Genomic DNA, 49,563 nt, shown 5'->3' with positions numbered 1-49,563 from the left:
GGCTGGACGTGAGGGACGTTGCTGGGGGACACCACCAGCTCATGCAGGAGCCGTACGTGCAACACGTGGCCGCGCTGTTGCGCGAGGCCCTGGAGGACAAATCATGACCGTTGAAACACAACCGACATCCAGCGGGGGCTCACCGTGGCCCAACCGCCTCATCCTGGCCGTGTACTTCGTGTGCTTCTCGGTCGGGTCCCTGGCCCACATCGCCCAGGCGGTGATGTTCGGCTTCTTCGCCAATGATCCCGCGAACCCCGTGCCCATGGGGTTCATCTACGTCAACGAGCTGTTCACCTTCCTGAACCCGCTCACCATCGTGCTGCTCATCTTCAAGCGGCGCGCGGGCATCATCTCGGCGCTCGCCGTGGTGGCGCTCGTCTTCGCCCTCAACCTGGCGCTGATGGCCTGGATGTGGACCGCCCAGCACAAGCTCCACATCGTCTGGCTCTACCTGAACGGCACCATGGGCCTGTTCATGCTCTTCACGGCGAAGCGCCTGTGGCGGGCCGCCCCCCCGGAGAAGGCCCTCCCACCTGCCACCACCCCGAGTACGACCTAGCGCTCGTCCCCCTGGAAGGCCCCCGGGCGACCCCGGGTTTCCCTCGGGGGAAACGCTCGCGACATCACCTGCCCTTGAGAAAGGGCGGGCCGGCCGTTATAAGCCCCAACCCCACTACAACGCTGGACCTCCCACCCGTCAGGGGTGGGGGCAAGGCGCACTGGAGAGAAGCACCATGAAGCCCGACATGCACCCGGTCTATCCGCCTGCTCGCGTCACCTGCGCGTGCGGCAACGTCATCGAGACCAAGTCGACCCGCGGCTCGTTCAGCGTCGAAGTGTGCTCGAACTGCCACCCGTTCTTCACCGGCAAGTACAAGCTGATGGACACGGCGGGCCGCATCGACCGCTTCAAGAAGCGCTACGCGAACAACGCGCCCAGCATCAAGACGGGCGCGAAGACGGCCGCCGAGCCCGAGAAGGCGTAAGCCGCTTCAGACATCCCGCAGCACCCCACGAGCAGGGTCGTGGAGGGCCTCTCCAGACAGAGGCGCTCCCCGCCCTGCTCGCGGTGTTTCCAGCATCCGTCGCACGTCAAGTTTCAGGGTGCTACAGGCCAGAAATTCGACGTAGCAGAAGACTGACCGCACAGTCCGCCCCGTCCCGAAGACGTGTGTCCCAAGACGGAGGCGAGATGTTCGCGGAAGCTGCTGCCCCTAACCTGAAGATTGTCCGACGCTCCAACACCGACGACGTCTTCGCGAAGCGTGGGCAGGACTACACGCTCATGCAGGGCGACAGCCTGGAGCTGATGGCGAAGTTGCCGGAGCAGTCCTTCGACCTCATCTTCGCGGACCCGCCGTACTTCCTCTCCAACGGCGGCACCACCTGCAAGAACGGCAAGCGCGTCTCCGTGGCCAAGGGCCAGTGGGACGTCTCCCGCGGGGTGGAGGAGGACCACGCCTTCACCACCAAGTGGCTCGCGGCCTGCCAGCGCCTGCTGCGCCCCTCCGGCACGCTGTGGGTGAGCGGCACCCAGCACGTCATCTTCAACGCCGGCTTCGCCATGCAGAAGCTGGGCTACAAGCTGCTCAACACCGTCACCTGGTACAAGCCCAACGCGAGCCCCAACCTGGCGTGCCGCTACTTCACGCACTCCACGGAGCTGCTCATCTGGGCCTCGCCGAAGACGGGCGGCAAGCTCCAGCACGTCTTCAACTACCAGCGCATGAAGGCGGAGAACGGCGGCAAGCAGATGCGCGACGTGTGGGCCCTGCCGCGCAACGGCGACGAGGAGCTCACCGCCGACGGCGCCGGCCGCATGTGGACCCAGACGGCCCCGCGCGGTGAGGAGAAGGCCTTCGGCAGCCACCCCACCCAGAAGCCGGTGGCCCTGCTGGAGCGCATCCTGGAGGCCAGCTGCCCGGAGAACTCGCTGGTGTTGGATCCGTTCAACGGCAGCGGCACCACGGGCGTGGCCGCCCTGAAGCACGGCCACCGCTACGTGGGCATCGACATGAACCCGGAGTACCTCACCCTGTCCAAGAAGCGCCTGGACGCGGTGCTGAAGTAACCCTCACGCTCGGGCGAGGATGAGCTCCACGCCCTGCCGCGCGATGGGGTGGTAGCGCGCCCCGTTCTTCTCGAACGCGGCGCGGGCCGTCTTGCGGTACTCGCGCGACGAGGCGAGCACGCTGTAGAGCGGCTTCAGGTACTTCATGCGGCCCACCTCGCCGAGGAACTCCTCGGCCCGGGCCAGCGCCGGCTCCCAGCCCGCCCTGAGCGCCGCCACCAGCCACGCCACCAGCACCTCCGAATTGCGGCTCTTCGTGAGCGCGTACTTCGCGTCGAGCAGGCGGAAGACGTCCCTCGACGTGTCCGGCGGCATCGACTCCAGGTAGAGCTGCCACTCGGTGGGCGTCCAGTCCCGCACCTGCTCCTCCGACGGCACCAGCCCGCGCAGCTTGTCCAACGCCTCCAGCCGCGCGGAATGCGGACGGGGCGCGCCCGGAGGCACGCCGGGCCGGTGCAGGTACGCGTCCGCGTCCACCTTCGCCAGCGCCCCCGGCAGCTCCTTCTCCGTGAAGAGGACGAACTCCTCCGTGGTGAGCGCCTGGAAGCGGTACGTCGCGAGGTAGCGGCGCAGGAAGCCGTCGAAGGCGGGCCGGCCCACCGCGTCCTCCAGCGCGCGCAGGAGCAGGTAGCCCTTCTCGTAGGGAATCTGGGAGAAGGCCTCGTCCGGGTCCACGCCCGACAGGTGCGTGCGCAGGGACGTGAGCTGCGGGTGCGCGCGGAAGTGGTGCAGCGCCTCGTCCAGTGACCTGCGCCCCAGGGCCGCGTGCAGCGCCGCGACCTCCGGCCCCGCCAGCGCCTCCAGGATGCGGCGCTCGGCGAAGACGGTGAAGCCCTCGTTGAGCCAGAAGTGCTCCGCGGACGCGTTCGTCACCAGGTTGCCCGTCCACGAGTGCGCAAGCTCATGCGCCACCACGTTCACCAGGCTCTTGTCGCCCGCGATGAGCGTGGGCGTGAGGAACGTCAGGCGCGGGTTCTCCATGCCGCCGTACGGGAACGAGGGCGGCATCAGGAGCAGGTCGAAGCGCTCCCAGTCATACGGCCCGAAGAGGGACTCCGCGGCCTTGAGCATGTCGTCCACGCCCGCGAACTCGTCCGCCGCCTCCTCCAGCGCCTCCGGCTCCGCCCACACCCGCGAGCGCGGCCCCAGCTCCTTCGGCGCGAGGCTGCCCACCGCGAAGGCCAGCAGGTAGGGCGGCACCGGCTGCGGCATCTCGAAGTGCTCCTCCGCCTCCACGCCGTGCTCCTCGCGGCCCACGAAGCTCGCCGCCATCACGGCCTTGAGCCCCTTGGGGACGCGCAGGGAAGCGCGGTAGCGGATGCGCAGCCGGGGCGTGTCCTGCAGCGGCACCACGCTGCGCGCGTGGATGGCCTGGCACTGGCTGAAGAGGAACGGCTGCTGCCCGCCCGCCGTCTGCGAGGGCAGAAGCCACTGCAGGGCGCTCGCCTCCGGGGAGGTGCGGTAGCGCACGGTGAGCTGCTTGAGCCCGACCGGCAGCTCGATGCGCAGCCGGCTTCCCAGGATGGGCTCGGGAGGGGAGAGGATGTAGGGCAAGGGACGACCCTGGGCATCCACCACCGCGCGGATGTCCAGGTCACGGGTGTCCAGGTCGAGGGGCCCCGCTGACGCCTCCTTGAGGGTCAGCGTGGCCTCCGCGTGCAGGCGCCGCGTCCGGAAATCGACGCGGGCCTTCCAGTCCAGCGTTTCCGTCTCCGGCTGCGTGCTGTCGTTGTACGAGTGCGGGTCGAGGCGAGCCATTGCCCCGACTTGTAGTCGGGGACCCGACCTCATGGCGAGCACACCCGGAGGTGTTGTCGGTTGACTTCCGGGTCAATCGCCTACATTTGTGCAGTCCCCTACTTCCTTTCAAGGGAGCCAATTTCCGATGACGACCCGGATCCGAAAAGTGGCGGTGCTTGGCGCTGGCGTGATGGGCAGCGGCATCGCCGCGCATCTGGCCAACTCCGGCGTTCGCGCCCTGTTGCTGGACATCGTTCCCCCCAAGGCCGCACCGGGGGAGGACACCGCCTCCAAGGCGTTCCGCAACAAGTTCGCTCAAGGGGCGCTGGCCAACCTGCGCAAGCAGAAGCCCAGCCCCATCGTGTCCGAGCAGGTGTTCACCTCCATCGAGGTGGGCAACCTGGAGGACGACCTCGCCCGGCTCGCCGAGTGCGACTGGATTATCGAGGTGGTGAAGGAGGACCTGGCCGTCAAGCAGGCCCTGTTCGCCAAGGTGGAGAAGCACGCGCGCAAGGACGCCATCATCAGCTCCAACACGTCCGGCCTCTCCATCGTGGGCATGACCGAAGGCCGCGGCGCGGAGTTCAAGAAGAACTTCCTCGTCACGCACTTCTTCAACCCCGTGCGCTACATGAAGCTCTTGGAGCTGGTCGCCGGCCAGCACACCGACCCGGAGGTGGTGAAGGCCATCCACCGCTTCGGTGAGGAGGTGCTCGGCAAGGGCATCGTCTACGGCAAGGACACCACCAACTTCATCGCGAACCGCATCGGCGTGTACGGGATGATGCGGACCATCTCCGAGATGACCAAGACGGAGATGTCCATCGAGGAGGTGGACAAGATCTTTGGCCCGGCGATGGGCCGTCCCAAGTCCGCCGTGTTCCGCACCGCGGACATCGTGGGCCTGGACACGTTCACCCACGTGGCGAAGAACTGTTACGACACGCTGACCCACGACGAAGAGCGCAACGTCTTCGCCATTCCCGACTTCCTCCAGAAGATGGTGGAGAAGGGGATGCTGGGCGACAAGAGCGGCGGCGGCTTCTACAAGAAGGACAAGTCCGCGGGCGGCAAGGACATCCTCGCGCTGGACCTGAAGTCGCTGGAGTACCGGCCGCAGGCGAAGGTGCGCTTCGACTCGCTGGGCGCCGCGAAGGACATCGAGAACGTCCGCGAGCGCGTCGCGTCCGTGATGAACGCGAAGGACAAGGCGGGCACGTTCGCCGAGCGCGTCACCCTGGACGTGCTGGCCTACTCCAGCCGCCGCATCCCGGAGATCGCCGACGACGTGGTCAACGTGGACCGCGGCGTGCGCTGGGGCTTCGGCTGGGACCTGGGGCCCTTCGAAGTGTGGGACGCGTACGGCGTGCAGAAGGGCGTGGAGCGCATGAAGGCGCTCGGCCTGAAGCCCGCGAAGTGGGTGGAGGACATGCTGGCCACCGGCCGCACGTCCTTCTACGGCGTGCAGGACGGCCGCGACACCTACTGGGACATCCCCACGAAGTCGGTGAAGACCGTGGTGGAGAACGCGCGCACGTTCCGCGTGGAGTACCTCAAGCGCGGCAACAAGAAGATCACCGGCAACGACAGCGCCACGCTGTGGGACATGGGCGACGGCGCGACGCTGCTGGAGTTCCACTCCAAGATGAACTCCATCGACGATGACATCATCGCGATGATGAACACCGCGCTCGACGAGACGGAGAAGAACTTCAAGGGCCTCGTGATTGGCAACGACGGCTCCAACTTCTCCGCCGGCGCGAACATCATGGCCATGCTGATGGCGGCCAAGAGCGAGGACTTCGACTCCATCCGCAAGATGGCGTCCGCGTTCCAGCAGGCCAACCAGCGCATGCGCTACAGCCCCGTGCCCGTGGTGACGGCGCCCTTCAACCTCACGCTGGGCGGCGGCGCGGAGGTCACGATGGGTGGCAACGCGGTGCAGGCGAGCGCGGAGCTGTACATGGGCCTCGTGGAAGTGGGCGTGGGCCTCATCCCCGGCGGCGGCGGCACGATGATGCTGCTGCGCAACGTGTTCGGCGCGTACGCGGCGGACAAGGACTTCGACGCGCTGCCCTTCCTCAAGAAGGTGTTCCTCGCCATCGGCACCGCGAAGGTGGCGACGAGCGCGGAAGAGGCGCGCGAGTTCGGCTTCCTGTCGGCTCAGGACGGCATCACGGGCAACCGCGACTTCCTGCTGTCGGACGCGAAGTCCCGCGTGCTGGGCCTGGCGAATGGTGGCTTCCGCCCGCCGCGTCCCACGCGCTTCCGGCTGCCGGGCCCCAGCGGCGCGGCCACCATCGACATGATGTTGTACGACATGCAGCTCAACAACCAGATCAGCGCCCACGACCGGAAGATCGCCCAGAAGCTGGCGCGCGTGCTGTCCGGCGGCGACACCAGCGCGACCGCGCTCGTGAGCGAGGACAAGCTGCTGGAGCTGGAGATGGAAGCGTTCCTGAGCCTCATCGGCGAGGAGAAGACCCAGGACCGCATGATGTTCATGCTCGAGAAGGGCAAGCCGCTGCGCAACTAGCGCGAGGCGTTTACCCAATGGGTTGCCAGATTCGAAATCCGAAGGTCGCCCGGACGCTGTCCGGGCAGGGAGACACCTGACATGTCCAGCCGAGTCGTGATTGCCAGCGCGGTGCGCACCCCCTTCACCCGCGCGCACAAGGGTGAGTTCAAGGACACGCGTCCGGATACGCTCGCGGCCCTTGCCATCAAGGAAGCCGTTGCCCAGGTCCCCGGCCTCAAGGCGTCGGACGTGGAAGACGTCATCATGGGCTGTGCCATGCCGGAGGCCGAGCAGGGCATGAACGTCGCCCGCAACGCGAGCCTGCTCGCGGGCCTGCCGGACACAGTTCCCGGCATGACCATCAACCGCTTCTGTTCCTCCGGTGTGCAGTCCATGGCCCAGGCGGCGCAGGGCATCAAGTCCGGGATGATGCAGGTGGTCATCGCCGGTGGCACCGAGTCCATGACCATGGTGCCCATGGGCGGCAACAAGGTCTCCGCCAACCCGGAGATCATGGAGAAGCTGCCGGAGGTCTACACCTCCATGGGCGCCACGGCGGAGAACATCGCGTCCCGCTACAACGTCACGCGCGAGGACTCGGACAAGTTCGCCGCGGAGAGCCAGCGCCGCGCGGCCACCGCGCGGGAGCAGGGCAAGCTCAAGGATGAGATCTTCCCCGTCACCACGACGATGTACGACGAGGACGGCGTCCCGAAGCAGGTGACCGTGACCGTGGACACCATCATGCGCCCGGAGACGACGGTGGAGGGCCTCGCGAAGCTGCGTCCGGCCTTCAACGCCAAGGGCGTGGTGACGGCGGGCAACGCGTCGCCGCTCACCGACGGCGCGGCCGCCGCGGTCATCATGAGCGAGGAGAAGGCGAAGGAGCTCAACGTCAAGGCGCTGGGCTACTTCGTGGACTACGTGGTCGCTGGCGTGCCGCCGGAGATCATGGGCGTGGGTCCGGTCCCCGCCATCCGCAAGCTCTTGGAGCGCAACAAGCTGAAGGTGGAGGACATCTCCGTCTTCGAGCTGAACGAGGCCTTCGCGGCGCAGGCGCTGCACTGCATCCGTGAGCTGGGCATCCCGCTGGACAAGGTGAACCCGAACGGCGGCGCCATCGCCCTCGGTCACCCGCTGGGCGTGTCCGGCGCGCGCATGGTGGCCACCATCCTGCGTGAGCTGAAGCGCCGCGACGGTCGCTACGGCGTCGTCAGCATGTGCATCGGCGGCGGCATGGGCGCCGCGGCGCTCGTGGAGCTCGCGAAGTAGTCCGCTTCCGCTTCGCGCCCCTTGCGTTGAACGCGAGGGGCGCGGGGTGGAGGTCAGGAGGCCGGGGCGTCCGGGTCGTGCACCGGGACGCCCGCCAGGCGCAGCACCCGCAGCGCGTTGGTGGTGTCCACCACCCCCTGCCGCAGCCGGTAGTCGAACACCATCTTCCCGTCCTCCAGGTGGTCGCGGAAGTGGACGTTCACCACGTGCGAGTCCTTCTCGTCCGCCAGCACCGCCAGGGACAAATCATGCGTCGTCACCGCGCCACACGCGCCGGAGGCGAGCAGCAGCCGCAGCACCTCGCGCGAAGCAATCTGGCGCTCGCGGGTGTTGGTGCCCAGCAGGATTTCGTCCAGCAGGAAGAGGACCTGGCCGTGCGCGGCCTGCGCCGCGTCCAGCACCGTCTTCAGCCGCTGCACCTCCGCGTAGAAGTACGACACGCCGCGCTCCAGCGAATCCTTCACGCGCATGCTGGTGAGCACCTGCAGCGGTGACAGGCGCAAGGTGGCCGCGCACACCGGCGCTCCCGCCAAGGCCAGCACCACGTTGGCGCCCAGCGCGCGCATCAGCGTCGTCTTGCCGCTCATGTTGGAGCCGGTGATGAGCAGCGCGTGACGGGCGCCGGGCAGGGACACGTCGTTCGCCACCGGCGCGTCCAACAGCGGATGCCCCAACGCGGTGGCCTCCACGCGCGGGCCCTGGGACTCCAATTGCGGCCACGTGAAGGCGGGCCGGTCATGCGCCAGTCCCCCGATGCAGCAGAGGGCCTCCAGCTCCGCGAGCCCCTCGAACCACTGACGCACGTGCTGGCCGTGCGCGGCCCTCCAGCCCTCCAGCGCGAAGAGGGCGTGGATGTCCCAGAGCGTGAGCCAGTGCACCAGCGCGTGGAACTGGTGCCGCTTGAACTCGATGAGCGAGTACAGCCGGCTGAAGCGCCGGAAGAGGTCCGACACCCGGGGGCCCTGGCCCGGGTGGAGCCCGGTCTGGAGTTGCTTCAGGCGCGGGTGTTCGAAGGTCTGCTTCTCCACGCGCTCGAAGAGGGCCGCGTAGCGCACGAAGCCGCGCTCGCCTTGCTCCACGGCGTCGTCCATCCGCTTGAGCGTGGCGCGCGTGGCCACCGCGACGCCGAGCTGCGCGAGCAGTCCCAGCCACACGAGGCTGTCCGGAATCACGCCCACCGTGCCCAGGATGAACAAGGTGAGCGTCACCACGGGCAGCACCACCGCGAGCGGACGCGACCAGCGGATGGAGTCCAGCGCCGGGCCGGACTCCGCCCACTGGATGAAGAGGGCAGGGTCCGCCTTGTCCTTCGCCACCACGCGGGCGTCCACGCAGAGCTCCTGGCGGAAGTCCACGCGCGGGGCCAGCTCCCGCGCCGCGCCCTGCCGCGTCACCACCGTGTCGGCGTCCGCCGGCGCGGACAGCCACGCCGCCAGCCGCTCCTCGCCCGCGCGGGTCGCCGTCTCGTTGATGAGCTGGAAGAGGCTGCCCTGGCCAAAGACATCCAGGTCCGTGGCGTACAGGTGGTTGGGGGACAGGAACCGCTCCCCGGTGTCCGTGAAGGCGTGCCAGCCCCCCTCCAGCCGCGCCAGGCCCCGCTCGTTGAGGAGGACGAAGTGTCGGGCCCGCTGCTCCTTGAGGAACACCTGGTGGTGCAGCACCGCGAGCAGGCCGTAGATGGCGAGCGCGCCCGCCGCTGCCCACCACCACGGCTTCGGCAGCCGGCCCAGCAGCGTGAGCAATCCCACCCCCGCGGCGGCCACGAAGGCCACGGTGCGCAGGTTGGCGTACCTCGCGCTGATGCGGTCCAACACCGTCAGCTCCGCCTGGGCGGCGGCGCGACGGTCGGTGTACGTGCGGTGGGGACTCAGGGACTCGGTAGGGGCGGGCACGATGGCCGCGCATGCTGAGCGGCCCCCCGTCCGAGGGCAAGCGCGCAACGCGCCCCGCGCGGCTTCCGGTGCGAGCCGAGAACCGCCACCTCTACTGGAATAGCGCTGAATCCATTAATTGCTGTTCTAGGGCTGATACGGTGTTTCGCTGTCTCGCGCGTCCTCCCGACGCGTGGAGGGACGGGGCACATGGCAATGACTGGCTGGAAGCGTGGTGCGTGGATGGCGCTGCTGCTGTGGACGCAGGCGGCCTTCGCTGGCACGGCGACTGTCTATTATTACACGCCCTACAAGGCATGGAGCGCGGCCTACCTCCACCACGACGCGGGAGGCGCCTGGACGACCGTGCCAGGGGTTTCCATGTCGGCGGCCTGTACCGGCTGGGTGATGCGGGACGTCACCACCGGCACAGCCACCACCTTCCAGGCCGTATTCAACGACGGGCAGAACCACTGGGACAACGCGGGCACCTCGTCCGGGAACTACAGCGTGCCGACGTCCGGCACGCACCAGGTGAAGAACGGCCAGCTGCTGGCGAACGCGGGCTCCCCCTGCACGACGACCGGGAACAACAGTGCGGAGGTCTTCTATTACACGCGCACGCGCGGCTGGAGCGCGGTCAACCTCCACTACTCGCCCACGGGCGGCACGTGGACGACGCCCCCCGGTGTCGCCATGAACGAGACGGCCTGCACGGACTGGGTGAAGAAGACCGTCTCCCTGGGGTCGGCCACCGGGATGAAGGCGGACTTCAACAACGGCAGCGTCTGGGACAACAACAACGGCGCGGACTACACCCTGGGGACGGGGCGCATCACGGTGAGGGACGGGGTCGTCACCGCCAACGCCGCCTCGCCCTGCGTGGCGCTGCCTCCGGACACGACGCCGCCGTCGGTGCCTTCGGGCGTCACCGCCACCGCGTCCGGGACGTCCATCAGCGTCGCCTGGAGCGCGTCCACCGACGACCGCGGCGTCACCGGCTACACGCTCACCCGCACGGGCGGCACGCAGGGGACGAAGAGCTTCACCGTCACGGGCACGGCGTACACGGACAGCGGCCTGGAGGCCCTGACGACCTACGGCTACACGGTGACGGCCTTCGACGCGGCGGGGAACACGTCCACGGCGAGCAGCGCGGCCTCCGCGAAGACGGGCTCGGCGCCTCCGCCTCCCCCTCCGGGAGAGCCCCTGGGCGGCGACATCCGCGAGGACTCCATCTACTTCGTGATGACGGCGCGCTTCTACGACGGCGACGCCAACAACAACCGCGGCGGCAGCATGCACGTGAAGTCCGGCAACGCGGCGAACAACGACCCGATGTTCCGGGGCGACTTCAAGGGGCTCATCCAGAAGCTCGACTACATCAAGGCGCTGGGCTTCTCCGCCCTCTGGATCACCCCCGTGGTGCTCAACCGGTCCGACTATGACTACCACGGCTACCACGGCTGGGATTTCTACCGCGTGGACCCGCGCCTGGAATCCAGCGGCGCCTCCTATCAGGACCTCATCAACGCGGCCCACCAGAAGGGCCTGAAGATCATCCAGGACGTCGTCTACAACCACTCCAGCCGCTGGGGCGCGAAGGGCTTGTTCTCCGCGAAGGTGTTTGGCGTCCGCGACAGCCAGTGGAGCTGGTACTACGACGCGCCCGTGTCTGGCTTCGAGTACGACGGCCTCACGGTGGAGTCTGGCTCCGGCAAGTCCTATTACAACGGCGACCTGTGGTCGACGCCGGAGCCCGCGGGCAACACCTGCCGCAACTGGGGCGTCCCCACGTCCTCCACGAGCCAGGAGGGCTACCGCATCTACAACTGCCAGTGGCCCAATCCCACCTCCGGCATGTTCCCCGCGAGCCTCTTCCACCAGTGCTGGATTGGAAACTGGGAAGGGGAGGACTCGCGCAGTTGCTGGATCCACGAGGACCTGGCGGACTTCAACACGGAGAACGCCACCGTCCAGGCGTTCCTCGTGGACGTCCACAACCGCTTCATCGACCGGGGCGTGGATGGCTTCCGCGTGGACACGGCGGTGCACATCCCCCGTGTGACGTGGAACCGCCGCTTCCTGCCGGCCGCGCACGCCCACGCCGAGGCGAAGTTCGGTGCGAAGGGCCGCGACTTCTTCATGTTCGGTGAAGTGGGCTCGTTCGTGAACGACAAGTGGAACCGGGGCTCGCCCAACCACTCCGCGCAGTTCTTCACCTGGAAGGAGCGCAAGACGTACAGCAGTGACGACGTGGCGGCGGCGCTGGAGCAGTACAACTACGAGCAGACCCAGGGCACCGCCAACCAGCCCACGTCCACCAACGCCTTCCTCCAGGGCAATGCCTGGCACGCTCCGGACGCCAGCCAGTTCTCCGGCATGAGCGTCATCGACATGCGCATGCACATGAACTTCGGCGAGGCGAACAACGCCTTCTGGAATGGCAAGGACTCCGACGACAGCTACAACGACGCCACCTACAACGTCGTGTATGTCGATTCCCACGACTACGGTCCCAACAAGTCGTCCACGCGCTACGCCGGGGGCACCGACGCCTGGGCGGAGAACATGAGCCTGATGTGGACCTTCCGGGGCATCCCCACGCTGTATTACGGCTCGGAGATTGAGTTCCAGGCGGGCAAGCCCATCGACTGCGGGCCCACCTGCGCGCTGGCCACCACCGGCCGCGCCTACTACGGCGCGAACCTGGAGGGCAGCGTCACCGCCAGCGACTTCGGCGTGGTGGGCAGCGCGTCCGGCGCGGTGGCCACGACGTTGGACAAGCCCCTGGTGAAGCACGTGCAGCGGTTGAATCAGATCCGCCGCCGCATCCTCGCGCTCCAGAAGGGGCAGTACTCCACCGAAGGCATCACCGGGAGCATGGCGTTCAAGCGCCGCTTCACGGACGCGGCCAAGGGCGTGGACAGCTTCGCGCTGGTGACGGTGTCCGGCAGCGCCACGTTCAGCGGCATCCCCAACGGCACCTACAAGGACGCCATCACCGGCGATGTGCGGACGGTGAGCAATGGCACGCTGGCCGCGACGGTGTCCGGGAAGGGCAACCTGCGCGTGTACGTGCTCGACCTGCCGGGGAGTCCCGCGCCGGGCAAGGTGGGCGTGGACGGCCCCTGGCTGAAGCCCTGAGCGCACCGCGATGACGCAACGCCGGGGGCGCGCGGATTTGACTTTCCGTGCGCCCCCGGGATTTGAATGCGCGCGTGAGGGACGGACAGGCCGGGCCGCCCTTCACGGACAGGGTCACCCCATGTCGTTGCCCAAGGTCTTTCTGTGCGGGGGGCTGCTCGTCGGCACCCTCGCTGCGCCTCCCGCTGAAGCCCGTTTTGGCAAGCACTCGGATTCCTCGTCCTCTGGCGACGCGAAGCCCGCCCACAAGGCCACGGCCATCGGCGTGGACGACGACGACGATGACGACGCGAAGCCGGACGAGAACGAGAACCGGGCGCTGAAGGCCCCCGTGACGGTGTCCTCCTCGGATGACTGCTGTCGCTACAGCGCGTCGGACGATGTCGCCACGGTCATCCTCGGAGCTGTCTTCGAGCTGATCCTGAGTGGCGTGGGTGAGGCCATCGCCACCACCGGCACCCACCACGGGGCCCAGCCGGCCGACGATCCGAACGAGGTCCCCCTGCCGGGCTCGTTGAGGCACGCCGTTCCGTTCTCCCTCCGCATGGGCATGCAGGTGTCGCCCTTCCAGCACCGCGGCACGGGCCTCGACTTCAACCTCGGCTGGGACCTGCGCCGCTTCGGCGCGGACCTGCGCCTCATGCGGCTGGACCTGACGGGCGGGGCGGGCTCCCGGGGCGAGCGCACCCTGGGGGAGATCCACGTGACGTACGCCCCCATCGTCCAGGAGAACCTCCGCGTGCGCGCCGAACTCGGCGTCTCCACCGCGGATCTGCCGCAGGGCCTCTACGTGGGCCCCAGCCTGGGCATGTCCCTGGAGGCGTGCGTGCTCGGGCCCCTGGACGTCGAGGCGCGCATGCAGGTGACGCCCTTTCCCTACCGTCAGGCGGACCTGCGCACCGGGCTCGCGCTGCACCTGGGCAGCTTCATGCTGCGCGGCGGGGTGCACGGCCTCTTCCTGGACCCGGACGTGAGCCCCAACAGCCGGGACCGGCTCTTCGGCCCCGAGTTCGGTCTGGGCTTCACGTTCTAGAATCGCGGTCCCTGGAAACACCACGGGCCCGGCCGCGGGGGTGTACGCGGTCAGGCCCGTTGGGCGTCATGTACCCGCCGCGAGGCGGGCCGTGCGGCCTACTTCTCCTTGGAGGCCAGCTTGCGCAGGGCCTTCTGGTCACGCACGCAGAGGATGCGGCCGACATTGCCGAGCACGCCCTCGCGCTTCATCTCGTTGATCAGCGTGGACACGAAGGAGCGCGAGGCGCCGACGAGGTCCGCCAGGTCCTGCTGGGTGATGCCGCGCAGGTCCGTCTCGCCGCCGTGCGGGCAGCGCTCGCCGTGGGCTTCCACCAGCGTCAGGAGGGTGTCCGCCAGCCGGGCCGGCACTTCCTTGAAGGTCAGGCCGAGCACGCGCTTGCGCAGAGAGCGCACGCGGTCCGCGTAGGCGCGCACCACGTCCACCGCCAGGGCCGGACGGGCCTCCAACTGGGCGCGGAAGTCACGGCCCTCGATGCTCCACACCTCGGCCTCGCCCGCGGCCACCGCCATCTCCTCGATGGGCGTCCCCTCGGGGCGGAACAGCTCGCCGAACAGGTCGCCCGGGCGCAGGATGGACACCACCGAACGGGTGCTGTTCTTGCCGATGCGCATCAGGCGCACGCGGCCGGACTTCAGCAGGTACACGCGGTCCGACGTGTCACCGGGGCGGTAGATGGTCGAGTTGTGCGGGAAGGACTCGACCTTGAAGTAGCCCTTGAAGTCGATCGCTTCCTGGCCAGGAACCAGCTTGTTCGCCGTGACCATCATCCCGGAGCTGGTCGCCTGCAGGGGCGCCACGACGTTGGAACCGATGGGGCCGAGGGGGCGATTGAAACCGTGCATGGGAACTCTCCTGGAATCTGAGGGAAGGAAGCGTGGGGAAGGTTGGCTGGCCTGTCTGCGGCGAGCTGACCTTGCTCTTTCCAAGAGCCGTGCCAGGGACACTTCAACTATTCCCAGGGGAACAGTTCCAGGAATGCCGGGTACTTAGCGCTACACCGGGGTTCGAACCCCCCAACTGTGTCCAAAACCTGAAACAAAACGTTCAAACAGTCTGATCAATTTGAACGAAACGTTCAAGGCGGCCCGGGGACTGTCGGGCCAGGGACAGTGGAAGGACAGTGTCAGGAAGCATCCTTCACCGGTTAAGGGTGCACCTGTGGACCCTGGCCCTGTGCAAGACCGAACTTTTGAAGCTTTCGTTCAAGGGTCGGACGGCTGATGCCAAGAATCTGACAGGTGCGGCCCTTGTGGCCCTTGGTGACGGCCATGGCGCGGGCGATGAGCTGCCGCTCGGCCTCTTCCAGGGTGGGGATGAGGCTTGCGTCATCCACGGCGGGCGCGGCGAACATGGGGCCGGCCTGTCCGGGGGCGCGGCCGGCCTCGGGGCTGGGGACGACGGGCTCCAGGGCGGGCAGGTCGTCGCCGCGCAGCACGTCGCCGGGGGCGAGCACGACGGCGCGGGTGAGGACGTTCTCCAGCTCGCGCACGTTGCCGCGCCAGGGCAGCTGCGTGAGGCGCTCCATCACCTCCTGGGGCACGCGGGTGACGCGCTTGTGCACCTTCTCGTTGATGCGCTCCAGCATGTGCTTCACGAGCAGGGAGATGTCCTCGCGCCGCTCGCGCAGGGGCGGGATGAACAGGGTGATGACCTTGAGGCGCTGGTAGAGGTCCTCGCGGAAGCGGCCCTGGGCCACCTCGTCGGAGAGGGTGCGGTGGGTGGCGGCGATGACGCGCGCGCGCAGCTTCACGCGCTTGACGCCGCCCACGCGCTCGAACTCGCGCTCCTGGAGAACGCGCAGCAGCTTCGCCTGGAGCATCAGCGACATATCGCCAATCTCGTCCAGGAAGACGGTGCCGTCCTCGGCCAATTCGAACTTGCCGGGCTTGCCGGCGACGGCGCCGGTGAAGGCGCCCTTCTCGTGGCCGAACAGCTCGCTCTCCAGGAGCGTGTCCACGATGGCGGAGCAGTTGATGCCGATGAAGGGGCGCGGCTCGTCGTAGGAGTAGTTGTGGATGACGCGGGCGATGAGCTCCTTGCCGGTGCCGCTCTCGCCCGTAATGAGCACGGTGGCGGCGCTGCCCGTCACCTTGCCGATCTCCTTCACCAGCTGCTGCATGGAGACGCTGGTGCCCACGATGTCGCCCAGGCGGACGACGGCGTTCTCGCGGTGGACCTCGTCCGCGCGGCGCGACAGCTGGCGGTACTCCAGCGCGCGCTCCACGACGAGGTCCAGGGCGGCCGGGTCGGGGAAGGGCTTGTGGATGTAGTCGAACGCACCGGCCTTCATGGCCCGGATGGTCGTCTCCATGTCGTGGTAGGCGGTGACGAGGATGATGCGCGCGTCGCCGCACAGGCCCTTCATCTCCTCGATGATCTCCAGGCCCGTCCGGTCCGGGAGCATCATGTCCAGGATGACGACGCTGGGCATGTTCTCCTGGGCGGCCTTCAGCCCGGCGGCGGCGCTGGTGGCGGTGACCACCTGGTAGCGCGGCTGCCCGTCCTGCTCGATGTCCTCGAAGTGCATCGTGAGGGTTTCGAGCAGCGACACGTCGTCATCGACGATGAGGAGGGTCTCCATGGGGCTCTCAGGCTGCGAACGTCAGCGTGAACACCATCCCCGGTTCGGCGCTTCCCTCGGCCGCGACGTCGCCTCCCACGCCGGTCATCACGCGCCGGAGCGCGGCCAGGGACAGCCCGGCGCCGCGTGCCAGCCGCGAGCCGAACGGATCGAACAGCGTGCCCCGCTCCTCGGGCGGCAGGGCCGCGGCCGGGTCGTCCAGGATGAGGCTCACATGGCCGGGGGCGACCTGACGCAGGGTCACCTGCACGCGTCCTTCCTCCGGCAGCCCCATGGCCACGTTGAGCAGGACCTGGGCGAGCACCGGCCTCAAACGGTTGGGATCCACCCGCACGCGGGGCAGGTCCGCCTCTTCCTTCACGTCCACCTCGATGCGGCGCTCGGCCAGTTCAGGGGCCACCATGGCGGTCGCCTCCTGGACGACCGAGCGCAGCGGGTGGGAGTCCAGGTTCGCGGCGCCCTCCCGGCCGTACTCGGACAGGAGCCAGAGCATGCGCTCCATGGTGCGGATCTCCCGGTTGGCGATGGTGAGCCGCCGCTTGTCGCGGTCCGACAGGCCGGTGTTCCGCGCGAGCGTCTGCACCGCCATCTTCACGGAGGACAGCGGGTTGCGGATCTCATGGCTGAGCGACGACGACAGCCGGGAGATCTGCACCGGGGGCGCGCCCTCCAGCACGGCGCCCAGGTCCAGCACGCCCGCGGAGGCCTCCTCGCCATCCATGCCCAGCACGAGGCGCAGGTGCGTGGGGGGCGTGCCGCCGCCCGGGGCCACGACGACGAACTCCACGCCGCGGCGGTCCTCGCGGGCGCGGGCGTCCAGTTCGCGGGCGCGCTCCTGGGTGACCCCGAGGGCCGTGTGGAGGGGAGTGCCCACCAGCGCGGGGGGCGCGCGGCGCAACACCGTGGCGCAGTCGCCCTCGGCGCGCGTGACCCGGAGGTTGGGGGACCAGGCGAGCTGTGCGACTTGCAGGAGTTGGGCGTTCATTGGTGGGCCTGAAACATACCGGGTAAGGTTCCGCGCTGTCCCTATGTCCGGATCCGCGCGTTTTCCGAAGAACCTTGTGGCCGCCCTTCTGTTCCTCTCGGGGTCGACCGCGCTGGTTTATGAGCTGGTGTGGTCCAAATACCTGGGGAACGTCCTGGGCAACAGCGGCCAGGCCCACGCCGTGGTGTTGGCGACGTTCATGGGAGGGCTCGCACTGGGGGCATCTGTCTTCGGGCGGACAGCCGACCGGGTGAAGAGCCCCCTGGCCCTGTACGGCCTGCTGGAGCTGGGCGTGGGGTTATACGCCCTGGCGTTCCCCGCCGTGCTCCGCGCGCTGGAGGCCGCGTGGCTCGCGGTGGCGCCTGGCGTGCCAGAGGGCCTGCGCGTGGGCCCCCGCCTGCTCGTCGCCGCGCTGTCGCTGGTGGTGCCCACGCTGCTCATGGGCGGCACGCTGCCGGCGCTGGTGAGACACTTCGCGGCGAGCCTCGCGGGGGTGCGACGGGAGCTGGCGCGGCTGTACGCCGTCAACAGCCTGGGCGCGGCGCTGGGGGCCTATGTCGCGGGGACGCGGCTGGTGCCGGCGATTGGCCTGTCCGCGTCCGCGACGCTGGCCGCGGGGCTCAACCTGCTGCTGGCGGTGGCGGCGCTGGCGCTCGCGCGGAGCCACCCGCCGGCGCTCGCGGGCGTGCGCGATGCCGACGCGTCAGGTGGGGACGAAGTGGCCTACCCGCGCCGCGCGGTGCGGGCCGCGCTGTGGGGCGTGCTGCTGTCAGGCTTCACGTCGATGCTGTACCAGGTGACGTGGATCCGCCTCTTGTCCATCGTGCTGGGCGCGTCCACGTATGCCTTCACCCTCATCCTGACGGCGTTCATCCTGGGCATCGGCCTGGGCAGCTTCTGGCTGATGATGCGCAAGGAGGGGGTGGATTCGCTGCGCCTGTACGGGCGGACGCAGGTGGCGCTCGTGGTGAGCCTCTGCGTGGCCCTGCCGTTGTACGTGCGGCTGCCGCACCTGTTCCACCGGGCGGAGTGGCTGCTCACGCGCACGCCGGACGCGTGGCCGGTGTTCCAGGGGCTCACCTTCGCCTTCTGCTGCGCGGTGCTGCTCATCCCCACGTTCTTCATGGGCGCCGCCTTCCCGGCCGCCGCGCGCGTGGCCACGGCGAAGGTGTCCGAGGTGGGGCGCCAGCTGGGCGGCGTGTACCTGTGGAACACGGTGGGCACCATCACCGGTTCGGCGCTGGGCGGGCTGGTGCTGATGCCGTGGTGGGGCATGGAGGGCAACTTCGTCGCGGGCGTGGTGGCGAACCTCGCGGCGGCGGCGCTGGCGTTCAGCGCGGCCCCGGCGAAGGAGAACTCGCGCACCGCGTCCAGCGCCATGTCGTCCGTGCCGTGGCGCGCGCTGTGGCCGGTGGGCCTGGCGGCGCTGCTGGCCGTGGTGGTGCTGGGCGGCATGCGGGGCTGGGCGGTGCGCCTGAGCAGCATCGCGTCCATCCGGATGCACCAGAAGCCGCCGGACACGTACGCGGAGCTGGTGCGGAACATGGAGCGGGACATCCGCCCGGTGTTCTACGCGGACGACACCTTCGCCACGGTGCTGGTGGGCGACGTGCCGCGCGACGGGCACCGCTTCATGAAGCTCAACGGCAAGGTGGACGCCTCCAACGGCAGCGACGTGGAGACGCAGGTGGTGGCGGGGCACCTGGGGGTGCTCTTGCATGCGCGCGAGCCGGAGAACGTGCTGCTCGTGGGCGCGGGCGCGGCCATCACCGCGGGCAGCGTGCTGGCCCATCCGGTGAAGCACCTGGACATGGTGGAGATCTCTCCGGCCGTGATTGACGGGGCGCGCCTGTTCAAGGCGGACAACCGCAACGCGGTGGATGATCCGCGCACGCACGTGCACGTGGACGACGCGAAGACGTTCATGGCGCTGGCGTCGCGCAAGTACGACCTGGTGGTGAGCGTGCCCTCCAACCCGTGGGTGGCGGGCGTGTCCGGCCTCTTCACGCGCGACTTCTTCCAGACGGTGGACCGGCACCTCACGGACGACGGCGTGCTGGTGCAGTGGATCCACACCTACGAGAGCAACGAGGAACTCATCCGGCTGGTGGTGCGCACGCTGCGCGACACCTTCCCGCACGCCACCACGTGGCTGGGCCCGCACGACCTCATCCTGGTGGCCAGCCGCAAGCCGCTCGTCTTCGACGCGGCGCGGGTGGCCGAACGGATGGCCCGGCCGGAGGCGAAGAAGGACCTGGACCGGGTGGACATCCACGACGTGTTCGCGCTGCTGTCCAAGCAGGTGCACAGCGAGGCGGGCCAATTGGCGTTCGCGGGGCCGGGGCCCATCAACACGGACGACCACAACGTGCTGGAGTACGCGTCCCCCATCGCCTTCTTCCTGGCGGACCTGGACGTGCGCGTGAAGGACGAGCGCCGCTCGCCGGAGCTGGGCCCGGAGCTGTTCCTGCACGACTACCTGCGCGACCACCCGCCCACGCCCGAGCAGGTCGCGGGGCTGTACCGCAACATCGAGCGCTTCCACGCGGGCAATGATCCGACGGTGCGGGGCGTGGCCACGCTGTGGCGTTCGCTGGCGCCGGAGAGCCCGGACGCCGCGCTCGCCGTGGGCCGGGCGGCGCTCGCGCAGAACGACCTGACAATGGCCGCCTCGCTGCTGGAGCCCGAGGTCGCGAAGGGCGGCCGCTCCCCGGAGCTGGTGACGGCGTACCTCCAGCTCGTGACGGCGCGGGCGTGGGCCACGCGGACCGTGTGGACGCCGGTGCGGACCGACGAGGCGCTCGCCTTGGGCCGCGACGTGGCGGCGCAACATCCGGAGGACGCGGCGCTCCAGAAGGCCCTGCGCGGCCTGTGTGACGCCCTGCCGCAGAACGCGTGCGCGAAGGGGACCGCGAGCGCCCCGAAGCCACCTCCCGTCGTCACGCCCGGGGGCCCGTGAAACACCGCTCAAAACGCTGTTTCAAGGCGTCGAGCGGGTCCAGGTGCCTGGAATCATTGGTCTCATCCCCCCCATCCTCCCGATGACGGATGGAGGTGCGGGTGGGATCGTTCTACTGTCCGTTTCGACCCTGACTCCCGCAGGGTGAGTTTCCCACCGCTGCACGACCCCCGGAGTTTCCCATGAAGACGCTCTCGAAGAAGCAGCAGACGCAGCTGCGCAAGTCCCGTGGTCAGGGCATGACCGAGTACATCATCATCGTCGCGCTGATCGCGATCGCCGCCATCGGCGTCATCACGCTGTTCGGTGACAACATCCGCCTGCTGTTCGGCGCCTCCGCGGCGGCCCTGGCCGGCGAGGACGACGTGACGAACGACGGCAAGGCGTCCAACGACCAGCTGAACAAGAAGACGATGAAGACGTTCGGCCAGAACAACACCGCGTACTGAGCCGCTCCGCTTCACGCGAATGGCAGGTCCCTCCAACTGGAAGGGCCTGCCATTTTCATTTGGGGCGCTCGCGGACCCAGAGGACGTAGCCGCCGTCGCGCACCGCCTCGCGCCAGCCGCCCCGCTCGCGCAGGTGGTCCAACAGCAGGTTGCCCGGGTTCACCGTGTCCCAGACGAGGTAGTCCGGATCATAGCGCTCCAGCGCCTCCTCCCAGCCGGGCCGCGACAACACCAGCTGCTCGTAGGCGTCGTGGATGGCGGGCGGGAACGGATCATTGCGGCTGTCGATGAAGACCTTGAACCCCGCTCCCGCGAAGAAGGAGATGGGGCCGCCCAGGATGAACCGGTTGAGCACCCGGCCCGGAGGCTGGTCGCGCAGGGCCTGGAGCAGGTGCACGGGGATGGTGGCGTGCGTGCGCGTCTCCACCGGCAGGGGCCGGCCCGCATGCAGCACGACGAGCGCCAGGAGCGCGATGCCCGGCCACAGCGCCAGGGACGTTCCGGTGCTCCAGCCCACGAGCCCGCGCTCCACCCGGGCCCGCAGGCGCTCGAAGGGGGAGGGGGATTCCGCGGCGTGGGCCAGGGCCGCGTGCTCCACCACCGCCAGGGCCAGGAGTACGGCGGCGAAGGGCGCGTGGCGCTGGACCTTCAGCGCGGCGATGCCCAGCACCAGCGCGGGGAGGAGCACGGCGATGCGCCACGTGCGGGCCCGTCCCACGACGAAGAAGAACGTGGCGAACAGGGCCAGGTAGGCCCAGCTCCACCGGTAGTCGAGGTCCAGCGGGCGCCACTCGTAGATGGTCTGGGTGGACGGCAAGAGCGCGTGCTGGAGCGGGTACAGGTAGATGTGGGGCCCGTCGGGTGACAGGCCCGCGACGAGGAACATCGCGAGCGCCGCCGCGAGCGCGCGCACGGTGCGACGGCGCGACGCGGGCGTGGGCTCGTCCAGGGACTGGCCCAGCGCGGACGACGCGAGGAGCGCGGGGCCCAGGGGCCAGCTGCCGTGCAGGTTGGCCCACGCGAGGCCCAGCACGGGAAAGGCCCACAGCCAGCGCTCGTCCCCGGCCCGCCAGGCCTGGAGGCCCATGACGGCGAGCACGAAGAACAGCTGGCCGATGTGGAAGGGACGCTCCTGGGGCCAGGTGGAGGACTGCACGCCCAGCACCAGGCCCAGCGCGACGAGGGCGAGGAGGTTCGCGTCGCTTCCTCCCGCGCGGCGCAGCGCCACCTGGAGCAGAAGCACGTTGGCGGCGATGAGGGCCGCGACGAAGAGCGCGGGGCCGCCCGCGCCCAGGACCTTCAAGAGCAGGGCGCAGAGCACCCCGAAGCCCCACTCGTGCGGCACCCAGCCCGCGGTGCCCGTCAGGCTGAATGGATCCACGCGGCTGAAGCCGTGCTCCAGGATGTAGCGGCCTCCGGCCAGATGGAAGAACAGGTCGTAGCTGCGCAGGGGCTGGGCGGCGAGCCACAGCAGGAGCCCGCAGGCGAGCAGGCCCGCGGGCGCGGGAAGGTAGGGACGGATCCGCATGGTGTTCCGCGGGAGCCTACCGCGCGCCGGGCGCGGGCAGGGGCGGACGCGCGGCCCCCGCGAGCCCCAGCCGGCGCAGCATCACCTGCCGGATGGAGGGGATGCGGAAGCGGAAGATGAACGCGTCCGCGAAGTAGTGCGCGAGCACCACCGCGAAGCCCAGCGACGTGAGGCCGCGCAGCAGGGGATGCGCCTGCGCGCCGCCGCTGATGCCGAGCGAGCCCCGAGCGGGCCCGTCCAGCAGGAAGCCGTGCACCACGCCCAGCGCGAGCAGCGGGAGCATGGACGCCACCATCGCGGGCCAGATGAGCTTGCGGCCCAGGCGGGGCGGGTCGCCTTCACGCGGCTCCAGCATGCGCGCGCTGAGCACGTAGTACTCCAGGCCGTGCATGCCCGGCAGCATCACGTAGCCCCAGGACGGGGCCACGAGCGCGAGCCCCGTCGCCGTCGCCATGCCCAGCAGGTACAGCACCTTGGGGCCGCTGGCGCCGCCGGAGCGCAGCACCGCGCGGAACAGCAGCAGGAAGTAGACGAGCCAGAGGGCGATGAGCACGGGCAGCGTCTGCCACGGCAGCACGACGCCCTGGCCCACGTCGAGGTACGCGGGGGCGTTGGGCGCGGCGGACTCCGCGACGAAGAAGATGCGCGTGAGCAGGACGGACAGGAGCAGCGGGACGTAGAGCTGCTGGAGCCTGCGCTCGAGCGGGGAGGGCGCGGGGAGCCCCGCCTGTCCACCGCGAAGGCCGTGCAGCGACCACAGGCCCCGGTGCTGCGACAGGGTGTGGTGCATGCCGAAGACGTTGAAGATGACGGCGACGGCGAACAGATGGACGTCGCGGTCCGCGTAGGACGTGAAGAACAGCCCCGCGCCCACCGCGAGCATGGCCAGCGAACCCGCGAGGATGTTGCGCGGCTGGTTCGGCGCGGCGCGCAGCACGTCCCGGTGCACGCCGAAGAGCAGGAACGTGAGCACCACGTGGGTGGCGTTGCCGAGGATGTTCTGGGCCGTCCAGGCCATCAGCCGGTGTGCGCCATCCGCGGCCGTGGGCGCCATGAAGGCGCTGGCCCCCGCGGCGGCCAGGGTGAGCGCGAGCGGGATGACGAGGATGGACAGGTCCGCCCCGGGCGAGAACAGCCACAGGCGGCGGAAGCGCAGCGACCCTGGCTCGGCCGGCGCGTCCTGCTCGTGCTCGGGTGCGGTGGCGACTCCGGGGCTCATCGGTGTCATGGGCGGCGCAGTATATCGGGTCGCCCCGGCCCACGAACCGGGGCCTTCCTCCGTCGCGCACCCGCGCCCGCTGGCCAGCCTCCCTACCTCGTGGGAGGGACAGGATTCTTCCAAGGCCCGGCCCCGTGCTAAAACGGGGATGTCCATGGAAGGCCGACTGCTGCTGAAGAACTGCGCCGTGTTCCGTGCGGACGGTCGCGTCCGTCACGGCATGGCCGTCGTGGTGGAAGAAGGCATCATCCGCCGCGTCGCCCCGGACTCCGAAGTGCCCGTGCTCCCCGGCGACTGGGAGGTGGCGTGTCGCGGCCGCCTCGTCGCCCCCGGCCTCGTGGACTGTCACTCGCACCTGGTCAACGGGCAGCTGTTGCCGCCCAACGGCGACTTCCTCCTGCGCCAGCCCCGCTCGCGGCTGGAGCGCATGCGCGGCGTGGCCAGCCTCCTCAACGCCGGGGACGTGGAGATCCTCACCCGCTTCGCCGCCGCGCGCGCGCTGCTCGACGGCGTCACGCTCGTCGTCGACCACCTGTCGTGCCCCTCGGACGTCGCGGGCGGCCTGGATGCACAGGCGCGCGCCGCCGAAGCGCTGGGGCTGCGCCTCGTCGCCTCGCACTCCACGCACAGCCTGGACGGCGCCGCGCAGGCCGACGCGCAGGCGGACGCCAACGCCGACTTCGTGCGCCGCCACCGCGACCACCCCCGGGTGCGCGGGGCGCTGGGCTTCCATGCGTCGTACACCTGCGAGGACGCGCTCCTGTCGCGCATCGCCAGGCTGCGCGAGGAGCTGAACGCGCCGCTCGTCTTCCACCTCGCGGAGAACGAGGACGACCTCTCCACCACCTACGCCACGCATGGCCGCCGCGTCGTGCCGCGCCTGGACGCGCTGGGCCTGCTGGGCCCGCATGCCATCGCCGGCTACCCCCGCGCCGTGGAGCGCGCCGAAGCCGAACGGCTGGCCGCCTCCGGCACCTTCGTCGCCCTCACGCCCCGCGCCTCCCGTGTCCTGGAGCGCGTGGGCGAGTCCGCGGACGGCCCGCTGTCCAGCCTCCACCTCGTGGGCCTGGGCACCGGCGGCCACGGCACCCTTCAGGAGGAGCTGAACGCGGCGCTCGTCGGCATGCTGCACCTGGCCCGCTCCGGCCGGATGCCGGACCTGGACGACTCGCTCGCGCACCTGCTCATCAGCGGCCCCGCGGAGCTGTGCACCCGCCTGTATGGCCTGCCCTCCGGCGGCGTGGACGAAGGCAGCATCGCGGACCTCGTCGTCTACGACGCCATCCCCGCCGCCGACCCGGAGACGGGCTACTCGCCTTTCCTCCTGGGCCAGCTCGTCCCCGCGCGGGTGGCCTGGACGCTCGTTCACGGCCGCGTCTGCGTGCGCGAGGGCCAGTTGTTGGGCCATGACTACGTGGACCTGTCCCGCGACGCCGCGGCGGCCCTGGCCCGCGTCTGGTCCCGCGCGCGCCTGGCCACGTAGGGTAGAAGGGGCGCGTGAGTGCCCTGCCTCCCCGCCTCGTGGACACCCTGCGCGCCGCCCGCGCCCGCCGGGGTGCGCTCCTCTCCGACGCCGCCACCACCGCCTTCCGCCTGCTGAACGGCGCCGGGGACGGCGTGCCCGACGTCACGGCGGACGTCTTCGGCGACGTCGTCGTGGTGAGCCTCTACCGAGACCTGTCCGACGCGGAGGAGGCCACGCTCCTCGACGCCGCAGCCGCCGCCTGGACGCCCCGGAGCGTCTATTTGAAGCGCCGCCCCCGCGAGGCCCGCGTGCTGGCCAACGTGGCGAAGGACGCGCTCGCGCCGGAGGTCGCCGCCCGGGGGGAGGACGTGGAGGACTTCATCGCGAAGGAGAACGGCCTCGCCTTCCACATCCGCCCGGGCCAGGGCCTCTCCGTGGGCCTCTACCTGGACATGCGCGACACGCGCGCGTGGCTCCAGGCCCAGGCCGCGGGCCTCACCGTGCTCAACCTCTTCGCGTACACCTGCGGCTTCGGCGTGGCGGCCACTGCGGGCGGCGCGAAGCGGGTGCTCAACCTGGACGCCAGCCGCCGCGTCCTCGAATGGGGTGAGGAGAACGCGCGCCTCAACGGCCAGGGCGTGGACCGCTACGACTACGTGGCGGGCGACGTCTTCGACTGGCTCCAGCGCCTCACGAAGAAGGGGGAGGCCTTCGACGTCGTGGTCGCGGACCCGCCGTCCTTCTCCACCACCCGCACGACGCGCTTCTCCGCCGCGCGGGACTACTCCCGGCTGGCGGAGGCGGCTTCCCGGGTGGTGGCCCCCGGGGGACGCCTGGTCGCCTGCTGCAACCTGGCGGGCCTCCCCGTGCGCCGCTTCGAGGCGATGGTGCTCGAAGGCGTGACGCGGGCGGGCAGGGGCGGGAAGACGGTGGGGTCGCTCGGTCCCTCGGGGCTCGACTTTCCGGCCCCTCCTGGCGAGGAACCGGCGCTCAAGGTGCACGTCGTCCAACTTCGTTAGCGCCTCCGGGCAGGGCGCGACTACATTGCCGCCATGGCTCCCGCTGCCTCTCCGCCCCCGCGCGACGCCGTCCGCTTTGGCAACTACCGGCTCATCGACCGGATCGCCGTGGGGGGCATGGCGGAGATCTTCCTCGCGCACCAGGTGAACGCTCGCGGTGACGAGACGCCCATCGTCATCAAGCGCATCCGCCCGCACCTGTCCAGGCACGCGGCCTTCGTGAAGATGTTCCTCAACGAAGCGCGGCTCGCGTCCCAGCTCAACCACCCCAACATCGTGCAGATCTTCGACCTGGGGAAGATCGTCGACAGCTACTTCATCGCCATGGAGTACGTGTCCGGCCGCGACATGCGCCGCATCGTGCCCAAGGCTGAGATGCTGGGGATTCCCTTCCCGCTTGTCTACGCGCTGAAGATCGCCTCCTGCGTGTGCGCGGGCCTGCACTACGCGCACCAGAAGAAGGACCTGCACGGCAACCCGCTCAACATCGTCCACCGCGACGTGACGCCGGAGAACATCGTCGTCGCGTTCGACGGCTCGGTGAAGGTGCTGGACTTCGGCATCGCCAAGGCCGCCAACCAGGTGGAGGAGACGCGCTCCGGGGAGATCAAGGGCAAGCTCAGCTACATGAGCCCGGAGCAGTGCCTGGGCCGGCCGCTGGACTGCCGCAGCGACATCTTCTCGCTGGGCACCGTGCTCTACGAGTGGCTCACCGGCTTCAAGCTCTTCACCGGCGAGTCCGACGTGGCCGTGATGCGCAGCATCACCGAGGCGAAGATCTACGCGCCGTCGTACTTCCGCGAGGACCTGCCGGAGCGCGTGGAGGCCATCCTGATGCGCGCCCTGGCCCGCGACCGCGAGCGCCGCTACGCCACGGCCGCGGACATGCAGCGCGACCTGGACGCCTTCCTGGACGCGTACGACTTCACGCCCACGCCGCTGCACCTGGCCAACTTCGTCAAGCAGCTCTTCGAGGACGAGCGCTCGCAGGAGCTGCGCCGCGTCTCCACCCGCCAGTCCTCCGCGCCCACCTCCGAGGAGGCGCTGGAGCTGGCGGAGGTCGTGGCGTCCGTGGACGGCCCGGACACGGAGGCCATGCGCCTGGACGACAGCGCCAGCACGGAGCCGCGCCTGCTCGCGCTGCCGCTGGACCCCGTGCTGTACGAGAAGCTGGAGGCGCAGGCGCGCAAGGCGAACGTCACCACCGCGAAGCTGGTGGCGGACCTGCTGGAGGGCTGGCTGAAGACGCGCTGACGCCGCGCCCCCGTCGCCAACACGCCATGCCCCGGTTGAAGCTGACGCTCGAGTACGAAGGCACGCGCTACGTGGGCTGGCAGACGCAGCCCAACGGCCCGTCCATCCAGTCCACGCTCCAGGACGCGCTGCTCAAGCTGCTGGACGAATCCGTGTTCGTGGCCTCCGCGGGGCGCACCGACTCCGGCGTGCACGCCACGGGGCAGGTGGCCTGCTTCGACACCGGGCGCGCGCTGCCCCTCAAGGCCTACACCATGGGCCTCAATGGCATCCTGCCGCCGGACATCGCCGTCGTGCACGCGGAGGAGGTGTCCCCGGACTTCGACCCGCGCCGCTGGTCGCGCGGCAAGCGCTACCGCTACCGGCTGAGCAACCGGCGCATGCGCTCGCCGCTGTTGCGCTCGACGCACTGGGAGGTGTTCGCCCCGCTGGACGTGGAGGCCATGCGCCGCGCGTCCCAGGCCCTGCTGGGCCGGCACGACTTCTCCGCGTTCCGCGCCGCGGACTGCCAGGCGAAGCACGCGGTGCGCGAGGTGCGGCAGGTGCGCGTGGAGGGCGTCTCCGGCGAGTCCCTGGCCGTCGTGGTGGAGGGCACCGCGTTCCTCAAGCACATGGTGCGCAACCTGGTGGGCACGCTGGTGGAGGTGGGCAAGGGCCGCCGCCCCGAGGCCTGGGTGGCCCAGGTGCTGGCGTCGCGGAACCGGAAGCTGGCGGGCGCCACCGCGCCGCCGCAGGGGCTGGTGCTGGAGGAGGTCTTCTACGGCGACGGCCCGCCTCCCCGCTCGTCGGGGGACGTGGCCGCCGTGGAAGAGGACGAAGGGTGAGAGTGCGCTAGGCTTTGGCCCCGTGAGCTCCAAACCCGGTGTCCTCGAGCCGTTGCGCGTCCGCGTCCGTCGCTTCCAGTTCATCGTCGGACTGGGCTTTCTGTCGCTGGTGCTGGGGGCGATGCTCAGCGTGTCGCTGGTGATCCGCCTGCAAGAACGGGTGAGCGCGCTGCCCTTCGACCTGGTGCGGCTGGGCGTGGCGGTGGTGCTGGAGAACCTGTGGATCCTCGCCGTGCTGCCGGTGCTCTGCTACGGGGCCTCGCGCATCGTCGCCCTGCGCCCGTGGAACACGGCCCTGGGCGCCGCGGCCACCGGCGGGCTGTTCGTCCTCGCGCTCAACTTCGTGCGCGACGGCACGGAGGGGCTCCTGGAGTGGAACCTGGGGACGGTGCTGCGCCTCGTGGCCTTCGCCGGAGGCATCCTGCTGAGCGCCCGCGCCATCCGTGCGGGCCGGGCCGCCGCCGAGCGCGGCTCCACGGCCGCCCAGGTGAAGGCCGAGGCGCGCAAGTCGGAGTACGACGAGTTCCTCAAGGCCGCCGAGGCGGACGGCGCGCGCCTGGAGCAGCGGGAGGGTGCCTCCGCGCAGGCTCCGGCAGCCGTGGCTCCGGAGGCCACGGCCCAGGCCGCGACTCCAGACGCCACGCCCGAGGGGACTTCCTCCCCCCCGGGCGAGGTGCCGAAGACGCCCGCGGCCTGAAGCGGGCCGCCGGCGAGCTACGGGGGCGCTACGGGTAGCAGGCCGCCTGGCGCAGGCCGGTGTCCTCGGGGAAGCCGAGCGCGACGTTGAAGTTCTGCAACGCCTGTCCGGCCATGCCCTTCACCAGGTTGTCGAGCGCGGCCATCACCGCCACGGAGCGGCCCTTCGTCGCCACGGAGATGTCGCAGAAGTTGCTGCCCGCGACGGCCGCCACGCGCGGCGTGCCCTCCACGATGCGCACGAACTTCGAGCCCTCGTAGTACCGGCGGTACTTCTCCGTCAGCGACTGCGTCACCACCGCGCCGCCGTGCTCCGGCCACTCGAACTGCACGGTGGCGAAGATGCCGCGCACCATGGGCGCCGAGTGCGGCACGAAGGCCAGCCGGTGCCGGGACGCCCCGTGCGCCACCAGCATCACCTCCACCTCCGCCTCGTGCTGGTGCTCCAGCGGCTTGTACGCACGGAAGTCGTGCGCGCGCGTCGGGTGGTGCGTGCCCTCGCCCGGCAGCGAGCCGGAGCCGGACGAGCCCGTCACGCCCGACACGGCCAGCAGCCCCAGCCCCGGCGTGGCCGCGATGGGCAGGAGCGCCAGCTGCACCGCCGTGGCGAAGCAGCCCGGGTTGGCGATGCGCCTGGCCGTCTTCACCTGCTCGCGCTTCCACTCCGTCAGGCCGTAGGTGAACGTGCCCAGCAGCTCCGGCGCGGGGTGCGGCCGGCCGTAGGCGCCCGCGTAGCGCCCCGGGTGGTCCAGGCGGAAGTCGGACGACAGGTCCACGAGCAACAGCCGCTCCGTGAGCCCGGCGTCCGCCCACTGCTTCTCCAGCTCGGAGAACTGCTTCGCCAGCTCCCCGTGCCCCAGCGCGCTGAACACGACGGGGTTGGGCGAGTCCTGGAGCCAGCGCCAGTCCGGCTCCGGCTCGAAGCGGCCTTCCACCAGCCCGCGCAGGTGCGGGTGCACCTTGTGGATGGGGGCCCCGGCGTGGTGCCGCGACACCACGCGGATGCCGGCCACGCCCGGGTGACCGGACAACAGCCGCAGCAGCTCACCGCCGCCGAAACCGGAGGCTCCCAGGATGTAGATGTGCGCCGGCGTCGTCATGACTTCCTCCCCGCGCCCAGCTTCGGCGCGAGCTTCTCCAGGATGAGGGTGCCCAGGGCGTTGGGATCCGCGCGCGCGTTGCGAGCGGGCAGCCCCACCACCTGCTCCACGAAGCGCACGCCCACCGCGTTGTCCGTGGCGGGGCCTGCGACCATGTCCATCTCGATGCCGTACACCTCGCGCAGGTGCCGCACGCCGCCGGCCGCGCCCACCGGGTCATTGGCGCAGAGGATGAACGCTCCGCCCAGCGCCTTGAGCTCCGGATCCGCGAGGATGGCCTGCACGCCGTACTCGCCCATGATGCCGTCGCCCGTCTCCGCGACGATGACGTCCACGTCGTGGGCCATCATCTCCGAGAAGACGGTGCGCGCGACCTTGGAGGCCGTGCGCGCGCCGGTGCAGACGATGCCCGCGTCCGTGAAGTCCATCACCACGTCCGCGCCGCTGTCCTGCATGGCCAGGGTGTCGCGCATCAGCGACACGCCGGTGAGCTTGGCGCCGCCCACGCGGTAGCCCGCCTGGGCCAGCCTGCGCACCACGACGCTGGCCGCGTACGTCTTGCCCGCGTTCATGCAGGTGCCCACCACGTACACCACCGGCACGGTCACCGCCTTCGACGTGCCCTTGAGCGCGCCGGTGGAGATGTGCGCGTGCTGGCCCTCGCGCGACTGGAACTCCGGGAACGTCAGCACCTGGCCCAGCACCTCGGCTTCGAAGGGCAGGCCCACGCCCGGGTTGTGCGACGTGCACTGCCCGATGACGCCGCCCATGTTGAGCACATGGAGCTTGTCGCCCACCTTCACGGAGGCCGGCACCACGCCCTCGTAGCCGTGCAGGGCGTTGCGGTGGCCCAGCGCGCCCACGACGATGTCGCCCGCGTGCAACGTGACGAGCCGTCCGTTCACGTCCTCCAGCTGGTTGTAGACGCTCTTCTCCCCGTGGATGCGCACCGCGATGACGGCGCCCTCTTCGCACTTCACGTCCTCCGTGAGGTGCGCCGTGCGGCCCACCTGGAGGTTGCGCGTGACACTGCCTACCTTGTCGACGTGGATCTTCATGTCACTTCGCTTTCTGCGAGAGCATCTGCGCGACGCCGTAGAGCTTGGCGAACCCCGCCGCTTCCGTCCCCGTCCACAACACGTTGGCCTCTCCGTACGTCGCCACCTTCGCGTCCATCAGCGAGTGCGGCGAACGCACGCCTTCCACGACGTGGGCGCGCGGGGTGAGCACCAGCTTCACCTCGCCCGTCACGCGGTCCTGCGAGGAGGCGAGGAACGCCTCCAGGTCCTTCACCAGCGGGTCGAAGAAGTGCCCCTCGTGCAGGAGCGACCCGTACAGGTTGCCCACCGTCTCCTTCCAGAAGAGCTGCTTGCCCGACAGCACCAGCTTCTCCAGCTCGCGGTGCGACGCGATGAGCAGGTGCGCCGCGGGCGCCTCGAAGCCCACGCGGCCCTTGATGCCCAGGATGGTGTCACCCAGGTGCACGCCCCGGCCAATGCCGTACGGACGCCCCAGCGCGTTCAACGCCTCCACCACCGCGACGGGCGTCATCGCCTTGCCGTCCAGCGCCACCGGCACGCCCTTCTCGTACGCCACCACCAGTGGGCGGGGCTTCAGATCGGTGGGGATCTCTCCACCGGGGAAGGCCGCCTCGGGCAGGGTGCTCCACGAGTCCAGCGTCTCGCGGCCACCCACGGACGTGCCCCACATGCCTTCATTCACGGAGTACGCGCCCAGCTTCGCGGGCAGGTGCACGCCGCGCTCCGCGAGGAAGTCCAGCTCCTGCTTCCGGGAGAGCGCGAGGTCGCGGATGGGGGTGATGAGCTGCAGCTGCGGCGCGAGCGTGCGGAAGGCCACGTCGAAGCGGACCTGATCATTGCCCGCGCCGGTGCTGCCGTGGGCCACGGCCTGCACGCCCAGCTTCTCCGCCATGCGCACGGCCTCCACGGCCTGGCAGGCGCGCTCGGCGGAGACGCTCAGCGGGTAGACCTGACCGCGCAGCACGTTGCCGGCGATGAGGAAGCGCAGGTAGCCCTGGAACAGGGTGTCGCGCGCGTCCACCGTGTGGTGCGCCACCGCGCCCAGCTTCAGCGCCAGGGCCTGGATGCGCTCCAGCTGTTCGGGCGGGAAGCCACCCGTGTCCACGGTGACGGTGGTGACGTCCCAGCCCTGCTCGCGCAGGTACACCGTGCAGAAGGCGGTATCGAGTCCACCGGAGAACGCCAGCACCACGGACTTCTTGCTCATGCTCAGGACTCCTGTTGCTTCAAAAAGGGGTGGAGAAGGGAAGGGGACTTCAGACGTCCCAGACGCGCCCGGCGCTCTGGAGCTGCTCGGCGTGGGCGCGCGTGAGCCAGTCCCGCGCGTCCGCCAGCTCCTCGCGCACGGCGGGCAGCCCCAGGTTGCCGGCGCCGCCCAGGTGGGTGGCCGTCAGCGCGCCGCGGTCCGGCTGGAAGGTGCCGTCGTTCAGCTGGCGGCCCACCTCGCGGTACGCGTCGCGGAAGGGCAGCCCCTTGGCCACGAGCGCGTAGGCGTGGTGCGCGGCGTAGAGCGTGTCGTCGCACGCCGCGCGCGCCTTGTCCGCGTTCACCTTCAGCGCCGGCACCAGCCGCGCGAGCACCTCCAGGAGCGCCTTCGCGCTGGTGACGGCCTGGAAGGTGGGGCGCTTCAGCAGCTGGAAGTCACGGTGGTAGCTGGAGGGCAGGCCGCCCGCGACCGCCTCCACCTGATGCATGAACCCCCGCAGCTCGCGGCAGCGGCCTCGCGCCAGCTCCACGACGTCCGGGTTCTTCTTCTGCGGCATGATGGACGAGCCCGTGGTGAAGGCATCCGGCAGGGCCAGGAAGCCGAACTCGTCCATGCTGTAGAGCTGCACGTCCCACAGCCACTTCTCCAGAGTGCCCGCCACCGAGCACGCCCAGGTGAGCAGCGCCGTCTCATGCCGCCCCCGACTGTCCTGCGCGTCGATGGGGCTGCGTTGGACCCGCGTGAAACCGAGCAGCCGCGCGACATATTCACGATCAATCGGAAGCGGCACGCCGAAGCCCGCCGCCGCGCCCAGCGGACAGCGATCAAGCCGGCCCCACACGCCCTTGAGCGCCTCCAGCTCCTCCAGCAGCCCTTCGGCGAACGCCACGCCCCACAGGCCGAAGGTGGACGGCATGGCCCGGCGCAGGTGCGTGTAGCCAGGCAGGGGCAGGGTCGCGTGCGCTTCCGCGAAGTCGAGGAACGTGCCGGCCAGCTCCGCCGTGCGCGCGCCCAGCGCGAGCAGCTCCTCGCGCAGGTACAGGCGCAGGGCGAGCAGCACCTGATCATTGCGCGAGCGAGCCAGGTGGATGCGCTTGCCCGCCTCGCCGGTGCGCTCCACGAGCGCCGCCTCCAGCGCGGTGTGGCCGTCCTCCTGCTCCGGGCGGATGACGAAGCGGCCCGCGCGGGCCTCGTCGTGCAGCGCGTGCAGCGCGGTGACGAGCGACCGAGCGGCCTCTGGCGTCAGCAGTCCCACGTGCGCGAGCATGCGAGCGTGCGCGGCGCTGCCCAGCGCGTCGTGCGCCACGAGCGACAGGTCCACCACCGGATCATCGCCCACGGTGAAGGCGTGGATGGCCGCGTCCAGCGGCTGGCCCTTGCCCCACAATGTCTCAGCCACGCGCCACCTCCTCGGCATAGCCGTGCAGCAGTCGTCGGTAGAACGCGAGCCCTGCCTCCAGCTCCGCGCGCGTGAGGTACTCGTTCGCCTGATGGCTTCGCAGCGTGTCGCCCGGCCCCACCTTCACCGCCGGCACCTCGCCCAGGAACGCCCAGTCGGACGTGGTGCTGGAGCCCACCGTCGCTTCACCCGACGCCGCCACCGCCGCGCGCACCAGCGGGTGGCCCGCGTCCGTGCCCTTGGGCAGGTAGCGCGCCGAGTGCACCACCACCTGGCTCTCCAGCGCCGCGCCCACTTGTTCCGCCACCTTCGCGTGGTCCATGCCCGGCGTGGTGCGCAGGTCCACGAAGAACTCGCACCGGTCCGGCACCTGGTTGCGCGAAAGCCCTCCGGACACCTGCGTCACCTGCGCCCGCGCCTCACCCAGCAGCGGGTGCGCGGGAAAGCGCAGCGCGGACACGGCCTGGATGTCCCGGGCCGCCTTGAGGATGGCGTTCTCCAGGCCGTGCGCGTGCGCGACGTGGCCGGACTTGCCGTGCGCCACGCAGCGCAGGAGCAGCATGCCCCGCTGCGCCGTGCAGGGCTTGAGCGACGTGGGCTCTCCCACGATGGCGGCGTCCAGCGGCCCCAGCGTGGACAACAGCGGCCCCAGCCCCTGGCCGCCCGTCTCCTCCTCGGCGGTGAGCGCGAAGACGCACTCGACGCCCTTCGGCGCCCCTTCGGTGAGGAGCGCCTTCGCGGTGAGGAGCATGGCGGTGACGCAGCCCTTGGCGTCGTTGGCGCCCAGGCCGTAGAGCGTGTCGTCCTTCCACACGGGCTCGTGCGGTTCGGTGTTCCACCCGGCGCACGGCTTCACCGTGTCCAGGTGCGAGTTGACGAGCACGCGCTTCGGGCCGCTGCCCACGCTGAACCAGACGTTGTGGCCCTGGCGGTGCACGCGGGCACCCCAGGACTCGGCCTGGCTCGCGACGAGGTCCGCGATGCGGGCCTCGTCTCCGGAGACGCTGGGCGTGGCGACCAGCCGGGTGAGCAGCTCGGAGGGGGTCAACCCTTGGCCCCGCCGTGCTTCACCGGGTGCTCGCGCACGACCATGGTGCCGCTGCCCTCGTTGGTGAAGACCTCCTCCAGGAGCGCGTCGGACTGCTTGCCGCTGACCAGGTGCACGCTGCCCACGCCGCCCACGAGCGCGTGGCGCATGGCGTGCGCCTTGGGCCGCATGCCGCCGGTGAGCCGGCCTTCGGCCTCCAGCGAGGCCAGGTCCGACAGCGTGGCGAGCGAGATGACGGACGACGGGTCGGAGACGTCCTTCAGCAGCCCCGGCACCTCCACCAGGAAGAAGAGCTTTTCTGCATGGAGCGCCGCCGCGATGGCCGCCGCCACGGTGTCCGCGTTGGTGTTGTAGACGGCGCCATCCTGGCCTCCGGACAGCGGGGCGATGACGGGCACGTAGTCCGCGGAGCGCAGGTGCTCCACGACGCGCGTGTCCACCGACTCGATGTCGCCCACGAGTCCGTAGTCCACCATGCGGCCGTGCGTCTCACCGGGCTCGGTGACCATGACGGGCGGGCGCCGGCGCGCCTTGATGAGGCCCGCGTCCACGCCGGACAGGCCCACGGCGGGCACGCCCGCGGCCTGGAGGTCCGCGAGCAGGTCCGTGTGCAGCTTGCCCGCGAGCACCATCTTCGCCGCGTCCAGCACGGGCGCGGAGGTGATGCGGCGGCCGGCGGCCTTTTCAATCGGCAGGTGCAGCGCGTCGCAGAGCGCGTCCAGCTCCGGCCCGCCGCCGTGCACCACGACGGGGCGGATGGAGAAGGCCCACAGCAGGGCGATCTGCTCGCACGCCGTCTTGCGCGTGCGCGGGTCGCTCAGCACTGCGCCGCCCAGCTTCACCACGAACGTCTTGCTGCGGAACTGCTTCACGTACTTCGCCGCGTTGCGGAGTGCGGCGTACGGATCAGGAGAAAGGGGCAAGGGGGACCTCTGGAAAAGTCGAAGAAGGAAGTGGAAGGGAAGGGCGGTGGGGCGTGGACTTCAGCCGCCGCGCATCCAGGCCAGGAGGGCGCGCTGCACGTGGAAGCGGTTGCCCGCCTCGTCCACGACGCGGCTGCTCGCGTGGTCCAGCACCTCGTCGGCGACCTCCACGTTGCGCCGCACCGGCAGGCAGTGGAGGAACGCCGCGTCCTTCGCGGCCTTCGCCATGAGGCGCCGCGTGGGCATCCACCCCGAGTACGACGCGAGCAGCGCCGCCACGTCCGCCGGCGAATTCGCCGTCTCCGCGGTGGGGCCCCAGGACTTCGCGTACACGGCGCGGCTGCCGACGAGCGCCTCGTCCTGGTCGTGCGTGTACGTGATGCTGCCGCCGGTGGCCTTGGCGTACGCCTCCGCCTCCGCGCGCACGGCCGGGTGCAGGTCGAAGCCCGGAGGATGCGCCACGCGCACCTCGCAGCCCGCGGCCGCCGCGGACAGGAGGAAGGAGTTGGGCACGGCCTTGGGCAGCGGCTTGATGTGCGGCGCCCAGGTGAGCGTCACCGGGAGCTTCTTGGTGCTGCCGAACGTCTCGCGCAGGGTGAGCGCGTCCGCCAGTCCCTGGCAGGGGTGCTCGCGCGCGGACTCCATGCTCACCACCGGCACGGTGGCCCACTGGCGGAAGGCGTTGATGACGGGGTCCGCCTCGTCCTCCTCGTCACCGCCGCCCTGGGAGAAGGTGCGGATGCCCAGCATGTCCACGAAGCGCGACAGCACCGGCGACGCTTCCTTGATGTGCTCCGCGCGGTCCGCGTTCATCACCGCGCCCGGGCGGTCCTCCAGCTTCCACACCCCGGAGCCCACGTCGAGCGCGATGGCGTGCCCACCCGCGCGCAGCATCACCGCCTCGAACGAGGTGCGCGTGCGCAGCGACGGGTTGAAGAACACCATGCCCAGGATCTTCCCGGGGAAGAGCGCGCCAGGGTCCTTCAGCTTCCACGCGGCCGCCTGCGAGAGGACCGCCTCGACGCCTTCCGGCCCCAGGTCCTGGATGCGGGTGACATGCTTCATGGGCTTCGTGCTCCCCCGGCCTCGCCGGATGGATGGGGACTGCTGAATATGCATTGAAATTCGTGCATATTCAGCGAGGAGGTGCGGATATTATGCAGAACGGCGCAGCGCGCAAGAACATTCATGGGGATTTTCATGCGCCTTGCGTGCGTATTCAGCCGCATGCAAGGTGACGCTGAATGAACCTGGACGAGGCCATCCTTCAGCTCATCTCCCAGCAGGAGATCATCGATCAGGCCGTGCTCCAAGAGCTGCTGGAGGAGGCGGGGCACGCGCCCAGCCAGTCCACGCTGTCGCGGCGGCTCAAGCGGTTGAGCGTGCAGAAGGTGAACGGGCGCTACCAGCGCGTGGAGCCGCTCCCGGTGGTGAAGCCGGCGGCGCCGCGCGTGTCCATCATCGAGGCGCCGCCCAACATGCTGGTGCTGAAGACGGCGCCCGGCTACGCGCAGATCTTCGGGCTGGCGTTGGACCGTGAGGAGGTGGAGGGGCTGGCGGGCACGGTGGCGGGCGACGACACCATCTTCATCGCGGTGAGAGACCCGTCGCGGCTCCAGGACGTGCGCGCGTCGGTGGAGCAGCTCATCCAGCGAGGCCCGTGAAGGGCACGCGCCGCACGAGCTCCCACGGGCCGCCCAGGTAGCGCCAGAGGAGCAGCGCGGGGGCGTGTCCGTCGAAGCTGTTCCAGCCCGCGCCCAGCTCCGCGAAGGCCGCTGTTGCCTCCTCCAGCGAGGCCTTGTTCATCAGCGTGACGTGGGGCCGGAAGGGCTGACGGTCCTGCGGCGTGAGCCACTCCGCGAAGGCGCGCGACAGCTCGCGGTGGGCGGCGTCGAGGCCCGGTGCCTCCACGTCCACCGCCATGCCGCGTCCCAGCCGCCGCAGCCTCCCGAAATGGAGCGCGGGGGCGCCGCGTCCGGCGGCGGCTTCGAGCGCGGCCTCCACGCTGGGGCGTTCGCGTGGAGGCAGGTGGTGGAAGAGGGAGACGTGCGCGGGGATGAGGTTGCGCTCGGGTGGGAAGTAGCGCCTGCGCAGACCGTCTAGCCGCGCGAAGCTCTCCGGATCCGCTTCGGCGGTGATGAGCAGCGGGGCTTCGGCGGGCGGGGGCATGGAGGAAGCTCGCGTTCGCCGAAGCCTGTCTGGATCAGCTCTTCTGCAGCGATGCGAAGTACTGCCGCACCGCTGCGTCGGCCGCCTCGCGGTACTGGGGGAGCTTGCTGCGATCCGCTTCGGCGAGCGCCTGCTTCAAGCGCGCCGCATCGAGGTCGTTGGTGTAGCAGGGGGTCCCGGGCTGCTGGCGCCAGGACTCCGCGGTGCCACCGACGTCGACGGCGTCGAAGCCGAGCTCTTCCACGAGCCGGAGCACCTTCGCCCGCGCCTCGGGGGGATCGCCCGCGACCGGCAGCGCGACGCGGCCCGGGGTACCCCTGGGCGCGGGCTTCTCCTGCAGGCTCTTGAAGTAGATGTTGTTGAAGACCTTGACGACCGGCCGACCGAGCTGTGCCGCGACCCACTCGCTTTCGAGCATGCCTCCCTCCACCTCCGGGATGCTTCCATCGCGGGCGGGGTAGTAGTTGCCCGTGTCGATGACGACGACCTCCTTCGGCACGTTCGCGAAGAGGTTCTTCGGCAGGTCGCGGACGGCCTTCTGGGGGATGGTCACGACGACGACCTCGACCCCCTTCACCGCGTCGGTGACGGTGACCGCCTTCGCGCCCGTCTCCGCCGCGAGCCCACGAAGCGTCTCCGGCCCGCGCGAGTTCGCGAGCAAGACCTCATGCCCGAGCTTGACCCAGTGCCGGGCGAGGGTGCCACCAATCGAGCCAGCGCCAATGATTCCAATCTTCATGCCGTGGTTCCTCCTGGGGGGCTCTGCCTAACGCCCTCGCCGGTGCGGGACCACGCCTTCCCTCGTGATTCCTGAGGTCCCCCGACGGAATTCTGAGAAGCGGCGCGCCCGCTCCCTTCGTCCTCCCGAGGAAATCCAACGGGTTCGCCGCTGGTACGGCCCGTGCTCCACGCGCCCGGCGCGGTCCGAAGCTCCGAGGGAGGAACTGTCATGTGGAAGTCAGGGGTGGTGCTGCTCATCGCCGGTGCGTGCGTGAGCGCTTGTGGGGGCGGTGGGGGCGGGGATGGCGAGAGGACGCAGAAGCGCATCGGGCAGGAGCTGGCGACGCTCACGCGCGCGAAGAGCTGTGACGACCTGCGCTCCACGCTGCGGCAACAGGCCATCGACCGGATGCACGAGGAGCTGGACGCGAAGCTCGCCATCGCGCTCGAAAGGCGGTCCGGGTTCTGCGAGTACCCCGTGATGGACGACGTCTCTTCGCCCCCTCCCAGTGGGGGCTCGTCCGGAGGCGCGAGCAGCACGTCCTCCACCAACAACCAGGTGGCGGGCGTGGACGAGCCGGACTTCATCAAGAACGACTCCCGCTACCTCTACGTGCTCGCGGACGGGAAGCTCAAGGTCGTGCAGGCGTGGCCCGCCGCCAGCTCACGAATCGTCGGCGCGCTGGCCATCGCGGGAACGCCCCGCAAGCTCGTGCTCGACGGCGACCGCGCGCTCGTCTTCTCCAGCGTGCCGTCGTCCGAGGGCGCAGGCCAGGACTGGCATCGGCAGGAGTGCACCTACGGCTACGACTGCGACTTCGTGGGGGACGGCACGCTCCTGCAGCTCACCTGGGTGGACCTGAAGGACCGCGCCCATCCGCAAGCCCTGCGGTCCGTGCGCTTCCAGGGTTCGTACATCACCGCGCGCCGCGTGGGCTCCGCCGTGCACACCGTCGTCACGTTCCCCGGCCCGAAGGTGCCCACGGTCGCGTCCTGGCCCCAGGACATCCTCTCCTGTGGCGACGACAAGACCTACTCGGAGAAGGAGATCCGCTCCGCCTTCGAGCGTCTGCGCGAGGAGAACCTGCGCATCCTCAAGTCCGAGGACTTCACGCTGCCGCTGCCCCGCTTCGTCGAGCAGACCGTGGGCGAAGGGGGGACCATTCCGCCGCTGCCGTATCCGCTCGCGGAGTGTGACAGCTTCTATGTGTCGCACGCGGGCGATCCCGCCTCGTTCCTGTCGCTCGTCTCCACCGACCTGGGCGCGCCCGACACGCTGAACGCCACGGTCGTGGTGGGCCGCCCGGGCGCCGTCTACTCCAACGGCGAGTCGCTCTACGTCTCCGCCCGGCACTCCGAGGACGCGACGTCGGGCGGCTGGTTCTTCCCCCGGGAGAGCGGCATCCCCGAGGCCAGTACCGTGCACCGCTTCTCCCTGTCCGCCGGGCCGCCCGCGTCCGAGTACCGGGGCAGCGCCGCGGTGAAGGGCCGCGTGCTCAATCAGTTCGCCATGGACGAGCACGCGGGGCACTTCCGCATCGCCACCACCACCGGCCACCTGCCGTCGCCGGACGTGCACAGCACCCTCACCGTGCTGGAGCCTCGCGACGGCGGGCTCGTGCAGGTGGGCCAGCTGGATCACCTGGCCCCCAGCGAGGACATCCGCTCCGCGCGCTTCGACGGTGAGCGCGGCTTCGTCGTCACGTTCAAGAAGACGGATCCGCTGTTCGTCCTGGACCTGAAGGACCCCGCGGCGCCGAAGGTCGCGGGCGAGCTGAAGATCCCCGGCTTCTCCACGTACATGCACCTGCTCGACGACAACCATCTCTTGAGCATCGGCTACGACGCGCAGGACATGGGCGACTTCGCCTGGTTCCAGGGCGTGCTGCTCCAGGTGTTCGACATCAGCACTCCCTCCGCGCCGACGCTCACGCACAAGACGGTCATCGGCACGCGCGGCTCCTCGTCCGAGGCCCTCACCCAGCACCTGGCGTTCAACTACTTCCGTGAGAAGCAGCTGCTCGCGCTCCCCATGGCGGTGTGCGAGCAGAGCGCGGGCGGCGGTAGCTATGGCGAGCAGCTCACCTTCAACGGGCTGATGGTGTACCGCGTGGCCGCCGACACCGGCTTCAACTACCTGGGAGGTGTGGCGCACACGCCCGCGAGCACGCCCGCCTTCCCGTCCCAGGGCGCGTGCTCCAACTGGTGGACGCAGGCGAGCACGTCCGTGAAGCGCAGCGTCTTCATGGAGGACTTCGTCTACTCGGTGGCCGAGGACAGCATCCACGTCGCGAACGTGGCGGCTCCGGGCACCGACGTCGCCGTGGTGCCGCTGGACTAAAGGGGGGCCTTCCGCCTGGGCCGTCCCATTCGCTAACGTGGCAGCGCGGTCGGGCTCTGGGGGCTGGCCGCGCTGCCATGGCGAACGTTCCTTCCGAGCTGGTCGCGGCCTTCCGTGGGGGCGCCGCGAGGCCCTTCTCCTCCGATGAGGAAGCGGGGCTCGCGCCCGTGCTCGCGGAGGTCCTGGCGCGCTGTGAGCAGGCCTGGCCCGGCGCGTGGCTTCCCTCCGGGGACTTCGCCGCGCACCTGGGGCGCCACACGCCCGCGGACGCACCTCCCGCGCAGTCCCTGGCCACGCTCTGCTGCGAGGACCTGTACCTCGCGCTGGCGGCGGTGGAGGGCCACCGGGCCGCGCTGGAGGCGCTGGACGCCACCGCGCTGGTGCCCGCCGGTCGCGCGGTGCGCCGCGTGGAGGACTCGAACGCGTTCGTGGACGAGGTGCTCCAGCTCACCCGCCTGCGGCTGCTGGTGGAGGACGGCACGCGCGTGCCACGCCTCAAGGAGTACGCGGGCCGGGGCTCGCTGCGGCGGTGGGCAGAGGCCGTGGCGCTGGGCGTGGCGCTGTCACTCAAGCGCAAGCCGGACCGGACGACGCCGCTGGATGACGCGGTGATCGCCGCGGACCTGGGGGCCGCGGATCCGGAGCTGGAGCACATCCGTCACCGCTACCGTCCGGCCTTCCGCGCCGCGTTCGCGGAGAGCCTGGCGGCGCTGTCCCCGCGCGACCGCAACCTGCTGCGCCTGGGGCTCGTGCAGGGCCTGGGCGTGGAGTCGCTGGGCGCGCTGCACCAGGTGCACGCCTCCACGGTGTCGCGGTGGATGGCGAAGGCCCGGAGCACGCTGCTGGAGCAGACCCGCGAGGGGCTGGCCCGGCGACTCGCGTTGAACACCTCGCAGCTGGAAAGCCTGCTGCGCGTGCTGGACGGCAACCTGGACGTCAGCATCGCGTCCCTGCTGAAGGAAGGCTGAGCCTGCCCATGCCCGAGTCCCCCTCCACGTCCCACCTGGAGGAGGTCGAGCTGCTCGACCTCGCGGACGGCATCCCGTCCCAGACCCTGCGCGCGCGCGCCGAGGTGCACCTGGATGCGTGCGCCACCTGCCGCGAGGCCCTGGCGGACTTCCTGCGCATCCGCGCAGCTCCCGCTCCAGACGTGCACGCCGCGCGCACGGAGGTGGTGTTGACGGAGGCCCCGGGGGCGCGGCTGTCCGCGTCGGGCATGCCGCTGCTCGCCCAGGGGACGCTGCTGGGCCGCTACGTGTTGCTGGAGCGGCTGGGCTCGGGCGGCATGGGCGTGGTCCACGCGGCCTATGATCCGAGCCTCGACCGGCGCATCGGACTGAAGCTGCTGCGCGCGCTGCCCTCGGCGGGCGGCTCCCAGGGGATGACGGAGCGGCTCTTGCGCGAGGCCCAGGCCGCCGCGCGCACCCGCCACCCGCATGTCGTCACCGTGCACGACGTGGGGACGTTCGGGCAGGTCGTCTTCATCGCGATGGAGCTGGTGGACGGCGGCAACCTGCGCGAGCACCTGCGGGCCCAGGCGCGGCCCTGGCGCGACGTCGTGCGGCTGTATCTCCAGGCAGGAAGGGGGCTCGCGGCGGCGCACGCGGCGGGGGTCGTGCACCGGGACTTCAAGCCGGACAACGTCCTCGTGGACAAGGAGGGACGCGCCCGCGTGACGGACTTCGGGCTGGCGCGCGTGGAGTCCGGAGCGGGTGTGTCGGAGAGCGCTGGAGCACCTGCGCTCCTGGGAACGGGCGACGTGACTCCGCGCCCGCAAGCGGTGGTCGCCGGCACGCCCGGCATCATCACGCCCGGGAGGCTCGGCACCGCCAGTGCTGGCACGCCCGGCCACATCGCGCCGCGGGTGTTGGGCACCGCCGTCGCGGGCACGCCCGGCTACATCGCGCCGGAGGTGCTCGCGGGAGCGCCCGCTGACGCGCGCTCGGATCAGTACGCGTTCTGCGTGTCGCTGTACGAAGGGCTGCACGGCCAGAAGCCTCCTTCCCTTGAACAGGGTGGACCGACGAACCGGGCCGCCGTGCCGCGCGCCGTGCACGCGCTGATCATTCGCGGCCTGTCGCCGGAGCCGGGAGCCCGCCATCCCTCCATGACGGCGCTGCTCGACGCGCTGGAGCGGGCGGCCTTCCCCGTGCTCAGCAAGAAGGTCGCGGTCGCCGGGGTGGGCGCGGGACTGCTCGCGGTCGCGGCCACGGTGTTCGCCGTGATGAGCACGCCTCCTTGCGCGGCGGATCCGCTGCGGCTCGTGGGCGTGTGGGACGCGGATCGCAAGGCGGCGCTGCTCAAGGCCTTCCAGGCCACGGGCGCGCCCGGCGCTGTCGCGGCGCACGAGGCCGCGGCCCGCGCGCTGGATGCCTACGCCGCCGCGTGGCACGACAGCCGCCGTCAGGCCTGCGAGGCCACCCGGGGACGCGGCAACCAGTCCGAAGCGGTGATGGACCTGCGCATGGGCTGCCTGGAGCGCCGCCGCCGCGAGCTGGGCGCGCTCACGGACGTGCTGCTCACCGCGGACCGGGACGGCGTCGCGAGCGCCCCGGAGACGGCGCAGGCCCTGAGCCCGCTGTCGCGCTGCGCGGATGTGGAGGCGCTCTCGCAACCGGTGCCGCCGCCCGACCGTCCCGAGGTCGCCGCCCGCGTGAAGGCCGCCTACGCGCGGCTGGACGAGGCGCGCGCCCGGCTGAGCGCGGACCGGTGGCAGGAGGCCGTGGACCGCGCGGGCCCGGTCGTCACCGAGGCGGAGGCCCTGGGCTACAAGCCGCTCCTGGGCGAGGCCCTGCTCGTCGAGGGCGAGGCCCGCGCCTTCCTGCGCGACGAGGCCGCCACCACGACGCTGCGCCGCGCGATGCTGGCGTCGCTCGCGGGCCGCGATGATCTGCACGCCACCGAGGCCGTGGTGCATCAGCTCTACATCGACGGGGAGGTCGCCCAGCGTCCGGAGCAGGCGAAGCTCCACGCCGAGGAGGCCCGGGCGCTCCTGGAGCGCTCGGGCGGCAACCCGGACCTGGAGGCCCAGTTGCTGGTGTACCAGGCCAGCTCGCTCGTGCAGCAGGGCCGTCCCGGGGACGCGCTGCCGCTGCTCCAGCAGGTCCTGTCCCTCCAGGAGCGGCTGTACGGCAGGGACTCGCCGCGCCTCGCCCGGGGGCTCCTGCTGATGGCCTCCGCCCTGCGACAGGCGGGCCGGGGGGAGGAGGCGCTCGTGCACAACCGGCGGACGCAGACGCTGCTGGAGGCGGCCTACGGCCCCGACCATCCGAAGGTCGCGATGGTGCTCAACAACCGGGGCAGCACGCTGGTGGAGCTGCGCCGCTACACGGAGGCGCGCGACTCCTTCCAGGAGAGCCTCCACCGCTACGAGCGCATGTACGGCCCGGGGCAGCCGGTGCGCTACGCCACGGGCCTGCGCGCGAACCTGGGCGCGGTGGCCTTCACCCTGGGCCACTACGACGAATCCGAGCGGCTGCAGCGCGAGGCCCTGGCGATGTACCAGAAGCACTTCCCGCCGGGTTCGGCCTACCGCGTGCGCACGGGCAACAACCTGACGCTGGTGCTGATCAACCAGGGCCGCATGCAGGAAGCGCTGAAGCTCATCGAACAGATGGAGGCGGAGCGGGAGGCGGCCACGGCGGACGGCCGCAGGGATCCGGTGTTCGCGCAGCCGCCGCTCAACGCCACGGAGGTGCACCTGCGCATGGGCCACCCCGACCTGGCCGTGGCGTCCGCGAAGCGCGCGGTGGCGCTCCTCCGGGAGATGGGCGCGGAGGCCGACCTGAGCTACGCCCTGCGCAACCTGGCCGGCGCGCTCTCCCGTGCCGGGCAGCTCTCCGAGGGCTGGCGCGTGGCGCAGGAGGCGCTGAGCGTGCACCACAAGCTCGCGGGCGCGGACGTCCCGCCCCTCCCCGAGCTGGGGCAGACCCTGGGCGAACTGGCGCTGGAGCGCGGCGACGCGGAAGGGGCCTGCCGGTGGCTGGGCGCGGCCCTGACGCAGTGGGAGGCCACGGAGGCCCCGCCGCTGGAATTGGCCGTCATCCGCTACTCCCTGGCGCGCGCCCTGCGCCAGGCCCACCGCGAGCCAGAGCGTGCGCGCGCGCTCGTCACCGCCGCCCGCGACGCCGTGCTCCCCACCGCCGAGCCCCGGCTCCTGAAGGTTTCCGAACTGGACGCCTTCCTTCGCGAGCACTGAGGACTGCTAGGGTGTCGCCCCCTATGCGAACCCTCGTCGGACTGACCGCTTCGGGATGGACCGAGAAGGCCCGGTGGGCCCTCGATCACCACCGCGTGGCCTACCGCTTCCACAACTACGTCCCCCTCATCCAGGAGCGCTGGCTGCGCAAGCACGTGGCGCCCGGCGTGAAGGCGTCGGTGCCGCTGCTCATCGACCCGCCCGGCGCGTCCACGCACGGCTCCTTCGCCATCGCGAAGCGCGCGGAGGAGCTGGGACAGGGCAGTTCCCTGTTTCCGCCAGAGCACCTCGCGGCCATCGACCGCTGGGAAGAGCTGAGCGAGAAGGTGCTGGACGTGGCGCGCACCTACGCGATGCCGCGCATGCTCGCCAGCAACGGCGCGCAGGCGGAGGCGCTGCCGAAGTTCGTGCCGCGCGCGCTGCGCGGCCTGTTCGCGCCCACGGCCCGGATGGGCATGCGCTTCGTCATGCGCAAGCACCAGGTGCCGGAGAGCACCGAGGCGCTCATCGAATCCACCGTCGTCCCCGCGCTGGAGAAGCTGCGCGCGGCGCTGGGCGGCCGGCCCTACCTGGAGGGCACCTTCACCTATGCGGACATCACCGCCGCGATGATGGTCGTGTTCCTGGGCCCTCCGGAGGACCGGCACCTGCCCATGGGCCCCGCCACCCGCGCGGTGTGGACCCACGAGGGGCTCGTCGCCCGCTTCCCGGACCTCCTCGCCTGGCGCAACACGCTCTACGACCAGCACCGCCGCAGCTGAGCGGAGACGCAAAACGGGCCGCCCTCCTGGAGTGGAGGACGGCCCGTCCCGTGCTTCAGCGTCGCAGGGCCTGGCGTCAGGCCGACTGCTTCACGCCCTTCGAGTTGTCCACCAGCACCTTGGCGAAGGTGAGCCCGTCGGGGCCCGCGTCCGCCTGGATGGTCTCTCCCGGCGCGAACTCGCCGCTCAGGACCTTGAGCGCGAGCGGATCCAACAGGTACTTCTGCACGGCCCGCTTCAGCGGCCGGGCGCCGTACGTCGGGTCGTACCCGCGCTCCGCCAACAGCTCCCGCGCGCCGTCCGTGAGCTCCAGCGCCAGCCGCTTGCCCTGGAGCAGCTTCTGGAGCTTCGCCAGCTGGATGTCGACGATGCGGTAGATGTCCTTGCGCCGCAGCGGCTCGAAGACGACGACCTCGTCCACGCGGTTGAGGAACTCCGGGCGGAAGTGTCCGCGCAGGGCGTCCATCACCTCGGCGCGCGTCTTCTCGTTGAGCACCTCCGTGCCCGCCATGCCGTCCTGGATGGCCTGCGAGCCGATGTTGGACGTGAGGATGAGCACCGAGTTGCGGAAGTCCACCGTGCGGCCCTGGCTGTCCGTCACCCGGCCCTCGTCGAGGATCTGCAGCAGGATGTTGAACACGTCGTGGTGCGCCTTCTCGATCTCATCGAAGAGCACCACCGTGTACGGCCTGCGGCGCACGGCCTCCGTGAGCTGGCCGCCCTCCTCGTAGCCCACGTAGCCCGGGGGCGCGCCCACGAGCCGCGACACCGCGTGCTTCTCCATGTACTCGGACATATCGATGCGGACCATCGCCGTGTCGTCGTCGAAGAGGAACTCCGCCAGCGCCTTCGCCGTCTCCGTCTTGCCCACGCCCGTGGGGCCCAGGAAGATGAACGAACCGATGGGCCGGTTCGGATCCTGCAACCCGCTGCGTGCGCGGCGCACGGCGTTGGACACGGCCTCAATGGCGCTGCGCTGACCAATCACCCGCTGCGCCAGCCGCTCCTCCATGTGCACCAGCTTCTGCATTTCGCCTTCCAGCAGCCGGGAGACGGGGATGCCCGTCCACTTGGCTACCACGGAGGCGATGTCCTCGGAGTCCACTTCCTCCTTGAGGAACTTCTGGTGCTTCTGCAGCTCCGCCAGCTTCGCGTTCTGCGCGCTGACTTCCTTCTCCAGCGAGGGGATGACGCCGAACTTCAGCTCCGCGGCGCGGTTCAGGTCGCCCTGACGCTCGGCCGCCGCCTGGTCGTTGCGCGCCTTCTCCTGCTTCTCCTTGAGCGTGCGCAGCGCGGCGATGGACTTCTTCTCCTCGTCCCAGTGCGCCTTCAACGTATTGAACTTCTCGTTCAGGTTCGCGAGCTCCTTCTCGATGGTGGCCAGGCGCTCGCGCGAGTGCGGGTCGGTTTCCTTGCGCAGGCCCTCGCGCTCAATCTCCAGCTGCGTCACCTTGCGGCGGATGTCGTCGATCTCCGTGGGCATGGAGTCGATTTCGATGCGCAGGCGGCTGGACGCTTCGTCGACGAGGTCGATGGCCTTGTCCGGCAGGAAGCGGTCCGCGATGTAGCGGTGGCTGAGCGTGGCCGCCGCGACGAGCGCGCTGTCCTGGATGCGCACGCCGTGGTGGACCTCGTAGCGCTCCTTGAGGCCGCGCAGGATGCTGATGGTGTCGTGCACGGACGGCTCGCCCACGAACACCGGCTGGAAGCGGCGCTCCAGCGCGGCGTCCTTTTCGATGTGCTTGCGGTACTCGTCCAGCGTCGTCGCGCCAATGCAGTGCAGCTCTCCGCGCGCGAGCGCCGGCTTGAGCATGTTGCCCGCGTCCATGGCGCCCTCGGCCTTCCCGGCGCCCACGAGCGTGTGCATCTCGTCGATGAAGAGGACGATCTCCCCGGCCGCGTCGGACACCTCCTTGAGCACGGCCTTGAGGCGCTCCTCGAACTCGCCGCGGTACTTCGCGCCGGCCACCATCGCCCCCAGGTCCAGGGTGATGAGGCGCTTGTTCTTCAGGCCCTCGGGCACGTCGCCGTCCACGATGCGGCGGGCGAGCCCCTCCGCGATGGCCGTCTTGCCCACGCCCGGCTCACCGATGAGCACCGGGTTGTTCTTGGTGCGGCGGCTGAGCACCTGGATGCAGCGGCGGATCTCCTCGTCGCGGCCGATGACGGGGTCCAACTTCCCGGAGCGCGCGGCCTCCGTGAGGTCGCGGCCGTACTTCTCCAGCGCCTGGTAGGTGGACTCCGCGTCCGCGCTCGTCACGCGCCCGGAGCCGCGCACTTCCTTCAGGCCCGCCTGCACGCGCTCGCGCGTCACGCCCGAGGACTTCATCGCCTCGCCCACCGCGCCCTTGTCCTGCGTCAGGGCGAGCAGCAGGTGTTCGGAGGAGGTGAACTCGTCCTTGAGCGACTTGGCCTCGTCCTCGGCCTTGTCGAACGTCTTCATCAGGCGCTGGCTGAGCATGGCGCTCTCGCCGCCCTGCATCTTGGGAAGCTTCTGGAGCGCCTCACCCAGGCGCCCCGCGAACAGCTTCACGTCCACGCCAATCTTGCGCAGAAGGGGCTCGACGAGGCCGTCCTTCTGCCCCAGCAGCGCCGTGGCCAGGTGCTCCGGCTCGTAGTGGGGATTGTCGGCCCGGCGGGCGAGGGACTGACCCTCTTGGATCGCCTCTTGTGCCTTCACCGTGTATTTGTCGAGTCGCATGCCTTGAACGTAAGAGCCATGACCCCCTTGGCAAGACGACACGGCGGGTGCGTGTTCCGATTTTCGCGGAATACTTTGAGCTGCTGGAAGCAGCCGGGCTTTCGTGGTGCCGAAGTTGCCATCGGGTAGGGGGGTCGGCTATAGGCGGCGCCCATCACTGGGGGCTTCACTCTGGACGCGCACGGCGGCTATCTCGTTCGACTCGACACCTTCTCCGGGCTGGCGCTGGTGCGTCTGGCCCGGGAGGCCCTGTCGATGGACAGCGCCCCGGGAGCCACGGCCCTGCGCGTCACCATCAACCGCCGCCGCAAGGTGGTGCGCCTGTCCTTCCTGGGGCCCTTCTCCCAGGGACGTCCCGGCGCCCACTGGTACGCCGCCCACCACGCGCTGGCCCGGCTGCTGTCCGCCGCCGCCAACGCCACCGTGCACGCCTACGTCTACGACGCGGACGAGGGCGAGGAAGTCATCGCCTACGGCAATGGCCGCCGTGTGGGTGGGGAGAAGGTGGTGTACGAGGACGCGGAGCTGCCGTGTCCCCTGGACGAGCTGGACGACGAGGCCTTCGGTCGGCTCCAGTCGCGCTGGCCCATGGGGCACCTGGCGTACGTGTTCGGTCTCACCCGGGACGAGCTGCTGCGCATCCCCCATGCCCCGCTGGCCCGCGTGCTGCCCCTGGAGGGCACCCACGGCGGCACGGAGGCCGAGGCGATGGCGGCCCTGGAGGCCCTGCTCCTGGGCCCCGCGCTGCCCCGCGCCGTGACGGACGCGGGCTGAGGCACCGGGCGGCGGGACGGTCCTTCGCCGCGCCGCGTCAGATTCTCAGGGGTCTTCGGTGGGGCCGTCGAGCGTGACGATGGCCTCGCGTACGTGCTCGCTGCGGAAGTACTGCGCGAGCACGGCGAAGGCGCCGGCCACGAGCACCGTCGGCAGCACGGCGCTGACGGTCATCAGGGACGGGACGAGGGCGCGCAGCTGGTCCGCGGCCATGGGGTCCTGGAACTCCGGCAGGCCCTTGAGCCCCTCCACCATGGCCTGGCTGGTGTGGCGGGCCACCACGGTCCACTGGGCCCCGTCGATGGTGCGCATCAGGGCCGCGAAGATGCCCGCGCCGCCCAGGAGCTGCCGGAAGCCGTCCCGGTGGATGCCCTCCGGGGAGCGGAGCATGCGGCTGGAGGCGAAGAAGAGCAGGGTGCAGGCGACCGTGAGCCCCGACAGCACCAGCGCGCGCGACTCGCGCATGGGGGAGAGGGCGGACAGCTGCGCCTCCATGATGGCCTGGGTGACGGCGGGGTCCTTGCCCAGGAGGGCCAGGGTGGGCG

At 70.4% G+C, this 49,563-nt stretch carries 37 protein-coding genes and 1 pseudogene; 20 read left to right on the top strand and 18 right to left on the bottom strand.

Annotation, left to right across the window (positions count from 1 at the left end):
* The first annotated feature begins 103 nt into the window (after positions 1-103).
* From D7V97_RS05695 to D7V97_RS05685, 3 genes are all read left to right on the top strand, one after another.
* Positions 104-562 (top strand): hypothetical protein, encoded by a 459-nt coding sequence (locus tag D7V97_RS05695; RefSeq protein ID WP_120609569.1) that lies wholly within the window; start codon positions 104-106, stop codon positions 560-562.
* A gap of 175 nt (positions 563-737) precedes the next feature.
* Entirely contained in the window at positions 738-989 is a 252-nt protein-coding gene (gene rpmE / locus D7V97_RS05690) for a 50S ribosomal protein L31 (protein ID WP_120609568.1), read from the top strand.
* Positions 990-1,195: 206 nt separating this feature from the next.
* A complete protein-coding gene (locus D7V97_RS05685; protein ID WP_120609567.1) occupies positions 1,196-2,074 on the top strand; it encodes a site-specific DNA-methyltransferase in 879 nt (292 codons plus the stop codon).
* A 3-nt stretch (positions 2,075-2,077) separates the two neighbouring features.
* On the opposite strand, the gene D7V97_RS05680 is transcribed toward D7V97_RS05685, so the two are convergent.
* Positions 2,078-3,832 (bottom strand): M1 family metallopeptidase, encoded by a 1,755-nt coding sequence (locus D7V97_RS05680; protein ID WP_120609566.1) that lies wholly within the window; start codon positions 3,830-3,832, stop codon positions 2,078-2,080.
* Between the two features lie 127 nt (positions 3,833-3,959).
* Between D7V97_RS05680 and D7V97_RS05675 the strand changes: the two genes are divergently transcribed.
* Complete coding sequence (locus tag D7V97_RS05675; RefSeq protein ID WP_120609565.1) at positions 3,960-6,350, top strand: 3-hydroxyacyl-CoA dehydrogenase/enoyl-CoA hydratase family protein; 2,391 nt, start codon at positions 3,960-3,962, stop codon at positions 6,348-6,350.
* A gap of 81 nt (positions 6,351-6,431) precedes the next feature.
* Positions 6,432-7,604, top strand: coding sequence for a thiolase family protein (locus D7V97_RS05670; protein WP_120609564.1), 1,173 nt, complete (start codon positions 6,432-6,434; stop codon positions 7,602-7,604).
* Between the two features lie 53 nt (positions 7,605-7,657).
* Here the strand turns inward: D7V97_RS05670 and D7V97_RS05665 are convergent, their stop codons facing one another.
* Complete coding sequence (locus D7V97_RS05665) at positions 7,658-9,496, bottom strand: MutS family DNA mismatch repair protein (protein ID WP_233582532.1); 1,839 nt, start codon at positions 9,494-9,496, stop codon at positions 7,658-7,660.
* 189 nt (positions 9,497-9,685) lie between these two features.
* Between D7V97_RS05665 and D7V97_RS05660 the strand changes: the two genes are divergently transcribed.
* Both D7V97_RS05660 and D7V97_RS05655 read left to right on the top strand, forming a co-directional pair.
* Positions 9,686-12,622, top strand: coding sequence for a carbohydrate binding domain-containing protein (locus tag D7V97_RS05660; RefSeq protein ID WP_120609562.1), 2,937 nt, complete (start codon positions 9,686-9,688; stop codon positions 12,620-12,622).
* A 121-nt stretch (positions 12,623-12,743) separates the two neighbouring features.
* Positions 12,744-13,655: a hypothetical protein gene (locus D7V97_RS05655; protein WP_120609561.1), complete on the top strand. Its 912-nt coding sequence runs from the start codon at positions 12,744-12,746 to the stop codon at positions 13,653-13,655.
* Positions 13,656-13,753: 98 nt separating this feature from the next.
* Here D7V97_RS05655 and mrpC read toward each other — a convergent pair whose 3' ends face one another.
* From mrpC to D7V97_RS05640, 3 genes are all read right to left on the bottom strand, one after another.
* A complete protein-coding gene (mrpC, locus tag D7V97_RS05650) occupies positions 13,754-14,500 on the bottom strand; it encodes a Crp/Fnr family transcriptional regulator MrpC (protein ID WP_014395195.1) in 747 nt (248 codons plus the stop codon).
* A 302-nt stretch (positions 14,501-14,802) separates the two neighbouring features.
* Entirely contained in the window at positions 14,803-16,239 is a 1,437-nt protein-coding gene (locus D7V97_RS05645; protein ID WP_120609560.1) for a sigma-54 dependent transcriptional regulator, read from the bottom strand.
* A gap of 7 nt (positions 16,240-16,246) precedes the next feature.
* Entirely contained in the window at positions 16,247-17,224 is a 978-nt protein-coding gene (locus tag D7V97_RS05640; RefSeq protein WP_120609559.1) for a sensor histidine kinase KdpD, read from the bottom strand.
* A gap of 43 nt (positions 17,225-17,267) precedes the next feature.
* Between D7V97_RS05640 and D7V97_RS05635 the strand changes: the two genes are divergently transcribed.
* Positions 17,268-20,183: a fused MFS/spermidine synthase gene (locus tag D7V97_RS05635; RefSeq protein WP_120609558.1), complete on the top strand. Its 2,916-nt coding sequence runs from the start codon at positions 17,268-17,270 to the stop codon at positions 20,181-20,183.
* A gap of 182 nt (positions 20,184-20,365) precedes the next feature.
* On the top strand, positions 20,366-20,632 hold the full coding sequence (locus D7V97_RS05630) for a hypothetical protein (RefSeq protein ID WP_120609557.1): 267 nt from the start codon (positions 20,366-20,368) through the stop codon (positions 20,630-20,632).
* Between the two features lie 55 nt (positions 20,633-20,687).
* Here the strand turns inward: D7V97_RS05630 and D7V97_RS05625 are convergent, their stop codons facing one another.
* Complete coding sequence (locus D7V97_RS05625) at positions 20,688-22,160, bottom strand: hypothetical protein (RefSeq protein WP_120609556.1); 1,473 nt, start codon at positions 22,158-22,160, stop codon at positions 20,688-20,690.
* Positions 22,161-22,176: 16 nt separating this feature from the next.
* Positions 22,177-23,379 carry a hypothetical protein gene (locus D7V97_RS05620; protein ID WP_233582530.1) on the bottom strand — a complete coding sequence of 401 codons (1,203 nt, stop codon included), beginning with the start codon at positions 23,377-23,379 and terminating at the stop codon, positions 22,177-22,179.
* Positions 23,380-23,533: 154 nt separating this feature from the next.
* Between D7V97_RS05620 and D7V97_RS05615 the strand changes: the two genes are divergently transcribed.
* From D7V97_RS05615 to D7V97_RS05595, 5 genes are read left to right on the top strand one after another with little or no spacing between them, the layout of a single operon-like run.
* Positions 23,534-24,862, top strand: coding sequence for an amidohydrolase family protein (locus D7V97_RS05615; protein ID WP_120609571.1), 1,329 nt, complete (start codon positions 23,534-23,536; stop codon positions 24,860-24,862).
* Between the two features lie 14 nt (positions 24,863-24,876).
* Positions 24,877-25,863 (top strand): class I SAM-dependent rRNA methyltransferase, encoded by a 987-nt coding sequence (locus tag D7V97_RS05610; RefSeq protein WP_120609554.1) that lies wholly within the window; start codon positions 24,877-24,879, stop codon positions 25,861-25,863.
* A gap of 33 nt (positions 25,864-25,896) precedes the next feature.
* Entirely contained in the window at positions 25,897-27,117 is a 1,221-nt protein-coding gene (locus D7V97_RS05605; RefSeq protein ID WP_120609553.1) for a serine/threonine-protein kinase, read from the top strand.
* A 26-nt stretch (positions 27,118-27,143) separates the two neighbouring features.
* Complete coding sequence (gene truA, locus D7V97_RS05600) at positions 27,144-27,941, top strand: tRNA pseudouridine(38-40) synthase TruA (RefSeq protein ID WP_120609552.1); 798 nt, start codon at positions 27,144-27,146, stop codon at positions 27,939-27,941.
* Positions 27,942-27,963: 22 nt separating this feature from the next.
* Positions 27,964-28,638, top strand: coding sequence for a hypothetical protein (locus D7V97_RS05595; RefSeq protein WP_120609551.1), 675 nt, complete (start codon positions 27,964-27,966; stop codon positions 28,636-28,638).
* 28 nt (positions 28,639-28,666) lie between these two features.
* On the opposite strand, the gene argC is transcribed toward D7V97_RS05595, so the two are convergent.
* The 7 genes from argC to D7V97_RS05560 are packed head-to-tail and all read right to left on the bottom strand — an operon-like array spanning position 28,667 to position 36,419.
* On the bottom strand, positions 28,667-29,737 hold the full coding sequence (argC, locus tag D7V97_RS05590; RefSeq protein WP_120609550.1) for an N-acetyl-gamma-glutamyl-phosphate reductase: 1,071 nt from the start codon (positions 29,735-29,737) through the stop codon (positions 28,667-28,669).
* Positions 29,734-30,795: a hypothetical protein gene (locus D7V97_RS05585; protein WP_120609549.1), complete on the bottom strand. Its 1,062-nt coding sequence runs from the start codon at positions 30,793-30,795 to the stop codon at positions 29,734-29,736. Before D7V97_RS05585 ends, argC begins: the two co-directional genes overlap by 4 nt.
* A gap of 1 nt (position 30,796) precedes the next feature.
* Complete coding sequence (gene argG, locus D7V97_RS05580; RefSeq protein WP_120609548.1) at positions 30,797-31,984, bottom strand: argininosuccinate synthase; 1,188 nt, start codon at positions 31,982-31,984, stop codon at positions 30,797-30,799.
* Between the two features lie 49 nt (positions 31,985-32,033).
* The gene (gene argH / locus D7V97_RS05575) at positions 32,034-33,383 is read right to left on the bottom strand and encodes an argininosuccinate lyase (protein ID WP_199728713.1); all 1,350 of its coding nucleotides are present in this window, start codon (positions 33,381-33,383) and stop codon (positions 32,034-32,036) included.
* Positions 33,376-34,431 carry a M20/M25/M40 family metallo-hydrolase gene (locus D7V97_RS05570; protein WP_120609546.1) on the bottom strand — a complete coding sequence of 352 codons (1,056 nt, stop codon included), beginning with the start codon at positions 34,429-34,431 and terminating at the stop codon, positions 33,376-33,378. The genes argH and D7V97_RS05570 overlap by 8 nt, the downstream gene beginning before the upstream one ends.
* Positions 34,428-35,354: an acetylglutamate kinase gene (gene argB, locus D7V97_RS05565; RefSeq protein WP_120609545.1), complete on the bottom strand. Its 927-nt coding sequence runs from the start codon at positions 35,352-35,354 to the stop codon at positions 34,428-34,430. The genes D7V97_RS05570 and argB overlap by 4 nt, the downstream gene beginning before the upstream one ends.
* Before the next feature lie 60 nt (positions 35,355-35,414).
* Positions 35,415-36,419, bottom strand: coding sequence for an N-acetylornithine carbamoyltransferase (locus D7V97_RS05560; RefSeq protein WP_120609544.1), 1,005 nt, complete (start codon positions 36,417-36,419; stop codon positions 35,415-35,417).
* A 179-nt stretch (positions 36,420-36,598) separates the two neighbouring features.
* Between D7V97_RS05560 and D7V97_RS05555 the strand changes: the two genes are divergently transcribed.
* Entirely contained in the window at positions 36,599-37,018 is a 420-nt protein-coding gene (locus tag D7V97_RS05555) for an arginine repressor (protein ID WP_120609543.1), read from the top strand.
* On the opposite strand, the gene D7V97_RS05550 is transcribed toward D7V97_RS05555, so the two are convergent.
* Both D7V97_RS05550 and D7V97_RS05545 read right to left on the bottom strand, forming a co-directional pair.
* A complete protein-coding gene (locus D7V97_RS05550; protein WP_120609542.1) occupies positions 36,999-37,523 on the bottom strand; it encodes a 2'-5' RNA ligase family protein in 525 nt (174 codons plus the stop codon). The genes D7V97_RS05555 and D7V97_RS05550 overlap by 20 nt on opposite strands.
* A gap of 34 nt (positions 37,524-37,557) precedes the next feature.
* Positions 37,558-38,274: pseudogene (locus tag D7V97_RS05545) on the bottom strand (NADPH-dependent F420 reductase); the annotation flags it as partial.
* A 198-nt stretch (positions 38,275-38,472) separates the two neighbouring features.
* Here D7V97_RS05545 and D7V97_RS05540 point away from each other — a divergent pair.
* The 4 genes from D7V97_RS05540 to D7V97_RS05525 all read left to right on the top strand — a co-directional run bounded on the left by D7V97_RS05540 (position 38,473) and on the right by D7V97_RS05525 (position 45,543).
* On the top strand, positions 38,473-40,584 hold the full coding sequence (locus tag D7V97_RS05540) for a beta-propeller domain-containing protein (protein ID WP_120609540.1): 2,112 nt from the start codon (positions 38,473-38,475) through the stop codon (positions 40,582-40,584).
* A gap of 77 nt (positions 40,585-40,661) precedes the next feature.
* Positions 40,662-41,552, top strand: a complete 891-nt coding sequence (locus D7V97_RS05535; RefSeq protein ID WP_120609539.1) for a sigma-70 family RNA polymerase sigma factor — start codon at positions 40,662-40,664, stop codon at positions 41,550-41,552.
* Between the two features lie 8 nt (positions 41,553-41,560).
* On the top strand, positions 41,561-44,782 hold the full coding sequence (locus D7V97_RS05530; RefSeq protein ID WP_120609538.1) for a serine/threonine-protein kinase: 3,222 nt from the start codon (positions 41,561-41,563) through the stop codon (positions 44,780-44,782).
* A 23-nt stretch (positions 44,783-44,805) separates the two neighbouring features.
* Positions 44,806-45,543: a glutathione S-transferase N-terminal domain-containing protein gene (locus D7V97_RS05525; RefSeq protein ID WP_120609537.1), complete on the top strand. Its 738-nt coding sequence runs from the start codon at positions 44,806-44,808 to the stop codon at positions 45,541-45,543.
* A gap of 76 nt (positions 45,544-45,619) precedes the next feature.
* On the opposite strand, the gene clpB is transcribed toward D7V97_RS05525, so the two are convergent.
* The gene (gene clpB, locus D7V97_RS05520) at positions 45,620-48,244 is read right to left on the bottom strand and encodes an ATP-dependent chaperone ClpB (protein WP_120609536.1); all 2,625 of its coding nucleotides are present in this window, start codon (positions 48,242-48,244) and stop codon (positions 45,620-45,622) included.
* Positions 48,245-48,472: 228 nt separating this feature from the next.
* Here clpB and D7V97_RS05515 point away from each other — a divergent pair, with 228 nt between their 5' ends.
* Entirely contained in the window at positions 48,473-49,018 is a 546-nt protein-coding gene (locus D7V97_RS05515; RefSeq protein WP_233582529.1) for a hypothetical protein, read from the top strand.
* A 45-nt stretch (positions 49,019-49,063) separates the two neighbouring features.
* Here D7V97_RS05515 and D7V97_RS44530 read toward each other — a convergent pair.
* The coding region (locus D7V97_RS44530; protein WP_120609535.1) for a hypothetical protein at positions 49,064-49,563 on the bottom strand (500 nt) is incomplete at its 5' end.

The sequence above is a fragment of the Corallococcus sp. CA053C genome (assembly GCF_003611675.1).
In the GTDB taxonomy this organism is placed as follows: Bacteria; Myxococcota; Myxococcia; order Myxococcales; family Myxococcaceae; genus Corallococcus.
This window is presented reverse-complemented; position numbering and strand designations above follow the sequence as displayed.

Bases quoted from the DNA above. Each gene is read 5' to 3' on its own strand.
- D7V97_RS05695 (WP_120609569.1), top strand. From the start codon at position 104: ATGACCGTTGAAACACAACCGACATCCAGCGGGGGCTCACCGTGGCCC.
- rpmE (WP_120609568.1), top strand. From the start codon at position 738: ATGAAGCCCGACATGCACCCGGTCTATCCGCCTGCTCGCGTCACCTGC.
- D7V97_RS05685 (WP_120609567.1), top strand. From the start codon at position 1,196: ATGTTCGCGGAAGCTGCTGCCCCTAACCTGAAGATTGTCCGACGCTCC.
- D7V97_RS05680 (WP_120609566.1), bottom strand. From the start codon at position 3,832: ATGGCTCGCCTCGACCCGCACTCGTACAACGACAGCACGCAGCCGGAG.
- D7V97_RS05675 (WP_120609565.1), top strand. From the start codon at position 3,960: ATGACGACCCGGATCCGAAAAGTGGCGGTGCTTGGCGCTGGCGTGATG.
- D7V97_RS05670 (WP_120609564.1), top strand. From the start codon at position 6,432: ATGTCCAGCCGAGTCGTGATTGCCAGCGCGGTGCGCACCCCCTTCACC.
- D7V97_RS05660 (WP_120609562.1), top strand. From the start codon at position 9,686: ATGGCAATGACTGGCTGGAAGCGTGGTGCGTGGATGGCGCTGCTGCTG.
- D7V97_RS05655 (WP_120609561.1), top strand. From the start codon at position 12,744: ATGTCGTTGCCCAAGGTCTTTCTGTGCGGGGGGCTGCTCGTCGGCACC.
- mrpC (WP_014395195.1), bottom strand. From the start codon at position 14,500: ATGCACGGTTTCAATCGCCCCCTCGGCCCCATCGGTTCCAACGTCGTG.
- D7V97_RS05645 (WP_120609560.1), bottom strand. From the start codon at position 16,239: ATGGAGACCCTCCTCATCGTCGATGACGACGTGTCGCTGCTCGAAACC.
- D7V97_RS05640 (WP_120609559.1), bottom strand. From the start codon at position 17,224: ATGAACGCCCAACTCCTGCAAGTCGCACAGCTCGCCTGGTCCCCCAAC.
- D7V97_RS05635 (WP_120609558.1), top strand. From the start codon at position 17,268: ATGTCCGGATCCGCGCGTTTTCCGAAGAACCTTGTGGCCGCCCTTCTG.
- D7V97_RS05630 (WP_120609557.1), top strand. From the start codon at position 20,366: ATGAAGACGCTCTCGAAGAAGCAGCAGACGCAGCTGCGCAAGTCCCGT.
- D7V97_RS05625 (WP_120609556.1), bottom strand. From the start codon at position 22,160: ATGCGGATCCGTCCCTACCTTCCCGCGCCCGCGGGCCTGCTCGCCTGC.
- D7V97_RS05620 (WP_233582530.1), bottom strand. From the start codon at position 23,379: ATGAGCCCCGGAGTCGCCACCGCACCCGAGCACGAGCAGGACGCGCCG.
- D7V97_RS05615 (WP_120609571.1), top strand. From the start codon at position 23,534: ATGGAAGGCCGACTGCTGCTGAAGAACTGCGCCGTGTTCCGTGCGGAC.
- D7V97_RS05605 (WP_120609553.1), top strand. From the start codon at position 25,897: ATGGCTCCCGCTGCCTCTCCGCCCCCGCGCGACGCCGTCCGCTTTGGC.
- truA (WP_120609552.1), top strand. From the start codon at position 27,144: ATGCCCCGGTTGAAGCTGACGCTCGAGTACGAAGGCACGCGCTACGTG.
- argC (WP_120609550.1), bottom strand. From the start codon at position 29,737: ATGACGACGCCGGCGCACATCTACATCCTGGGAGCCTCCGGTTTCGGC.
- D7V97_RS05585 (WP_120609549.1), bottom strand. From the start codon at position 30,795: ATGAAGATCCACGTCGACAAGGTAGGCAGTGTCACGCGCAACCTCCAG.
- argG (WP_120609548.1), bottom strand. From the start codon at position 31,984: ATGAGCAAGAAGTCCGTGGTGCTGGCGTTCTCCGGTGGACTCGATACC.
- D7V97_RS05560 (WP_120609544.1), bottom strand. From the start codon at position 36,419: ATGAAGCATGTCACCCGCATCCAGGACCTGGGGCCGGAAGGCGTCGAG.
- D7V97_RS05555 (WP_120609543.1), top strand. From the start codon at position 36,599: ATGAACCTGGACGAGGCCATCCTTCAGCTCATCTCCCAGCAGGAGATC.
- D7V97_RS05550 (WP_120609542.1), bottom strand. From the start codon at position 37,523: ATGCCCCCGCCCGCCGAAGCCCCGCTGCTCATCACCGCCGAAGCGGAT.
- D7V97_RS05540 (WP_120609540.1), top strand. From the start codon at position 38,473: ATGTGGAAGTCAGGGGTGGTGCTGCTCATCGCCGGTGCGTGCGTGAGC.
- D7V97_RS05535 (WP_120609539.1), top strand. From the start codon at position 40,662: ATGGCGAACGTTCCTTCCGAGCTGGTCGCGGCCTTCCGTGGGGGCGCC.
- D7V97_RS05530 (WP_120609538.1), top strand. From the start codon at position 41,561: ATGCCCGAGTCCCCCTCCACGTCCCACCTGGAGGAGGTCGAGCTGCTC.
- D7V97_RS05525 (WP_120609537.1), top strand. From the start codon at position 44,806: ATGCGAACCCTCGTCGGACTGACCGCTTCGGGATGGACCGAGAAGGCC.
- clpB (WP_120609536.1), bottom strand. From the start codon at position 48,244: ATGCGACTCGACAAATACACGGTGAAGGCACAAGAGGCGATCCAAGAG.